This window comes from Mesorhizobium sp. M0664, assembly GCF_040320565.1.
In the GTDB taxonomy this organism is placed as follows: Bacteria; Pseudomonadota; Alphaproteobacteria; order Rhizobiales; family Rhizobiaceae; genus Mesorhizobium.
In genome coordinates this window covers 398,179-454,871 of sequence record NZ_JAMYPW010000002.1, presented here as the reverse complement: position 1 = coordinate 454,871, position 56,693 = coordinate 398,179, and the positions used below count along the sequence as shown (strand labels likewise).

At 63.6% G+C, this 56,693-nt stretch carries 53 protein-coding genes and 1 pseudogene (2 of these 54 only partly in view); 19 read left to right on the top strand and 35 right to left on the bottom strand.

Annotated features, from left to right (window positions below; translation table 11 throughout):
* The 6 genes in view from NKI39_RS04890 to NKI39_RS04865 are tightly spaced (at most 55 nt apart) and all read right to left on the bottom strand, a layout consistent with a single transcriptional unit that may run on beyond the window.
* Positions 1-241, bottom strand: the start of a protein-coding gene (locus tag NKI39_RS04890) for an ATP-binding cassette domain-containing protein (protein WP_352502962.1). It extends 503 nt beyond the left edge of the window; the window shows 241 of its 744 coding nt (coding positions 1-241); it begins with the start codon at positions 239-241; its stop codon lies beyond the left edge, outside the window.
* Positions 234-971: an ATP-binding cassette domain-containing protein gene (locus NKI39_RS04885; protein ID WP_352830862.1), complete on the bottom strand. Its 738-nt coding sequence runs from the start codon at positions 969-971 to the stop codon at positions 234-236. The genes NKI39_RS04890 and NKI39_RS04885 overlap by 8 nt, the downstream gene beginning before the upstream one ends.
* 55 nt (positions 972-1,026) lie before the next feature.
* Entirely contained in the window at positions 1,027-2,214 is a 1,188-nt protein-coding gene (locus NKI39_RS04880) for an ABC transporter substrate-binding protein (RefSeq protein ID WP_352472919.1), read from the bottom strand.
* Positions 2,215-2,235: 21 nt separating this feature from the next.
* Complete coding sequence (locus tag NKI39_RS04875) at positions 2,236-3,378, bottom strand: ABC transporter substrate-binding protein (RefSeq protein WP_352472930.1); 1,143 nt, start codon at positions 3,376-3,378, stop codon at positions 2,236-2,238.
* Positions 3,379-3,398: 20 nt separating this feature from the next.
* Positions 3,399-4,559, bottom strand: coding sequence for a CaiB/BaiF CoA transferase family protein (locus NKI39_RS04870; protein ID WP_352472920.1), 1,161 nt, complete (start codon positions 4,557-4,559; stop codon positions 3,399-3,401).
* Between the two features lie 3 nt (positions 4,560-4,562).
* Positions 4,563-5,114, bottom strand: coding sequence for a MaoC family dehydratase (locus tag NKI39_RS04865; RefSeq protein WP_352472921.1), 552 nt, complete (start codon positions 5,112-5,114; stop codon positions 4,563-4,565).
* A gap of 190 nt (positions 5,115-5,304) precedes the next feature.
* On the opposite strand from NKI39_RS04865, the gene NKI39_RS04860 reads away from it, so the two are divergent.
* Entirely contained in the window at positions 5,305-6,402 is a 1,098-nt protein-coding gene (locus NKI39_RS04860; RefSeq protein ID WP_352472922.1) for a lactonase family protein, read from the top strand.
* A 52-nt stretch (positions 6,403-6,454) separates the two neighbouring features.
* Here NKI39_RS04860 and NKI39_RS04855 read toward each other — a convergent pair whose 3' ends face one another.
* The 5 genes from NKI39_RS04855 to NKI39_RS04835 form a co-directional block, all read right to left on the bottom strand.
* Positions 6,455-9,703, bottom strand: coding sequence for an AfsR/SARP family transcriptional regulator (locus NKI39_RS04855; RefSeq protein WP_352502965.1), 3,249 nt, complete (start codon positions 9,701-9,703; stop codon positions 6,455-6,457).
* A 437-nt stretch (positions 9,704-10,140) separates the two neighbouring features.
* Positions 10,141-10,863 carry a phosphoadenylyl-sulfate reductase gene (locus NKI39_RS04850; RefSeq protein ID WP_352502966.1) on the bottom strand — a complete coding sequence of 241 codons (723 nt, stop codon included), beginning with the start codon at positions 10,861-10,863 and terminating at the stop codon, positions 10,141-10,143.
* Positions 10,864-10,899: 36 nt separating this feature from the next.
* Entirely contained in the window at positions 10,900-12,330 is a 1,431-nt protein-coding gene (locus NKI39_RS04845) for a putative sulfate exporter family transporter (protein ID WP_352472925.1), read from the bottom strand.
* Positions 12,327-14,414 (bottom strand): di-heme oxidoredictase family protein, encoded by a 2,088-nt coding sequence (locus NKI39_RS04840; RefSeq protein WP_352830860.1) that lies wholly within the window; start codon positions 14,412-14,414, stop codon positions 12,327-12,329. The genes NKI39_RS04845 and NKI39_RS04840 overlap by 4 nt, the downstream gene beginning before the upstream one ends.
* Positions 14,415-14,753: 339 nt before the next feature.
* Complete coding sequence (locus NKI39_RS04835) at positions 14,754-15,467, bottom strand: GntR family transcriptional regulator (RefSeq protein ID WP_023676076.1); 714 nt, start codon at positions 15,465-15,467, stop codon at positions 14,754-14,756.
* Between the two features lie 258 nt (positions 15,468-15,725).
* Between NKI39_RS04835 and NKI39_RS04830 the strand changes: the two genes are divergently transcribed.
* From NKI39_RS04830 to NKI39_RS04805, 6 genes are all read left to right on the top strand, one after another.
* Entirely contained in the window at positions 15,726-16,814 is a 1,089-nt protein-coding gene (locus NKI39_RS04830; protein WP_352472207.1) for an ABC transporter ATP-binding protein, read from the top strand.
* Between the two features lie 36 nt (positions 16,815-16,850).
* Positions 16,851-18,140, top strand: coding sequence for an ABC transporter substrate-binding protein (locus NKI39_RS04825; RefSeq protein WP_352472208.1), 1,290 nt, complete (start codon positions 16,851-16,853; stop codon positions 18,138-18,140).
* 197 nt (positions 18,141-18,337) lie between these two features.
* Positions 18,338-19,249 carry an ABC transporter permease gene (locus tag NKI39_RS04820; RefSeq protein WP_352472210.1) on the top strand — a complete coding sequence of 304 codons (912 nt, stop codon included), beginning with the start codon at positions 18,338-18,340 and terminating at the stop codon, positions 19,247-19,249.
* A 4-nt stretch (positions 19,250-19,253) separates the two neighbouring features.
* Positions 19,254-20,072 (top strand): ABC transporter permease, encoded by an 819-nt coding sequence (locus NKI39_RS04815; protein ID WP_352451583.1) that lies wholly within the window; start codon positions 19,254-19,256, stop codon positions 20,070-20,072.
* 2 nt (positions 20,073-20,074) lie between these two features.
* Positions 20,075-20,815 carry an aspartate/glutamate racemase family protein gene (locus NKI39_RS04810; protein ID WP_352472211.1) on the top strand — a complete coding sequence of 247 codons (741 nt, stop codon included), beginning with the start codon at positions 20,075-20,077 and terminating at the stop codon, positions 20,813-20,815.
* 5 nt (positions 20,816-20,820) lie between these two features.
* Positions 20,821-21,657 carry a GNAT family N-acetyltransferase gene (locus NKI39_RS04805; protein ID WP_352502969.1) on the top strand — a complete coding sequence of 279 codons (837 nt, stop codon included), beginning with the start codon at positions 20,821-20,823 and terminating at the stop codon, positions 21,655-21,657.
* A 51-nt stretch (positions 21,658-21,708) separates the two neighbouring features.
* Here NKI39_RS04805 and NKI39_RS04800 read toward each other — a convergent pair whose 3' ends face one another.
* The 6 genes from NKI39_RS04800 to NKI39_RS04775 form a co-directional block, all read right to left on the bottom strand.
* The gene (locus NKI39_RS04800; protein WP_352830858.1) at positions 21,709-21,855 is read right to left on the bottom strand and encodes a hypothetical protein; all 147 of its coding nucleotides are present in this window, start codon (positions 21,853-21,855) and stop codon (positions 21,709-21,711) included.
* A 76-nt stretch (positions 21,856-21,931) separates the two neighbouring features.
* A complete protein-coding gene (locus NKI39_RS04795; RefSeq protein ID WP_352830856.1) occupies positions 21,932-23,224 on the bottom strand; it encodes an NAD(P)/FAD-dependent oxidoreductase in 1,293 nt (430 codons plus the stop codon).
* Positions 23,221-24,198, bottom strand: coding sequence for a branched-chain amino acid ABC transporter permease (locus tag NKI39_RS04790; RefSeq protein ID WP_352503013.1), 978 nt, complete (start codon positions 24,196-24,198; stop codon positions 23,221-23,223). Before NKI39_RS04790 ends, NKI39_RS04795 begins: the two co-directional genes overlap by 4 nt.
* A complete protein-coding gene (locus tag NKI39_RS04785; protein ID WP_352502972.1) occupies positions 24,195-25,103 on the bottom strand; it encodes a branched-chain amino acid ABC transporter permease in 909 nt (302 codons plus the stop codon). The genes NKI39_RS04790 and NKI39_RS04785 overlap by 4 nt, the downstream gene beginning before the upstream one ends.
* Positions 25,100-25,849: an ABC transporter ATP-binding protein gene (locus NKI39_RS04780; protein WP_352502973.1), complete on the bottom strand. Its 750-nt coding sequence runs from the start codon at positions 25,847-25,849 to the stop codon at positions 25,100-25,102. Before NKI39_RS04780 ends, NKI39_RS04785 begins: the two co-directional genes overlap by 4 nt.
* Positions 25,846-26,643: an ABC transporter ATP-binding protein gene (locus tag NKI39_RS04775; protein WP_352502974.1), complete on the bottom strand. Its 798-nt coding sequence runs from the start codon at positions 26,641-26,643 to the stop codon at positions 25,846-25,848. The genes NKI39_RS04780 and NKI39_RS04775 overlap by 4 nt, the downstream gene beginning before the upstream one ends.
* A 125-nt stretch (positions 26,644-26,768) precedes the next feature.
* Here NKI39_RS04775 and NKI39_RS04770 point away from each other — a divergent pair, with 125 nt between their 5' ends.
* Genes NKI39_RS04770 through NKI39_RS04745 form a run of 6 tightly spaced genes read left to right on the top strand, consistent with a single transcriptional unit; the run spans position 26,769 to position 31,148 of the window.
* Positions 26,769-27,506 (top strand): GntR family transcriptional regulator, encoded by a 738-nt coding sequence (locus NKI39_RS04770; protein WP_352502975.1) that lies wholly within the window; start codon positions 26,769-26,771, stop codon positions 27,504-27,506.
* Positions 27,503-27,991, top strand: a complete 489-nt coding sequence (locus tag NKI39_RS04765; RefSeq protein ID WP_352452384.1) for a DUF3830 family protein — start codon at positions 27,503-27,505, stop codon at positions 27,989-27,991. Before NKI39_RS04770 ends, NKI39_RS04765 begins: the two co-directional genes overlap by 4 nt.
* On the top strand, positions 27,992-28,351 hold the full coding sequence (locus NKI39_RS04760; protein WP_352472221.1) for a TIGR04076 family protein: 360 nt from the start codon (positions 27,992-27,994) through the stop codon (positions 28,349-28,351). It abuts the gene before it with no gap.
* Complete coding sequence (locus tag NKI39_RS04755; RefSeq protein WP_352502977.1) at positions 28,348-29,403, top strand: aldo/keto reductase; 1,056 nt, start codon at positions 28,348-28,350, stop codon at positions 29,401-29,403. The genes NKI39_RS04760 and NKI39_RS04755 overlap by 4 nt, the downstream gene beginning before the upstream one ends.
* Positions 29,404-29,411: 8 nt before the next feature.
* The gene (locus NKI39_RS04750) at positions 29,412-29,840 is read left to right on the top strand and encodes a DUF4440 domain-containing protein (protein WP_352472224.1); all 429 of its coding nucleotides are present in this window, start codon (positions 29,412-29,414) and stop codon (positions 29,838-29,840) included.
* Positions 29,841-29,888: 48 nt separating this feature from the next.
* Complete coding sequence (locus NKI39_RS04745) at positions 29,889-31,148, top strand: ABC transporter substrate-binding protein (protein ID WP_352472226.1); 1,260 nt, start codon at positions 29,889-29,891, stop codon at positions 31,146-31,148.
* Here the strand turns inward: NKI39_RS04745 and NKI39_RS04740 are convergent.
* Positions 31,142-31,405, bottom strand: coding sequence for a sigma-70 region 4 domain-containing protein (locus tag NKI39_RS04740; protein WP_352503014.1), 264 nt, complete (start codon positions 31,403-31,405; stop codon positions 31,142-31,144). The two genes, NKI39_RS04745 and NKI39_RS04740, sit on opposite strands and share 7 nt — an antisense overlap.
* A gap of 202 nt (positions 31,406-31,607) precedes the next feature.
* On the bottom strand, positions 31,608-32,147 hold the full coding sequence (locus NKI39_RS04735) for an Lrp/AsnC family transcriptional regulator (protein ID WP_352452390.1): 540 nt from the start codon (positions 32,145-32,147) through the stop codon (positions 31,608-31,610).
* Between the two features lie 48 nt (positions 32,148-32,195).
* Here NKI39_RS04735 and NKI39_RS04730 point away from each other — a divergent pair, with 48 nt between their 5' ends.
* A complete protein-coding gene (locus tag NKI39_RS04730) occupies positions 32,196-33,371 on the top strand; it encodes an MFS transporter (protein ID WP_352542250.1) in 1,176 nt (391 codons plus the stop codon).
* Positions 33,372-33,420: 49 nt separating this feature from the next.
* Positions 33,421-33,852 (top strand): GNAT family N-acetyltransferase, encoded by a 432-nt coding sequence (locus NKI39_RS04725; protein WP_352502980.1) that lies wholly within the window; start codon positions 33,421-33,423, stop codon positions 33,850-33,852.
* Here NKI39_RS04725 and NKI39_RS04720 read toward each other — a convergent pair.
* The 9 genes from NKI39_RS04720 to murA form a co-directional block, all read right to left on the bottom strand.
* The gene (locus NKI39_RS04720) at positions 33,849-34,979 is read right to left on the bottom strand and encodes an anhydro-N-acetylmuramic acid kinase (protein WP_352542249.1); all 1,131 of its coding nucleotides are present in this window, start codon (positions 34,977-34,979) and stop codon (positions 33,849-33,851) included. The genes NKI39_RS04725 and NKI39_RS04720 overlap by 4 nt on opposite strands.
* A gap of 5 nt (positions 34,980-34,984) precedes the next feature.
* Complete coding sequence (locus tag NKI39_RS04715; RefSeq protein ID WP_352502982.1) at positions 34,985-35,986, bottom strand: serine hydrolase domain-containing protein; 1,002 nt, start codon at positions 35,984-35,986, stop codon at positions 34,985-34,987.
* Positions 35,987-36,054: 68 nt separating this feature from the next.
* The gene (locus tag NKI39_RS04710) at positions 36,055-37,803 is read right to left on the bottom strand and encodes an ABC transporter ATP-binding protein (protein ID WP_352830853.1); all 1,749 of its coding nucleotides are present in this window, start codon (positions 37,801-37,803) and stop codon (positions 36,055-36,057) included.
* Positions 37,800-38,639, bottom strand: a complete 840-nt coding sequence (locus NKI39_RS04705) for an ABC transporter permease (protein ID WP_352502984.1) — start codon at positions 38,637-38,639, stop codon at positions 37,800-37,802. Before NKI39_RS04705 ends, NKI39_RS04710 begins: the two co-directional genes overlap by 4 nt.
* Positions 38,639-39,598 carry an ABC transporter permease gene (locus NKI39_RS04700; RefSeq protein ID WP_352502985.1) on the bottom strand — a complete coding sequence of 320 codons (960 nt, stop codon included), beginning with the start codon at positions 39,596-39,598 and terminating at the stop codon, positions 38,639-38,641. The genes NKI39_RS04705 and NKI39_RS04700 overlap by 1 nt, the downstream gene beginning before the upstream one ends.
* Positions 39,599-39,632: 34 nt before the next feature.
* Positions 39,633-41,153 (bottom strand): ABC transporter substrate-binding protein, encoded by a 1,521-nt coding sequence (locus tag NKI39_RS04695; RefSeq protein WP_352502986.1) that lies wholly within the window; start codon positions 41,151-41,153, stop codon positions 39,633-39,635.
* A gap of 99 nt (positions 41,154-41,252) precedes the next feature.
* The gene (gene murQ / locus NKI39_RS04690; protein ID WP_352830940.1) at positions 41,253-42,176 is read right to left on the bottom strand and encodes an N-acetylmuramic acid 6-phosphate etherase; all 924 of its coding nucleotides are present in this window, start codon (positions 42,174-42,176) and stop codon (positions 41,253-41,255) included.
* 184 nt (positions 42,177-42,360) lie between these two features.
* Entirely contained in the window at positions 42,361-43,251 is an 891-nt protein-coding gene (locus NKI39_RS04685) for a glucosamine kinase nucleotide-binding domain-containing protein (RefSeq protein WP_352830851.1), read from the bottom strand.
* Complete coding sequence (murA, locus tag NKI39_RS04680) at positions 43,248-44,504, bottom strand: UDP-N-acetylglucosamine 1-carboxyvinyltransferase (RefSeq protein WP_352830849.1); 1,257 nt, start codon at positions 44,502-44,504, stop codon at positions 43,248-43,250. The genes NKI39_RS04685 and murA overlap by 4 nt, the downstream gene beginning before the upstream one ends.
* 187 nt (positions 44,505-44,691) lie before the next feature.
* Here murA and NKI39_RS04675 point away from each other — a divergent pair, with 187 nt between their 5' ends.
* The 3 genes from NKI39_RS04675 (at position 44,692) to NKI39_RS04665 (ending at position 47,828) form a co-directional block, all read left to right on the top strand.
* On the top strand, positions 44,692-45,540 hold the full coding sequence (locus NKI39_RS04675; RefSeq protein ID WP_352830847.1) for a MurR/RpiR family transcriptional regulator: 849 nt from the start codon (positions 44,692-44,694) through the stop codon (positions 45,538-45,540).
* Positions 45,541-45,776: 236 nt separating this feature from the next.
* Positions 45,777-46,886 carry a carbohydrate kinase gene (locus tag NKI39_RS04670; protein WP_352542242.1) on the top strand — a complete coding sequence of 370 codons (1,110 nt, stop codon included), beginning with the start codon at positions 45,777-45,779 and terminating at the stop codon, positions 46,884-46,886.
* A gap of 12 nt (positions 46,887-46,898) precedes the next feature.
* A complete protein-coding gene (locus NKI39_RS04665; protein ID WP_352830845.1) occupies positions 46,899-47,828 on the top strand; it encodes a pseudouridine-5'-phosphate glycosidase in 930 nt (309 codons plus the stop codon).
* Between the two features lie 35 nt (positions 47,829-47,863).
* Here the strand turns inward: NKI39_RS04665 and NKI39_RS04660 are convergent, their stop codons facing one another.
* The 7 genes and pseudogenes from NKI39_RS04660 to NKI39_RS04630 form a co-directional block, all read right to left on the bottom strand.
* Positions 47,864-49,255 (bottom strand): FAD-binding oxidoreductase, encoded by a 1,392-nt coding sequence (locus NKI39_RS04660; protein WP_352502991.1) that lies wholly within the window; start codon positions 49,253-49,255, stop codon positions 47,864-47,866.
* 606 nt (positions 49,256-49,861) lie between these two features.
* Positions 49,862-51,142 (bottom strand): amylo-alpha-1,6-glucosidase, encoded by a 1,281-nt coding sequence (locus tag NKI39_RS04655; protein WP_352830843.1) that lies wholly within the window; start codon positions 51,140-51,142, stop codon positions 49,862-49,864.
* A 32-nt stretch (positions 51,143-51,174) separates the two neighbouring features.
* Positions 51,175-52,215, bottom strand: a pseudogene (locus tag NKI39_RS04650) (ABC transporter ATP-binding protein).
* Between the two features lie 21 nt (positions 52,216-52,236).
* Positions 52,237-53,079, bottom strand: a complete 843-nt coding sequence (locus NKI39_RS04645; RefSeq protein ID WP_352502993.1) for a carbohydrate ABC transporter permease — start codon at positions 53,077-53,079, stop codon at positions 52,237-52,239.
* Entirely contained in the window at positions 53,076-53,921 is an 846-nt protein-coding gene (locus tag NKI39_RS04640) for a carbohydrate ABC transporter permease (protein WP_352542237.1), read from the bottom strand. Before NKI39_RS04640 ends, NKI39_RS04645 begins: the two co-directional genes overlap by 4 nt.
* 75 nt (positions 53,922-53,996) lie before the next feature.
* Positions 53,997-55,265, bottom strand: a complete 1,269-nt coding sequence (locus NKI39_RS04635) for an ABC transporter substrate-binding protein (protein WP_352502994.1) — start codon at positions 55,263-55,265, stop codon at positions 53,997-53,999.
* A gap of 36 nt (positions 55,266-55,301) precedes the next feature.
* Positions 55,302-56,345: a substrate-binding domain-containing protein gene (locus NKI39_RS04630; protein ID WP_352542235.1), complete on the bottom strand. Its 1,044-nt coding sequence runs from the start codon at positions 56,343-56,345 to the stop codon at positions 55,302-55,304.
* A 226-nt stretch (positions 56,346-56,571) separates the two neighbouring features.
* Between NKI39_RS04630 and NKI39_RS04625 the strand changes: the two genes are divergently transcribed.
* Positions 56,572-56,693, top strand: partial view of a sugar-binding transcriptional regulator gene (locus NKI39_RS04625; RefSeq protein WP_023676028.1) — the start only. Its footprint extends 853 nt past the window's final position; only the first 122 of its 975 coding nucleotides appear in the window; the start codon lies at positions 56,572-56,574; its stop codon lies beyond the right edge, outside the window.

Genomic DNA, 56,693 nt, shown 5'->3' with positions numbered 1-56,693 from the left:
TGCCGCCGGCGACCGCCTTGCGGAAATTGGTGATCGCGCGTGCTCCGGTTGGCGCCTCGACGGTCACCTCGCCGCCGGCCGGGCGTTCCAGGCCGGCCAGCACTTTCAGGAACCGCTCCTGTCCGTGGCCGTCGAGGCCGGCAAGGCCGACGATCTCGCCAGGCGCGATGGTTTGCGTCATGGGGCTTGCGCCCGGCGCGATCACCAGGCCACGCACCGAAAGGCTGGCGCGATCAGCCATGCGCCAGCTCCGCCGCCGTGCGTGGCGCCATCGCTCTGAGAAGTTCGGATGCGGAGGACGTGCCGCGTTCCTCAGTCGTCACCACGCTGCCGCCGCGCAGCACGGAAGTCCGGTCCGAAAGCGACATCACCTCGTCCATGCGATGGGTGATGAACAGGATCAGGCAGCCTTCGGAGGCAAGCTTGCGCATCATGGCGAAGACCGCCTCGCGATCGGCAAAGTCGAGCGCCGCCGTAACCTCGTCAAGGATGAGAATGCGCGGGCTGCGCACCACGGCGCGGGCGAGCACTACCAATTGCTGAACCGCAAGCGGCAATTGCCCGGCCAACTGGTCGAGCGGGATCTCGGTCACCGCGAAGCGCTTCAGCACCGCTTGCGCGCGTTGCCGCCGCTCGGCACGCGGCACGGTGCGCGTCAGCAAGCCGTCGAGGCCGAGCAGGATGTTGTCCGTCACCGAACGGTCAGGCGCGATCAGCACTTCCTGGAACACGGTGGCGAACCCGGCGCCCTGGAACGCCGCCGGCGAGAGGCCGGTAAAGGGCGCTCCGTCGAGCAGGATCGCGCCGCTGTCCGGCTGGACGATCCCCGACAGCAGCTTGACCAGCGTGCTCTTGCCCGAACCATTCTCGCCCAGGATGGTGTGGATCGTGCCGGCGCGGAATGCGATTGAGGCATTGGCCAGCGCAATCGTTTCGCCGTAGCGTTTCGAGATGGCCTGGACTTCCAGCATGAGCAATCCTGATGGAGAAAGCCGGCACCGCCCGTGCGGAGCCGGCCTTCGTATCCTACTTGGCGCAGGCGTCCGGCACCTTCGAATAATCCCAGCCCTTGGTGGGTGCCGGATTGGCGAAGTAGGCATCGAGCCATTCCTCCGGCATCGGATCCTTCGGCGGGACCGGGAAGATCGAGACGGCGTCCGGCGTCATGCAGTCCTTGTACCAGGCGCCGAGGTCGGCATTGTGCACCGGCGGAATCGGGATCAGCAGCGTGTTGAGCTTCGCCTTCTGTCCGTCGAGCATGCGCACGCCGACACGAAACAGCGTCTCGGCCGTCCAGTGCGGCAGAACCGCATGGCCTTCGAAGCGGTATTTGTCGGGATTGGCCTTCCAGTAGCCGAGCGCATCGCCGGTGATCGAGCCGGTGATCAGCGGGGCAGGGCGGCCGGCCTCGGCAAAGGCCTCGGCGACGACGCGGCTTTCGCTGCCCGTCGTCCACACCGCATCGATCGGCGCCGGATTGGTGGCGATCGCCTGCAGCACCGCCGTCTTGGTGACGTTTGCAGTCCAGTTGCCGTTGACGCTGCGCGAGACCTTGAGCTTTGAATTTTCGGCCAGCGCCTTGTCGGCGCCCTGGCGCTCCTGCACGACGATCGGGTGACCGGCAATGCCTTCGACCAGAAGCACGCTGCCGCCGTCCGGCATTGCTTTGCCGATCGCGGTCATCATGTCGTAGCCCCAGCGCGCATAGTTGGAATCGACATTGATCGCATTCGGGCTGGTCACCGACCCAGCTGCCGTGATGAAGGGGATGCCGGCTTTGGCTGCGGCATCGATGGCATCGTCCAGCGCCGTCGCCGAGCCGGGGATCGAGGTGATGATCGAGCATTTCTTGTCGATGAAGGCGCGGATCTGGTTGATCTGCTGACTGGCGTCGTTGTTGGAATCCGACACCTCGAAGCTCGCCACGGTGCCGTCGGCGATCAGGCCGTCGACCAGCCGCTTCAACTCCTTGGTCACGGTGACGCGCCACGGATTGCCCTGGTAGGACTCGGAGTGGCACCATTTCCACGGCTTTGACGGCGGCGTGAAATTATCCCAGGCCGACGGCAGCACCTTTTGCGGCGCGCCGTCATATTGTGCCTTCAGTTCGGTCGGCAATCCAGCAATCACGCCCGAAACGTCTTGAGCGCAAGCTATGGTCGTGACCGATGCAAGTGCGGTTGCGGCCATAAGGCCGCGGATCAGGCTGTTCATGTTCTCCTCCGTTCGGTTGTTTCAGGCTCCTCCGCCGGCAACGCCGGACACCTGCGTCGAAAGGCTCTCCCGAAACAGGCGATTGAGATCGGCAACGACGCGAGCGGCATTGTGCCTTTCGCTCAGGCCGAGATTGATGCGATCGGACGCCGCCTGCTGGAACGCCATGTAGCCGTCGTGCCGCGGCCTCACCCAGGCACCTTCGAGCGTAGTCCGCGTGTCCTTGTAGAAATTGCCGGCGGCGGCGTTGACGGCGGCATCCGCCCAGGCTGCCGCATGGCCGGGCTGGCCGCCGGCCGAGGCGTAAGGGCCGCGCTGCACGTCACCGCTGGCGATCCAGTAGGCGAAGTCGATTGCTGCCTGTCCGGCCCTCGAGAAGGCCGACACGGCGATGCCGGTCCCGCCGAGCGCCGAGCCTTTGGGGCCGGCATTGCCAGCGGCCGGGATATCCGCGAAAGCCAGGCGGGTGGGTCGAAACCCGGCGATGGCATAGGAGACATAGCCATAGATCAGCGGCGCGCAGGCGATCCGCGAGCCGGATCCGGCCATTTGCTCCAGAACCGCGATCGGATCCATGCCAAGACATGCCGGGTCGACGAGGGCTGCGATCTCGCGCATCATCTCGAAGACCTGCTTGCCCGCTGCCGGATCCACGTGGTCGCCAGGGCCTTCACCGGCGGGCCGGCCGAGATTGCCGGCAAGCGTGTAGAACACCATCAGCGAATGCGGCGGCCTCAGCGGCAACATCACGTGGCCTTGCCGGGCCAGATCGAGGGCATCGGCCCAGCTCGCCGGCGCAGCCGAAAGCATGTCGGGCCGCCATGCCTGCACCTGGCTGGCCGCGTCGATCGGAAACGCCCACTGCCGGCCTTGCCAGTTGTAGCTCGGAAAGGACCGGCCGACACTGCCCGCCGCAAGTGCCGCGCGTTCGGCTTCCCGGCCGGCGACATCGAGCGGCGCCAGGCAATTCTCGGCGGTGATCTGGCCGACATGCGGATGGTCGACGACGATCAGGTCGTAGGCACGGGCCAGTTCCTCGACCGGGAAGGATTCGAAATCCTGCAGCGAGCGCTTGTCCCATTCAACGGCGATGCCAGTTTGTTGCTTCCACAGTCTCGAACAGGCGACCATCGGGTCATAGCCGCGCGGATGGCTCCAGGTCATGCCTTTGAGCGTGGCGTCGCTCACAGCCCGAACTCCGCGCGGATTTTTGCGCTGTGCTCGCCGATGCGCGGCGCGGCCCGCTCGACCTTGGCGCGGATGCCGTCGACCCTGAGCGGCGAGCGCGTGGTGAGGATCGAAACGTCATCCTCGCGCGTCACCGTCTGCAGCATGTCGAGGACCTGGAAGCCTTCGCTGGCCATCATTTCCGGCCAGGTCAAAACCTTGGCGCACCAGATGTCGGCAGGCTCGAGGATGGCAAGCCATTCGTCGACCGTCTTCGTTGCGATCTTTTGCGCGATGATCGCCTTGATCTCGTCGCGGGCAGTGAACCAGGTCGACGGCTGATCGCGGTAGGGCGCAAGTTCCTCGAGCCCGAGGAGATCGGCGAGTTTCGAGATCGGCGTCATGGCGATCGCCAGATAGCCGTCCTTGGCCGGATAGACGCCGTAGGGCGCCGAGAGATAGGCGTGCGCGCTGCGGAAGCTCGACCGCCGCGGCAGCCGGCGCCCGTCATTGAGGTGCGTGGTCAGCACCTCGAATTGGAAGTCGACCAGCGCTTCGAGCAGGCTGGTCTCGACATGGCTGCCCTTGCCGGTCACGCCGCGCCGCACCAGTGCGGCGAGGATGCCTTGCGCGGCGGCGGAACCCGCCAGCATGTCGGCGATCGCCAGGCCGAAGGGCACCGGCCCTTGGTCCTCGTCGCCGTTCAGCCACATCACGCCGGAGCGCGCCTGCGCCAGCAGATCCTGCCCCGGCCGCTTGACCCACGGGCCTTCCTCGCCATAGCCACTGATCGAGGCATAGACCAGGCGCGGATTGATCTTGCGCACCGCCTCGTAATCGAAGCCCAGGCGTTCGATGACGCCGGGCCTGAAATTCTGGATCAGCACGTCGGCCTTGGCCAGCAGGCCGCGCAGCGCCGCAAGGTCGGCCTCGTCCTTCAAGTCGATGGCAAGGCTTTCCTTGGCGCGGTTGATCGCATGGAAAATGGTGGAATCGCCGCCGATCTCGGTGTCGCTGAGATAGAGCCGGCGCGACAGGTCGCCGCCGTCAGGCCGTTCGATCTTGATGACCCGAGCGCCGAGGTCGAGCAGCCGCAGCGAGCAGTAAGGCCCGGACAAGAACTGGCTCATATCGACAACGATGAGCCCGGTCAGCGGCAGTTCGGCAATGGCAGCCATTGCCTATTTCTCCGTCTTACCGGCGAAATCGGCCGGATTGCGGTACTTCACCGTCTGCAGGTGCTCGCAATAAAGCACGAGCTCGCCTTCACCCTTGAAGACTTCATAGCTGGCGCGGATCAGCCCCATTTCCTTGTATTTTGGCTTCTTGTCGAGGTTGGAGCGGATTGAATAGATCGTGTCGCCTATGAACACCGGCTTGATGAAGCGCAATTTGTCGTAGCCATACGAAAAGGCGTTGACGCAATTGGTGGCGACGAGACCGAGCCCGGCCGAGAACACGAAGGCCCCTGCCACCAGCCGCTTGCCGAAAATGCCTTGCGTCTCGGCGAACATCTGGTCCTGCACGTATGGATGGATGTCGAGCACCAGCGTGTTGAACAGATGGCTGTCGCCCTCGGCAATGGTCCGGCGCAGCGAGCGGATCTTCTGGCCGACCGGCCAGTCTTCGTAGAACCAGTTCTCCGCGTTCCAGACGGGAAGGTCGGCGTGATCCCTAGGCATGTTGGCGGGGTGTGTCGATGCCACGCCCACGGTTGGCGCGAAACTGCTCATGACAACTTCCTCTGGGAGCGGGAATCGTCCATCAGGGCGCGCCGCAGACCAGCGAAATGCATGATCGATCCTCCCGTCAATCTTCTTTTGTGAATAGTATTTTCACATATGGGGTTGCGTTGCAAGCGAGTCTCGGCGAAATTTTGCCTGCTCCGTTGGGGCCAATGCCGGCGGAACAAGGGAGGAAGTGATGCAGAATGCCTGTCTGATTTTCGTCGGCAGCCTCAATCGCGACGCCCCGTATTTTCAGGGCGCGCGCGGCATCGGGCTGGGTGTCTACAGTTTCGACGAAGGGACGCTGCAGACGAAGAAACTGGCCGAGACGGGAGACATCGACAATCCCACCTTCCTGTCGGTGACGCCGGACGGCTCCCACGTCTATGCCAACTCAGAAGTGTTCACCTGGCGCGAAGGGGTGGTCTCGGCCTACCGTTTCGACAGGCAGACCGCCACGCTGTCCTACATCAACAAGCAGCCGACGCTGGGCAGCATCACGGCGCACAACACCATCACGCGCGACCGGACCAAGCTGCTGGTCGCCAATTACGGCATGGGCGAGGGCGGCCCCGATCGCTCGGTCGTGGTCTATGGGTTGGGTGAGAATGGCGGCCTGACAGCGCCGTTGTCGAGCGTTGCCCATAGCGGGACCGGACCAGATCCTGCCCGCCAGGAGCGGCCGCATGCCCATAGCGTAACCGAGACGGTTGCCGGCGGCATGGCGATCGTCGCTGACCTCGGCATCGACCGGCTGGTGTCCTATCGCATCGGGCGCGACGGCAGCCTGACGAAACTCGCCGAGTCGGCGCTTGCGCCAGGCGCGGGTCCGCGCCATCTCGCACTGCATCCGGGCGGTCGCTTCGTGTTCGTCATGAACGAGCTGGATTCGACGGTTGTCTCGCTGGCGCTGGACGAAGCATCAGGCAAGCTTACGGTGATCGACAGCAAGCCGGCCGTGCCGCCCGAGGCGCGCGACGGCAATCACTGTGCCGACGTCCAGATCTCGCCTGACGGCCGCTTTCTCTACGGCTCCAACCGCGGTCATGACAGCATCGTCGTGTTTTCGGTCGACCAGCAAACCGGCAGGATTGCTCTTGTCGACTATACGCCTTGCGGCGGTGCCACGCCGCGCAATCTGGCACTGACGCCCTCGGGCGGCCATCTGTTCTCGGCCAACCAGAATGCCGACCGCATCTCGATTTTCGCCCGTGATGCCGCAACCGGCCGGCTGACCGACACCGGCCGATCCATCGATATTGGCACGCCGATGTGCGTGAGGATCGTGCGTTGAGCGCTGGCGGGTGAAAATTCCGCCAGTACCATGGCCATAAGAACGTGTCGTTTCAATACGAGGATCGGGACGCCCGTCGCGCGAGATAGGGAGCCACCAGCGCGCGTATGTCTGCGGCCGCTACGTCACCGGCAGCACGCAATGCGCGCTCGCAGCGCCCATATTCGTCAACTGCGCCTTCGAAATCATTGCGGCACAGTTGCTCCTTTATCAGCGCTTTGCAGATCGGTCCGGCATCTGGATAGAAGTCCAATACCGCTAGATATATCGCCCGTGCTTTGTCGGCTTGGTCGGCCGCCTCCAGCCGCTGGCCGAGCCGCAGCCCAAGATCGATCAGTTCGCGACGCACGCGCTCGCAAGCCGGGAGCGACCAGGAAGCGGTTCGCTCGTGCAACAACAACGGACCCGGGAATGCATGGAAGAGCGCCTCCGCGTCTGGCCGCAATCCCTCCGCATTGACCTTTGCGACAGTCTTGAGCCGTGCTTCCCAGTCGGCGAGGTCGACCCAGACCTTGTCCGATGCAAGGCGAAGCTTGCCTTCGCGCTGGACGATGAGGTCGGTCCGTCCCAACAGCTTGCGCAGCCGATGAAGCGCCTGGTCGCACGCCGCCCGCGCCTGGTCGCCGTCGAGGTTGGGCCACAGCCAGTCCTGAATGGTCTCCTGCGAGCAGGTATTTTCCTTTGAGATCGCCAGCACTCGCAGGATGTCGAGGGCCTTCGTCGGCGGCTTCGCGCCGAGCGCGAGAGGGTTTGCATCGAGTTCGAGCCGAAAGCCTCCGAGGACGTGGACCCTGAGCGGCCAGGGCCAGGCGGCGGGCCGCCGGGGCGGCGGCTCGAGCCGGCGTTCGCGGATCAACGACCGGCAGAACTCGGGCTCGATGCCGCGCTCAAGCGCATCGCCAAGCAGTTCGGCGAGCAATTCCGGGACATTGAGCAGCACCATTGGCCAGCTGATGTCGCGCAGCGCTTCCAGGAAGGCCTGCAGCCGGTCGCCATAGTGCGGATCGTCGCTCCACAGGTTCTCCAATGCGGCCGCTGCCAGAATGCATATCTCGGTTCGCTTGTGGGCGCCGCCGTCCAGCCGCGGCAGCAGATCGCTGAGAAGCACGGCGGCTTCGCGCGGCTTCCTGTCCGCCAGCAGCACCTGGAACTGCGTGATGTAGTGCGGCCAGCGCTCGATCATCGGCTCGTTGGCCGCCTCGATGGCAGTCATGAAGCGCTCGCAATCCTGGTAAGCGGCCGTGAAATCGCCTTGCCTGGCATGGAGCGCGGCGTGGCAATCGGCGACGACGGCGACCTGCGTGGTGAAACGGCTGTCGGCGATCTCGGCCAAACGCTCGACCACTTGGTGGAACTCGGCAAAATCGTTGCGGACCTTCATCTGCATTTGCAAATGATAGAGCCCCCCGAACTCCACGCCCCTCAGCGATTCGCGCTCGCCAATTGCGATCGCCGCCCGCAACGCCGCTTCGGCCGACGGATAGGGAAAATCCCTTCTCTTATAGGGAAAATAACGTCCACTTTCCGCACCAAAGGCGACCAGCCACATGCCGAGAATCCAAGGCAGCACGCTCTTGTCACTCAAATCGTCAACGACGCTGTCGACGGCCTTGGCGAACAGATCGGCGCGCATGGTCGATACCGAAAGATCGATCAGCGTTTCGCTGGCAAGCAGCCGCAATCCGCTCGGATCGTGCTCGGGATTCCGGGTCAACCGCTCCAGGAGTTCGGTTTCGAGTGCTTGTCCGGCGGGGCTGCTGCGATAGCAGTCGTCGCCGAAGTTCAGCGCCCGCATCATGCCAATGCGTACCAGCATCGCTTCCTCGGAAGGTAGTTCCGGAAGCCCGCGTTCGATCAGCTCGAACGCCCGTCGCGTCCACATGGACAGACCTTCGTACGTGCGCCAGCTGGCAGTCTTGACCAACACCGCCCGCGACACAGTGAGGCACAGGCCGCGCAGATCGTCGGCCTCGCCAAAGGCTTGCCACGCCTTGGACAGCCAACGCTCCGCCGCAGCGTCGTCGGGCATGTGGGCCACGCCCAGCCAATAGAAATGCCAGCCATTCATGATGGTTTCCGGCAATCGGCCGCACCACTCGATGAAGGTCGCGCGGCTCCCTTGCGCCAGCAAGTCCTCTGCGCGGCTCAGCAGCAGGTCGCTCGCTTGGTCCCAGTCGTCGGCCTGTAAGGCGAGGCGTATGGCTTCGTCATGACGGCCCGCCCCCGCAAGGACCTTCGCCGCCTTTCGCCGGAGCGATTGCTGCTCTTCCCTGGCAATTTGCTGTGCGAAACGACGCTCGAGGAAGTCGCGCAAGAGGTCATGAAGGTGAAAGATATCGCGGTTGTTTTCCGAGCGCGTGACCAGAAACTGTCGCCTGTAAAGCCTGTCGAGCAGCTTTCCTGCTTCGCCCGACCCGATCATCTCGTCAGCCAACCCGGCGCTGATTTCGGGCAGCAGATTGAGTTTCAGCAGCATGTCCTGGTCGACGGAGGGAAGGGAAAGGAAGAAATGACGACCGAGAACGTCGGGCAGCACGTTCTGCCCGCCGGGGACCGTCTCCGTTGTGCCGTCCAGTCCGGCTTTGGTGCCTTGGTCCGCGAGCAGGACGAGCCCGACCGCCCAACCGCGCGCCGCCTCGACATCGACCCGAGCGGCGTCCCTCGAACGCAGGTGGACGAGATCGCGCGCTTCCGCGGTCGAGAATTCGAGCGCGTGGCGGTCGATGACAGCCATTTTGCCCTTGAGAATGAGGTCGCCCAATTCCTCCTGGGGCAGCGTGCGTGAGACACAGATGCAGCGGACGGTGTCAGGAAGTTCACGGAACATCTCGGAAAGCACCGCCCGAAATTCTGCGGTATCGGCGTCGTGCAAATCATCGAGCACCAGAATTGTGCCGGGCTTTAGCCGAGCGAAATAGGCTCTGGAAAAGCGCCTGGCGAACTCCTTCGGCTGCTCGGCATACTCGACGCCGAAGACCGGCATGTCTCCAGCCGAGACTGAGTCCAGCGACTGCGCCAGATATTGAAAGAACCGCGCTATATCCTGGTCGCCCTCATCGACACGGTACCATATGTGCGGCGCCTCGACGCTTTCGAGATAATCGATGACCGCGGTCGTCTTGCCGTAGCCGGCCGGTGCCGCCACCCAGCATACGCTCGACCGCGACACCCGATCGATCGCTTCGAGAACGCGGTTCCGCCTCAATATCCTGGCGCTGCGCGGGGCCGCCAGCTTGGCGATCCGGCCTGTGCCCGAGAGCGGTTGCGTCGCATCGGCTTCAAAGGCATCTAAGGCGGCCATGGGGGCTCCCGCTCGACCAATCATCGAGCGACGGTCGTGCTGCCATGACCGTCCCGCCGATCCGATTGACGTTAGCCTGGCGCAGTCATGCGACAATTCGTGGGGGCTTCGTAGATGAAGCGGCACTGGCTGATCCCGGGAGGGCGGATCTCGATGGTTGCGCAACCTGAAACTGGGCAATGGACGGCGGGCGAACCTCGCACTCGGTCTTCGACCGTCGGCTCCAAATCCGGTAGAAGACCTGATCATGGCTATTCCCTCCGATTGGCAAGCTCATGGGCTGCCTGGCAGTCCTTTCCAAACGCACGAGCTCATCCTGTGCGCAGTGGCATCCGCGCACATCGGTACGGTCACCTAGTTTCCCGGCGATTGATCTCCCAGTTTTCGCAAGCGTGCCTAGTTTTCAAGGCTTGTTGGGCGCCCGGGTCTTCGGTGCCTTACGCAACCGGAAATCGGGAAGCGGACGGGACCGGATTGTGCGAGGGGATGGGCGACCGGTGGATCCCGCACTCTGTTTTCGACAATCCGCTCCAGCGGCCCGCGCGCGGATTGTCCGCACTGCCGCACGCGACGGTGCAGGGCGCACAACCGATCGAGAAATAGCCTTTTTCGATGAGCGGATGCCGGGGGAGGCGATGATGGTCGAGATAGACCTCGATCTGCTGCCGGGTGAAGCGGGCGAGTGGCTCGATCTTCAGGCGTCCGTCAGTTTCTTCCAGCGTCGCAACATCCGTGCGAACTCCGCCATGATAGCGCTTGCGGCCGGAAATCCAGGCCTTGAAACCGCTCAGGGCCTTCTCGAGCGGCAGCACCTTGCGGATGTGGCAGCACCGGTCCGGATCGCTGCGGTGCAGCGATCCAGAGCCGTCGAGCACCCGCAGGACGTTTGCCCGGGGCGTGACGATGCGCACGTCGGTGAGGCCGAGCAAGGCCGTCAATTGCGTACGATAGGCGACCGTTTCCGCAAACAGCTTTCCGGTATCGAGCGTGGCGATGGGGAGCGACCTGTCGATCGATGCGGCCATGTGCAGCAACACCGCAGATTCCGCGCCAAATGAGGAGACGAGCGCTACCTTTCCGCGGAACAAGTCGGTGACGAGTGGCGCCAGCAGCTCGGGTCCGTCGAGATGGTTCAGCTCCGCGATGATGCCTTCATGCATGGCGATTCGGTCCGGTTTTGGCGTGACGCGGCCGGTTCATAGTCTGCTCACGAAATCGAGGACCGCCTGGCGGTCGGCCTCGTCCAGGCCGAAGAAGCGGTCGCGGACGATCTGCGCCGTGCCGCCATGCGCGAACACTGCATCGCGCAGTGTGGTCGCGCGGCCGTCATGCAGGAAGCGCTGGCGCAGGCGGATGCCGACCAGCGGCGTTGTCCGCCATTCGGCGCCGATGGCGTTGCCCTGGATGATCTTGTCGTCGAGCGCCGATCCCATGTCGTGCAGTAAAAGGTCCGAGTAGAGCCTGACTTCGCCTTTTGTGCCCGCCAGCGCCGGCACATGGCATTTGGCGCAGCCGACCGAAGCGAAGAGCCTTCCGCCATCGCTGGCCAGCATTGCGCTTTCGCTCGAGACCGACGGCGAGGCCAGGAAGCCGGCCGAGAACGGGATCAGTGCGCCAGAGGCCAGGGTTGCCGACAAAAGCACTCCGCTGGAGCCGAGGCCGATCAGGCGCCACGCACCGCCGGCTTCGCCGAGACGGCCGATGCGTGTGGTGATCCCGAGCGCGACCATCACCATCAGGAACAGGAACTGGTCGACGTCGAGAATGCCGCGGCGCAATTGCGGATCGAGCGTGATTTGCGAATTGAGCATCACCACGCCGATGAAGGCGACGATGAACCACGGGAACGGGATCGGCGTTGCTCCGGGCGCGCTCTTGCGGCCGCGAAAGAACGTGCCGATGGCCAGCAGAAGCGGGATGAGCATCAGCACCTTGCTGAGCTTGACGAGGGTAGCGGTGTTCAGCGCCCCGTCCGAGACTGCGAAGGAGGCGCCGTAGACCTGCGCCAGTTCGAAGATGCTCGCGCCGACGAACACGCCGTAGAGCCGGTCGTCGAGATGCGGCAGCCAGCCGCCCAGGAACATCACGGGATAGACGAGCAGCGCCGCGGTGCCGCTGAGCGTGATCAGGGCGATCGCAACCCCCGCGCTCTGGTCGCGTGCGCGCATCAGCGCAGCCACTGAGAGAATGGCGGCTGCGCCGCAGACGGCGCTTCCGACCGCGACCAGCAACGCGATCTCGGCCTCCAGCCTGAACAGCCTACGTGCGATGGCGTAGAGCAAAGCCGCGACCAGGATCAGTTCGATGGCCGCCACCGCGAGCGGCATCAGCCCGAGATCGAGGAACAGTCGCGTCGTGATGCGGAAGCCGACAAGGACGACCGCCAGGCGCAACAGGTAGCGCTTGGTGAAGTCGAGCCCCGGGCGCAGGACGTCGGGGCAGGCAAAGCTGTTGCCGATCAGCAGCCCGAAGAGCATGGCGACGAGGACCGGATTGCGCGACAGCGGCTCGCCCAATCCGCCGGCAATCCAGCCGCCCGCAAGGGCGAGCGCGGCCGCCACGGCTATACCGGGCAAGATCGAGTGCGCTTGTTCCGGCGCATGCGAAAACGTCAGGGCGATGCTCATCGCCTGGCCTCCTCGGCCGGGGTGAGCGTTCGCAGATAGGCAGCCACCGCCTCGATCTCTCCGGACCCTTGTTCGACGGGTTGCGTGTCCGTCCCGCTGTGGCCGGAGACGACGCTGGTGATGCCGAGCTCCCTGGTGAAAGCGTCGGCGACCATCTCTTCGAGGACCGCAATGTCGGCCTTCCAGCCATAGCGGCCGACGCGCGTCGCGCCGTTGGCATCGAGGACATAGTGCGGGCGGCCCTTGATCCCGTCGCCTTTGCTGACTGCCTGCGCCTCGATGACGCTGTCGGGTATGTCGTCTATGCCAGCGACGCCGTAGAGGCTGGGCGGCATGCGCAGCGAGATGACATTGGCCTGCTGCGGCAGTGCAGCCGGTTCAGCCGCGATGCCGGCACCATCGCGCAGCATGTAGCGCCGGGCGACCGGGCTGTTGGGATGATCGATCGGGACCGTGCGCCCGGATCCCGGATCCATATGGGCTATCCTGCGCGCGAAACGGTTCTCATCCGCGCTCGCACCGCCGGGGCCGGGATGACAGGACAGGCAGGACGTCGCATTGAACAATGGTCCAAGACCGGTCCGCGGCGTGAAATCGGTGTGAAACAGCTCCCTTCCGCGAGCGGCGAGATCGGGGTTGGCGGCAGCATTTTGCGTCTGCTGGGCCGTCGCCGACACGCCGTGCTCGTCAAAAGCAGGAACCTCGAGCAGCGCTCCGTCGCGGCCGGGAAATCCGGGAAGCTCGCCGCCTATCGTTATCCAGATCCGCTGCGCGTCCGCCGACATTGCGATGGCTCGCAGGCGATCGCCGCCGAGAGGCCCAAGGCCAGGGATGTCGATCGTCGCTCGGGCGAGAAGCCGGCCGTCCTGGCTTATGCGCAGCAGCGAGCCGTCGCCGCTATTGGCGACGAACAGGTCCGACCCCCCGGCAAGCGTCGTATGGCTCGAAAAGTGCGGATTGGCGATCTCGGGGACAGCGGCGGCAATGTCGACTGGACGATCGAATTCCGGCAGCGAGACCATGCCAGCCCCGGCGACCGTGAAATGCCGCCGGTCGTCTTGCAGTTTCAGCAGCACCAGCCGGTCGCGGCCGGGGTCGGCGATGTAGAGAACACGGTCCGGGTTCCACTTGAAGGCAATGCCGATGACGCCGGGATCGTCGCCGCTGTTGCGGCCCATGCTCACCGTGCCAGGGCCGGCTAGGCCGTCGACACCGTCCTGGACATGGATCTGGACCACGCTGCCGTCCGCAGTGACCGCGCCGAACACGGCAAATCCGCTGCCGTCCGGTGACGGGCCGAGAAACGCCGTTCCGAGCGCACCGGTCTGCAGCCCGCCGGGCGTCAGTTGGCCGCTTGCCCGGTAGTTCAGCCGCTTCGCCAGCCATCCGTTGGCCAGCCAGCCGCTCGCCAGCCATCCAGTGGGTTGAGCGATCTGCGCTTGTTCGCGATCGGTAGACCGGCCGGCGAACACGCCGCCGGCCTCGCGGCTTGGCGCATTGTCGAGCGGGGCTCCGTCGGGGTCGACGACGGTGACGCTGCCTTCGCCGGCCAATCCGTTCGGCGCGTTGGCGATCCAGGGCCTTCCAAAGGCGTTGTTGATCGAGATGTAGCGCGGTCCGGATGCCGCCGCCAGCCGCGCCGTTCGAGCCTGGCCATTGTAGCGCCGGTTGAGGAATGGCTCGCTCTGCGCCGTGTAGAGCTGGACTGGGCTCGCTCCGCCATAGTCGGCTAGATCTTGGTCGGTGAGATCCTGCGGAACCAGGATCGTGCCCGATTTGTCGCCGCGCGGATCGATTGACAGGATCGCGCCAGGTTTGAATAAGAGATCGCCTTGTGACGCGCCGAAATTGCTGCCTACCGCGACCAGAACCCTAAGCGGATCGAGCACACGTCCTTCGCGCGTGGTCAGCAGGAATTCCGGATTTCCCGGTATCGGTCCGCCATTATGAAAACGCCCCACCTCGCGCACGCCGGCCACGCCCGGCAGCCCGACGGCGACGATACGGGCGCCCAGGCGCCAGGCGGAGATGTGATCGCTGGTGAAGCCCACCGTCGGCAGCAAGATGAAAGACACCGCTGTCATTCCGGAGATAATCCGGCCAAACGAAAGGTCCAGCGAGGCGCAGCTTCGCCGCGACCGACGAGCTCTGACGAAATCCATAAGCACCGCGGCAAGGCCCTTGCGCATTGCGACATCCCCGGCTCGATACCTCGATGCGTCTACATGCGGCCCCGAGCATGTGACGCTTATCTCGACGCAATCATTGAGCGGGTGCACTTACGTATCGTGTACGGCACCTCAACCGCCGGCCGTATCTTGCGCTTTGGGGGAAGGCGTGCGGCCGCGCGCGCTTCGCAAGGCAAGCGCTTGTCGGGCAAAGGTGATTATGGGCATGGCGAGGTTGCCGCGAACGGCAAATTTTCAGAACTCGAGCGCCTGCCTGAGTGCCGGGCCGCTCCTGACGCGCAAATCGAGGTCGGCCTCGATATGGTCGATGTGGTGCAGCATCAGCGCGCTGGCGCGTTCGGCATTGCCATTTTCCAGCGCCTCGAGGATCTGCGTGTGTTCGTTGTGGCCGCAGCTCGAGATGCCCGAGCGGCCATAGAGTGCGATCACCAGCGATGAACGAGCGACCAATTCCTCCATGAAGCGCTGCAGGATGACGTTTCCCGCGACCGACGCCAGAAGCAGGTGAAAATCCCCCGACGCCTTGATCTCCGATCGCCTTGCGTTCGGTCCGCGTTCGGCGATGAAACGGCCTTCTTCGTCGAGCTGGGCCTTGAACGCGGCGACATGCGCGGGCGTCATCCGTCCGGCGGCGGCGATCGCGATGCCTGGTTCGATGAGCCGGCGCGAAGCAAAAACCTGCCGCGCTTCCTCCGGCGACGGATTGGCGACGAAGGCGCCGCGATTGCGCTCGGTGCGCACCAATCCCTCGAAGGAAAGCATCTGCAGTGCGGCACGCGCCACGGTGCGGCTGACATCGAACAGCGTGCCGACTTCGCCTTCGGAAAGCTTTGTTCCCGGCGCCAGCCGGCGATCGACGATCGCGTCGCGCAACTGGTCGCGGATCGCCTGCGCGCGATCCTCGTTGGCGGCCTCGATAGCAGGGAAGGTCTGGTCGGCAATGTTCATGGCAGTGGTCCTGCCTTCTTCTACCCTGAATCGCATCGCTTGGACGAGAGACAAAGTGAATACAGAGATGAAAAAGATTGCATACGATCTTTGCGGAGATCGGCGGCAATCGCCTATAATTTGTGCATTGCACAAGGCCGACGTATCGGCAGCTACATAGAGGCGGCCCTGATTTCTTCGAGGATTCAGTCAGTTGGTGCGGCGGTGCGCAACTGGCACGCATGATGCTTTGGCTAATCCGACCAAAGGGGAAGCTGGATGTCCAAAGCCGCCGAAATCGACATTGTGTCCGTTTCGAAAGTCTATGGCGCGACGACTGCCGTCGAAGGCATCAGCCTGAAAATCCCTGCCGGAACCTATTGCTGCCTGCTCGGTCCGTCCGGCTGTGGCAAGACCTCGACGCTGCGCATGATCGCCGGGCACGAGAGCATATCGAGTGGCGACGTGCGTCTCGGCAACACAGTGGTCACCGACCTGCCGCCGGCCAGGCGCGGCACTGCCATGATGTTCCAGTCCTACGCACTGTTTCCGCATCTCGACCTGATCGACAACGTCGCCTTCAGCCTGAAGATGAAAGGCGTCGGCAAGGAGGAGCGCCGCGCCAAGGCGCTCGACATGCTGAAGCTGATGCAGATGGAGGCCTATGCCAGCCGCCGCCCGGCGCAGCTTTCCGGCGGGCAGCAGCAGCGCGTTGCCCTTGCGCGCGCCTTGATCACCGATCCCGAGGCGCTGTTGCTCGACGAACCGCTTTCGGCGCTCGATCCTTTCCTGAAGATCCGCATGCGAGCCGAACTGAAGAAGCTGCAGACGTCGCTCGGCATCACTTTCGTCCACGTCACCCACAGCCAGGAAGAGGCGATGGCGCTGGCCGACCTGATCGTGGTGATGAACGACGGCCGTATCGAGCAGGCGGCGCACCCTCGCACGGTGTTCGAGCGGCCGGCCACGGCCTTCGTCGCTCGTTTCATGGGCGACCACAATGTCATCTCCGGGCGCGTCGCCGGCAGTCGCGACGGCATGGTCGTTTTCGATGTGCCCGGCGGCGTCACGCTCGCCGCCAGCGGGCAGGGCAGGGAGACCGGGGAACCCATCGACATCGCCATTCGCACCGACCACGTGCGCATCGGCGAGCCGCCGGCAGCCGGGCTCGGCTTCACCGGCATTATTGCAAACGTCGAGTACCGCGGTTCGACCGTGAAGCTCTCAGTCAATGGCGCCGGCATCGAGGATTTCACGGTGATCGTCGACGACACCAGCTTCTTCGCCAGGCCGGTTGCCGTCGGCGACGCAGTGCCGATCGCCTGGGACGCCGAGGACGCGATCGTCCTTGGCCGTCTCGATTCCTGAAATCCAGCATAACCAACCAAAACAGGGGAACTGAACATGACCAACACCACCGACAAGAAGACTGGAATATCGCGACGTTCGCTGCTCAAGACAGGTGCCGCCGCCGTCGGTTTCGCCGCCGGTTCCGGCGCCATATCAGGCTTTCCGACCATCTGGGCGCAATCGAACATCACGCTGCGCCAGTTCGGCACCGGCGTATCCAACCTCAATGCCATCGCCGACAAGTGCAAGGCCGACCTCGGCATCACGCTGGAGATGACAGCAACCGATTCCGACGCCGCCGCGCAGCGCGCTGTGACGCAGCCCGACAGCTACGACATCGCCGACATCGAATACTGGATCTGCAAGAAGGTGTTCCCGACAGGCGTCCTGCAGCCGATGGATGTCAGCAAGCTGAAATATTACGACGAGCTGGTGCCGCTGTTCAAAACCGGCAAGCTGACGCCGGACAGCGTCATTGCCCAGGGCACCGCGCCGCATACCGTCGGTTACGTCGAGGCGCAGGACAGCAAGGTCTTCGCCAAGGCGCCGACCAACTGGTTCACCATGGTGCCGACGATCTACAATGCCGATACGCTCGGCATCCGCCCCGACCTCGTCGGCCGCGATATCACCACCTGGGCCGACATCATGGATCCGGCCTTCAAGGGCAAGACCGCCATCCTCAACATCCCGTCGATCGGCATCATGGATGCGGCGATGATCATGGAGGCAACGGGCAACATCAAATACGCCGACAAGGGCAACATGACCAAGGAGGAGATCGACAAGACGATCGACTTCCTGATCAAGGCCAAGCAAGCCGGCCAGTTCCGCGCCTTCTGGAAATCCTTCGACGAGAGCGTCAACCTGATGGCTTCAGGCGAAGTCGTAATCCAGTCGATGTGGTCGCCGGCCGTGGCCGCGGTCCGCTCCAAGGGCATCGCGTGCCGGTTCCAGCCGCTCAAGGAAGGCTACCGGTCCTGGGGTGGCGGGCTTGGCCTGGCAGCCCATCTCTCCGGCGCCGAACTCGATGCCGCCTATGAATACATCAACTGGTACACGTCCGGCTGGGTTGGCGGCTATCTCAACCGTCAGGGCTATTACTCGGCCAACATGGTGTCGGCCAAAAAGTTCATGTCCGAGGACGAGTGGGGCTACTGGATCGAAGGCAAGCCGGCAAAGGGCGATATCCTGTCGCCGGACGGCAAGGTCATGGAAAAGGCTGGCGCCGTGCGTGACGGCGGCTCGTTCGAAGAGCGCATGGGCAAGGTCGCCTGCTGGAACTCGGTCATGGACGAGGACCGCTACATGGTGAAGCGCTGGAACGAGTTCATCGCTGCTTGATGCCCTCTGCCTTCTCCCCTTGTGGGAGAAGGCAGATTGGCGCGCAGCGCCAAGACGGTTGAGGGGTGCTGGACGGAGCACTGTTGGTGCCAAGCTGGAACACCCCTCATCCGATCGAGCTTCGCTCGGCCACCTTCTCCCACAGGGGGAGAAGGGCACACCCCTCAGTCGCATCGCCGACTTCGACCGAGATATAGATGGCAGTAGCGCTCGAACAATCCACGCACGTTACGTCTGCAAGGCCTGCCAGACGTAGGCGCTCCTTTGCCGGAGTCGCACCCTATCTCCAGGCGGCACCGCTGGCGCTGATCCTCGGCGCGTTCCTCCTGCTGCCAATTCTGATGATCGCCGTGGTCTCATTCTGGGATTACGATTTCGCGGCGATGTATCCGGATTTCCTGACCACCAATTATTCCGACACGCTCGGCTCCTGGGTCACCTGGAAAACCTACCTGAATACGCTGAAATACGCCGCCATCGTCTGGGCGCTGACGCTGTTCATCGGTTTCTGGGTCGCCTATTTCCTTGCCTTCCATATCAGGACCACGGCCATGCAGATGGTGCTGTTCCTTGTCTGCACGGTGCCGTTCCTGACCTCTAACATCATCCGCATGATCTCGTGGATTCCGGTGCTTGGCCGCAATGGCCTGGTCAACTCGACGCTGGTGCAAATGGGGCTGATCCCGAAGCCGATCGAATGGCTGCTCTATTCCGAATTCGCCGTGGTGCTGGCCATGGTGCATCTCTATACGCTGTTCATGGTGACGCCGATCTTCAACACGCTGATGCGCATCGACAAGTCGTTGATAGAAGCCGCGCGCGACGCCGGTGCTTCCGGCTGGCAGGTTCTGTGGAACGTCGTCATTCCGCTCGCCAAGCCCGGCATGGCGATCGGCACCATTTTCGTCGTCACCCTGGTGATGGCCGACTTCTCGACGGTGCAGGTGATGTCCGGCGGGCAGAGCGCCTCCGTCGCGCTGATGATGAAGAACCAGATGTCGCTGCTGCAATATCCGGCAGCTGCCGCCAACGCCGTCGTGCTCTTGGTGCTGGTGCTGCTGATGGTCGCGGGCATCCTGCGCATCGTCGACATCCGCAAGGAGCTGTGAGGCGATGAGCCAGGACAAGCGCACCCTCGAATTCTATGTGTTGGCGGCGTTCTTCGGTCTTTTCGTGTTGTTCCTCTACGGCCCGCTTTCGGCGATCCTGATCCTCTCTTTCCAGGGCGAGAACGGCGGTCTGACATTTCCGCTGAACGGCGTGTCGCTGCACTGGTTCGCCAATTTGTTCGAGCGCCAGGCGGTCGGCGACTTCGGCGGCAGCTTCAAACGCTCGCTCGTCCTTGGCCTGATGGTGATGGTCGTCACTGTCGCCGTGTCGCTGCTCGCCGGCCTGGCCTTCCGGCAGAAATTTCGCGGCGCAACCGCACTGTTCTATCTGGCCGTCGCCAGCCTGGTCGTGCCGTCGATCATCATCAGTCTCGGCATCGGCGTCGTCTTCCAGCAGATCGGCTTCCGCCCCGCCTGGTACACCTCCGCTTTCGGCGCCCATCTGACCTGGACCTTGCCTTTCGGCGTGCTGATTATGTTTGCTGTCTTCAACCGGTTCTCGCCAGCCTATGAGGAAGCCGCGCGCGATCTCGGAGCATCGTCGTGGCAGACCTTTGCCCATGTCGTGCTGCCGATGATCGCGCCCAGCCTGATCGGCGTCGGCCTGTTCGGCTTCACTCTGTCATATGACGAGTTCGCCCGCACGCTGATGACCTCGGGCACGTTCAACACCTTGCCGCTCGAAATCTACGGCATGACGACGAATGTCACGACGCCGGTGCTCTATGCGCTGGGCACCGTGACGACCGTGTTTTCCTTCCTGGTGATCCTGCTGACGCTCGGCGCAATCGTCTATGTCGGCCGCCGCCGCGAGCGTGCCTGACAGTGCAGATCCTCGTCGTCAATCCAAACACCACCGCCAGCATGACCGACACTATCGCGGCGGCAGCCCGATCGGTCGCTGCTCAATCGACGAAGATCGTTGCCGTCACCTCGTCGATGGGACCTGTATCGATCGAAGGCTATTACGATGAAGCACTTGCCGTGCCCGGCCTGCTGGTCGAGATCGCCGCCGGCGAACGCTCCGGCGCGCAAGCCGCGATCATTGCCTGTTTCGACGACACCGGCCTCGATGCCGCGCGCGCCATGGCCAACATTCCGGTCATCGGCATTTGCGAGGCATCGCTCAGCACGGCCTCGTTCATCGCCCAGCGCTTCACCGTCGTCACCACCACCGGACGTTCGCGCGTGCCGGTCGAAGGCCTGGTGCAACGCTATGGCATGGCGGGGCGGGCACGCGTGCGCGCCGCCGACATCCCGGTTCTTGCCCTCGAAGATCCGGCGTCCGACGCACTGCTCAGGCTGCGCAGCGAGATTGCGCGCGCCATCGACGAGGATCGCGCCGAGGCGATCGTGCTCGGCTGTGCCGGCATGGCCGATCTGGCGGCGGCGCTGCAGCGGGAATTCGGGCTTCCGGTCATCGACGGCGTGGGCGCTGCCGTGAAACAGGCCGAGGCATTGATCGCCCTTGGCCTGACGACATCCAAGCGCGGCGCCTATGCAAGCCCGTTGGCAAAGTCTTATCATGGCGCGTTGAAATCCTTCGCGCCTGGCGCCGCCGAGTGATCGCAATGCCCCGAACGATCCGAACGCTCGCACGTGAAGAAGTGCAAACCCTTGTCGATTGGGCGGCGGCGGAAGGCTGGAATCCCGGCCTTAACGATGCCGCGCTGTTTCAGGCAGCCGACCCGCAGGGCTTCATCGGCGCCTTTATCGATGGCGAGATGGCGGCCGGCATTTCGGCCGTCGCCTATGGCGATGGTTTCGGCTTCATCGGCCTCTACATCTGCCGGCCGGACAGGCGTGCCCAAGGTCATGGCAAGGCGGTCTGGGATGCCGGCATAGCGCGGCTCGGCAAGCGTACGATCGGCCTCGACGGCGTTGTCGAACAGCAGGCCAACTACCGCAGCATGGGTTTTGCACCGGCCTACCGGACGATCCGGTTCATGGGGTCACCGAATGTCCCGGCAGCCGTCGGCAACGACGTTCGCGCCATAGGGCCGGAACTCGTGCCGGACATACTGGACTATGACCGCCGCTTCTTTCCCGGTCCGAGGCGATCCTTCCTGGAACACTGGCTGCGCCCGCCGCACATGGCGCTTGCGATCCTCAAGCACGGCGCCATTGCGGGATATGGCGTCGCGCGCCAATGCCGGGACGGCTGCAAGATCGGCCCGCTCTTTGCCGACAGCCTGGACGCGGCAAGCCATCTCTTCGCCGGGCTCGCGCACATGTCCGGTCCCGGAAACGTCCATCTCGACGTTCCCGAAACCAGCCGGCAATTTGCAGACTTGCTGTCGTCCGCAGGCCTTCAACCGGGCTTCGAGACGGCTCGGATGTACAAGGGAAAGGCGCCGCAGCTCGTGCAGTCCGGAGTTTTTGCGATAACGACGTTGGAGTTGGGGTGAGGCGGTACAAGCCGGCTTCCAGTGCAAAGTCGGGCAACAGGACTACGCGGTCTATTTTTCCTGAACTGAAATGCCGGAATGGTCGATGCGAAGTTCCACGCCTTTCGGCCTAGTCTCCTCGCCATAAACGTAAATCCCCAGCGCAATAACGGCGACGGCCAAAGCGCCGATGATGAGATAAAGATAGTTCTGCTTCATCCGCTGTCGTTAACAACATGGTGTGGGCGAGTCTAGCAGTTCGGGTATCAGGACGGCGGCCAGAGACGCACGTCGATCAGCCATCCAGCCGGTCGCGCAGCATGCTCCAGGGGAGCACCATGTTTGGTGCATGCCGCATCAGGCTATGGAACGGGATCGGCGACGGCGGCGCAAACGGCAGCGGCAAATCCTGAGGCTTTGTTCCATCAGCCCAATCCGCAAGCACCTTGCCCATCGCAGTGGTCATGGCGATGCCGCGTCCGTTGCACGCGAAGCCGGCGATCAGCCCGGGGCCGAGATCGACGAGGTGCGGCAGGAAGTCGGGCTCGACGGCAGCCATCCCCGACCAGCTGTATTCAAGCGGCGGGATGTCCGGGAGATCGAGATATCTGGCAAGCCGCCGCCAGATCGCCCGCGGCACCCGCGTGTCGGCACCGGGGCCAAAAACATGCATGCCGCCGGTGATCAGCCTGTTTCCGCCGTCGAAGCGGAAGGTGAAGAGATTGCGTCTTGTGTCGCCGACGCCTTGCCCGCCAGGAAGCAGGCGAGTGCGTATTTCGCGCGGCAGCGGCGCTGTCGCGATCTGGAAGATTTTCAGCGGGAAATAGGTTCGCCGCAGCGCCCGATCCAGCGGCCCGCCATAGGCGTTGGTGGCGACCAGCACCTTTCCTGCGCGTACCGAACCGGAGGCCGTCTTCAAAGCCCAACCATCGCCTATGTGATCGATCGACGCGACACGCGTATTCTCGAAGATGCGCGCTCCGGCCTTTTCCGCCGCGTCGGCCAATCCGCGCGCATATTCGACCGGATTGAGGACGCCACCCGATCTGTCGATCCAGCCGCCGAGATAACCGCGAACGCCGGTCAGCTCTTCGACCGCCTGTCCGTCCAGCGCAACAGCCGGCCTTCCGCGCCTTGCCCATTGTTCGGCGCGCGATCTGGTCTTTTGCAAAGCGGCCGGTGAATGGGCTGGTTGTATCCAGCCGCTCTGGACAGAATCGCATTCGATGGCATGCCGCCTGATCAGGTCGAAGACGAGGTCGGCGCTGCCGGCGGCGAAATCGACAAGGCGTTCACCGCGTTCGGGGCCGAGCTGGGCAATGATATTGTCGGGGTCTCTTTTCGCGAAATTCGGCACGACGAAGCCGGCATTCCTGCCGGTTGCCCCCCAGGCGATGATTTCCGCCTCGAGGACGGCAACCGAGTTGCCTTTCTCGGCACTGTGCAGCGCGGTGGAAAGGCCTAAAAAACCGCCGCCGACAATTGCCAGATCGACATCGAGTGCGCCTTCGAGGGTGGGCCGGTCGCGGCGACTGCGGCTGACGGCATGCCAAAGGGAAACGCCGTGCGGCCCGGTCACGCCGTTCATGAGCCGCTCTCGCTCGGGGCCACGCGTCGACGTTTGCCGAACCTTGGACGCCGCGGCCTGTCGCCAAACAGGCCGTTCGGCCTGACCAGAAGGATGACGCACAGCATCACGCCGATGGCGACGATCTGCAGCGAAGCGGCGCGGGCCTGCTGTTCCGGCGAGAACAACATACTGGTCAAGGCTCCCGATCCGGCCCATATCGCCCAGACCAGGATGCTGCCGATGACGGCGCCGATGTTGCTGCCCGAGCCACCGACGATCAGCATCACCCAGACCTGGAAAGTCAGTGCCGGCAAATAATTGTCCGGGGCGATGAAGCCGGTGAAATGCGCCTGCAGCGCACCGGCAAGCGCCATGATGGCGCCACCGACGGCAAAGGCCTGGACGCGGTAGAACCGTGCGCTTTTGCCTAGGGATATCGCGGCCCGCTCATCCTCGCGAAGCGCCTTCAACACGCGCCCCCACGGGCTGCGCGACAGATGCTCCAGCGCGAGATAGACGATCAGCGTCACCACCGAGACGATCGCAAGGTTCGAAAGGTTGAACAGCAACGGCGTTTCGGCAAGGCCGCCGAACGGACGCGGAATAAAGCCGATGCCGAACGGCCCGCCGGTCAGCTTCTGGGCATCGAGCGCTACCAGTTGCACGACGACGGCGACGCCGAAAGTAGTGATCGCCAGATAGTCCGATCTCAAGCGTAGCGTGGCAATGCCGGTGATGGCGGCGGTGACGCCGCCCAATAGCATGGCGCCAAGCCAGCCGATAAGGATCGGCAGGTCGAAGCCGCCCAGGCGCGCGGCATCGTCGGGCGTGGTCAGCAGCGCCGAGGTGTAGGCGCCGATGGCAACGAAGCCGGCGACCCCGACATTGAAAAGCCCGGTCAGCCCCCATTGCAGATTGAGCCCGAGCGTGATGAGCGAAAAGATCAGCGCGGTGGTCAGGAAGAAGGCGCCGTAGCCGAGCAGATCCATCAGCGTTCCCTCACTCCGAAAAGGCCGATGGGCCGCACGAACAGCACCGCCATCAGGATGATGAACGAGACGGCTGCCCGCCATTCGGCGCCGATCAAATGCACGGCAGCCGCTTCGGCCATGCCGATGATCAGGCCGCCGAGAACGGCGCCAGGCACGCTGCCGATGCCGCCGAGGATGGCGGCCGCGAACATCGGCAGCAGCATCTCGAAACCCATGAACGGGCGGATCTGGATGAGAATGCCGATCATGACGCCGGCGACGCAGGCCAGCGCGCCGCCGATGATCCAGGTGACGCGCACCACCCTGGCGACGTCGATGCCGACGATGCGGGCAAGTGCCGCGTTCTGACTCAATGCCTGCATCGAGCGGCCGGTCTGGGTCCGCGTCATCAGGAGATGCACGCCGAGCACCAGCACGGCGGTCAGCAGCAGCAGCGCGATCTGGTCCGGGGTGATGCGGATGCCGAAACCTATCGGCATGGCGATCTGGATCGCCCGGCTGAAATAGGTCGGACGCGAGGTGAAGATGAATTCGAGCAGGCTTCTCAGCGCCATCGAGGCGCCGAAGCTGGCCATCACCACGATGATCGCCTGGCCCTTGGCCCGCAGCCGCGCGAACAGCACCATGTCGAGCACCAGCGCCAGCAGGCCGGTGGCCGCCATGCCGATGATGAGCGCGACGATCAGCGGCCAACCGAAGGAGAGGGGCGCGATCGGCGCGATCTTGCCGAAAATCGCGCCAATGGCGCCAACCACGGCGAGCGTCGCATAGGCGCCCCAGGCCATGAAGTCGCCATGGGCGAAGTTCGAGAAGCGCAGGATCGAATAGGTGAGTGTCACGCCGATGGCGCCGAGGCCGATCATCGAGCCTGCCAGCAGTCCGTCGACGACGAATTGCAGGTTCATGCCGCGCTTCCTTGTCCAAGATCGAGGCGGCGCTGGCCAAGATAGAGTTCAGCCACGACCGGGTCGCTCCAGAGCTCGGAGGCGACGCCTTGGTGCCGCTCCTTGCCCTCAACCAGCACATAGGCGCGGTCTCCAATGGCAAGCGCTGCCTTGGCGTTCTGTTCGACCAGCAGAATGGTGACGCCGGACTTTCGGATGCCGGCCAGCATCTCGAACACCATCGCCACGAATTTCGGCGACAGGCCGGCCGACGGCTCGTCGAGCACCAGCACCTTGGGATGGACGATCAACGCCCGGGCGACGGCCAGCATCTGCCGCTGTCCACCCGACAGATTGCCCGCGGCCGTTCTGCGCTGACGGGCGAGATCGGGAAAGGCCGCATACATTTCCTCGATGCGGGCTGGGACCTCGCGCGGCCTCAGGATGCCGCAGGCGACCCTGAGATTGTCCTCGACCGACATCAGCGGGAAGATGTTCTCTGTCTGTGGCACGAAGGCAAGGCCACGGCGGACCATGATGTGAGCGGGCGACGCCGTGATATCCTTGCCGTCCAGCAGCACCGTGCCGCCGGTGATCGGGACAAGGCCGGCGATGGCCTTGATAAGGCTCGACTTGCCGGCGCCGTTGGGACCGAGAACGACGACGATCTCGCCCTGGTCGACGGTGATCGAAGCGCCGCGCACGATCGGAACGCCAGGCTCGTAGCCGGCTTCGAGATCGCGGACATCGAGTACCTTTTGGCTCATGCCGTGCCTCCGAGGTAGGCCTCGATGACGCGCGGGTCGCGCGCCACCTCCTCCGGGGTGCCTTCGCACAGAAGCTGGCCGCTTGCCATGACCAGGACGCGGTGGCAAAGCCGCGTCACCATTTCGATATTGTGCTCGATCAGCAGGAAGGTGATGCCGCGCGCATTGATGTCGCGGATGCGATCGATAATGATCTCGAGCAGGGTTGCGTTGACCCCGGCCGCCGGCTCGTCGAGCAGGATGATCGCCGGGTCGGCCATCATCACGCGGGCCAACTCGAGCAGCTTGCGCTGGCCGCCTGAAAGCACGCGCGCAGGTTCGTGCGCGAGGTGAGCGATCGTGACGAGCTCGAGCAGTTCGACGGCTCTTGTCTCGGCAGCCCTTTCTTCGGCAGCGACTCGCCGGGGCGTCAGGAAATTGGCGAGCAGTTTTTCTCCAGTCTGTCCTTGCGCGGCCAGCATGACGTTTTCGATCAGCGTCAGGTTAGGCAAGGGCCGGGGGATCTGGAACGTGCGGCCAAGGCCGCGGCCGATGCGGCGATGGGCTGCTTCCCCCGACACCGATACGCCATTGAGGAGGATTTCGCCGCTGGTCGGCAGAATGCTGCCGGCGAGCAGGTCGAACATCGTGGTCTTGCCGGCGCCGTTCGGGCCGATGAGGCCGAGTATTTCACCCGGCCGGACGTCAAACGAGACATTGTTGACCGCGACGAGGCCGCCGAAGCGCTTGACGACGTTCCTGGCCGTCAGAACCGGCGTGCGGATCTCCTCCTGCCGTTCCGTCGTGTCGCCCATGAATCCCTCAGGCCGAAAGCGATCTTCGCCGCCTATGATTTGATTTGTGATCACACTTGCTTTGATCACGCTATTCGGCTTTAATTTCTTCCGCAAGCCGAAAACGGCCAAGACCGGGATTGCCCATGCAGAAGGCCGCCATCGAAAAGAACAATGAGGTGATCGCAGCCCAGCTTACGCCGGTCGGCCGCGAGACCGTGCAGGATCGCGTCTATTCGGAGCTGCGCCGCGCCTTGATCGGCGGCCTTTTCGAGCCGAGCCAGGTGCTAACCATCCGCGGCCTCGCCGACGCGCTGGTCACAAGCACCATGCCGGTGCGCGAGGCGCTCGGACGGCTGATCACCGAGAAGGCGCTGGAGGCGCTTCCCAACCGTTCGGTGCGCGTGCCGCCGATCACGCTGGAGCGCATCGACGACCTCTTGCGCGCCCGCTCCCTGATCGAGGGCGAAGCGATCGCCCTGGCCGCCACGCGCATGAACGCGCGCCAGATTGCTTCGGTCGAGGCCATGCTCGGCGAATGGGACGAGATGCGGGCGCTGAAGCACAAGAAGGATATCGACCGCGAGGCCACGCTCAACCAGAGCTTCCACTTCGAGATCTACCGTTGCTGCGGTTCCGCCGTGCTGATCCCGATGATCGAGAGCCTGTGGTTGCAATCCGGGCCTTGCATCCGCGTTGCCATCTACGCCTTCTCCGACGCCGGCGAGGTCGATACGGCCCACTACCACCGCAGCATCGTCGCAGCGCTTGCGAGGCAGGATGCGCAAGCGGCGCGCGAGGCGCTGGTGGCCGATATCAGCCGGCCCTTCGCCTTTCTGCGCGACAAGCTCCAATCCACAAGCAAGGAAGGATTGAGGGCATGACGGCGCCTGGCATCAGCATCACCGAGCCACGCTCGAAGCTTTCCGTGACCGCGCTTCTGTTGCCTGAAAAGGCGCCCGACAACGCCGCCTTCCTGCTGGCGTATCTCGAGCAGCCGCGCGTCGTTTCCGGCATCCATGCTATGTGGACGGGGCCGGAAATCTCCTGCCCGGTTCCATCAGCCGAACTTGAGGGCCAAACCTATGCCAGGCCCTTGCCGGCGGAGAACGCAACGCTGACGCCGCAGCCGGGCGACATCGTGTTGTCCTACGTGCCGCCGCGCATGTGGGGCGGCAACCCGAATGCCATCTTTGACGTCGGCCTGTTCTACGGAGCGGGTGCACGCCTGCTGTTCCCGATCGGCTGGCTTGCCGGAAGCGTCGTCGCGCAGGTGGTGCCTGAGGATCGCGACAAATTCGCAGCTGCTTGTGGCGTGATCCGCCGCAACGGTGCCTGCGACATCACCTTCACCCGGGTGGAGATCTGAATGGCTGAGACCGACGACAGTTTTGAGCTCTTCGACCTTCGCGTCGAGGCGGTTATCCCCGAGGGCAAGCCGATCTATTGCGGCGCCAAGCCCGGCGACTATTTCGAGTTGAAGGGCGAGATGCTGTCGATGCCAGCGGGGCAAGGTTTCTCGATCTATTCCATTGCGGCAGTGTTGCCGCTTCTGGCCGCAAAGCAGCGCCCGACCCACAGGAACGACTGGATGACGTCGGACGCCGAGATCGCTTGTCCGGATCCCAATTGTGCCAGCCGGCTGAGGATCGTCAGGACCGGCAAGCGGCGGTTCAGCCATGCCGAAACGACGGCGGTGCCGCTGCCGAAGGAGAATGACCGGAGATGACCGCCAAGGCTTTCGAGCTCAGCCCCGGCTATACGATCTCGCGCGTTATTCGCGGCGGCTGGCAGCTTGCCGGCGGGCACGGCGCGATCGACCGCCAACAGGCGGTAACCGACCTGATCGCCACCTTCGACGCCGGCATCAGGACCTATGATTGCGCCGATATCTATACCGGTGTCGAGGAGCTGATCGGCGCGGCACGCCTGCGCCTTGCCAATGAGCGTGGCCTTGATGCTGCCGCCAAGATGAAGGTGCACACCAAGCTAGTGCCTGACCTCGAACGGCTTTCCACGATCAGCCGCGACTACATCAGCAGCATCGTCGAGCAGTCGCTGCGGCGGCTGAAGACCGAGCGGCTCGATCTCGTGCAGTTCCACTGGTGGGACTATGCGCTGCCCGGCTATGTCGAAGCGATGGGCTGGCTCAACGAAATCCGCGGGGAAGGCAAGGTGCGCAACATCGGCACCACGAACTTCGACACGCCGCGGTTGGCCGAGATCCTGGCCGCCGGTGTGCCGCTGGTCAGCCAGCAATTGCAATACTCGGTGCTCGACCAGCGGCCAGCCAACAGCCTTGCAGCGCTCGCCAGCCGGCACGGCGTCAGTTTCCTCTGCTACGGTTCGGTGGCGGGCGGCTTCCTCAGCGAAAAATGGCTTGGCGCTGCCGAGCCGCAGACGCCGCTCGAAAACCGATCGCTGGTCAAATACAAGCTGATCATTGACGACTTTGGTGGCTGGGAGCTTTTCCAGGAGTTGCTTCGCACACTGAAGGCCGTCGCCGACCGCCACGGCGTCGATATCGCCACCATCGCCAGCGCCTGGGTGCTGGAGCAGCCGCAAGTGGCGGCCGTCATCGTCGGCGCTCGCAACCAGGCGCACGCCCTTGCCAATGCCAGAATCATGGACGTCGCGCTCGATGCCGACGACTGGGCGAGGATCGCTGCCGTGATCGCGCAAAGCCGTGGGCCGCTGGGCGACGTCTACACTTTGGAACGCGACCGTCACGGCCGCCACGGCTCGATCATGCATTACAATTTGAATGCAGGCAGGAAATGAACGCGGCCATGGACGAAAAGCCCTCCTTGCTTTCCCGCGCCAGCGCCGAGGTGGTCGATCTCCACCGCTTCTTCGTCGACTGGTTCAATGCGGCGAGTGCGGACAATTCAGATTTCAGGCGCTTCGAACGCGTCATGGGCGAAGGCTTCCGCATGGTTGTGCCGGATGGCCAGGTCCTCGATCGTGACGCGGTGCTCGACCATGTCAGGGCAAGCCGCGCCACTTGTGACGGCAATTTCACCATCTCGATCGAGGAAATCCGGGCCGGCTGGCAACAAGGCGACACGATCGTCGTCAGCTACATCGAAGCGCAGCAGCGCGCCGGCAAACATAGCCGCCGCCGCTCAAGTGCCGTTTTCACCACCAGTTCATCGGCGCCCAACGGCGTCGAATGGCGACATCTGCATGAAACCTGGCTGCAGATGCCGGAAGGCTGAACAGGCTCAAGACATCAATGAGAGTCGTGTAACGAAAGGGGAACAACAATGAAAAAGACCATACTTCAGATCACCACCGCGCTCGCACTGCTGACAGCGGCCGGCGCAGCGCAAGCCGCCGATTGCAAGATCACCGTCGGCCTCGTCATGGAACTGACAGGCCCGGCCGGCGAGTACGGCCAGGCCGGCGCCAAATCGGTCGAGATGGCCTTCCGCGACATCAACGATGCGGGTGGCGTCCGCGGCTGCGATCTCGCAACCGACACGCGCGACAGCCAGAGCCAGGGCAACATTGCGGTCGACGCCGCGACGCAGCTCGTGCAGGTCAAGAAGGTGCCAGTGATCATCGGCGGCATCATCTCCTCGGTGTCGATCCCGATCCTGACCTCGGTCACCGCTCCGGCCAAGATAGTCCAGGTGTCGCCTGCTTCCTCGTCGCCGACGCTGACGGCGCTCGGGCGCGACGGCAAGACCAACGGCATCTTCTTCCGCACCATCACATCTGATGCGCTGCAGGGCGTCGCCGCCGCCAAATATGCCATCGACAAAGGCTTCAAGAAGCTGGCGGTCATCCACGTCAACAACGACTTCGGCGTCAACATGGTGGCGGAATTTTCGCGCGCCTATAAGGCACTCGGCGGCACCATCGTCTCCGACACGCCCTACAATGAAAAGCAGTCGAGCTATGCCTCGGAAGTGACGGCGGCGATGGCCGGCGAGCCCGACGGGCTTTATCTCGTCAGCACGCCTGTCGACGGCGCAACCATCGCCCGCACTTGGATTTCGCAGGGCGGTGTCCAGAAATTCCTGCTCAATGACGGCATGAACAGCCCGGACTTCATCGAATCCGTTGGCGCGGATTATCTGAAGGATGCGTACGGCACTTCCTCCGGCACCAGCCCGACCGCATCGACCGAGTATTTCACCAAGAACTATAAGGAATTTTCGGGCATCGAACCGTCGAACCCGGCGGCCGACCGGTCGTATGATGCCGGCGCCATCGTCGGCCTGGCCATCGCCATTGCGGGCTCCGAGGATCCGGCCAAGATCAAGGAGGCGATGTACAAGGCGGTCGACCCGGCCGGCACGCCGATCTATGCCGGCAAGGATGAGTTCGCCAAGGCGCTCGGCCTGATCAAGGATGGCAAGCCGATCCGCTACGAAGGCGTCATCGGCCCGGTCGCCTTCGACAAATACGGCGACATCACCGGCCCGTTCCGCCTCTGGAAGATCGTCGACGGCAAGGTGACGACCGACGGCGAAATGACGACGGATGACGTCAACGCCCTGCAGGCGAAGCTTCAGTAAGCCGCCCATGTCTTGTCCGGCATCGATCCCATTCCATTGAGGTTGATGCCGGACACTTGCATGTCCTGTTGCTGGTCAGGCCGGCCTGGAAACGACCACCGCACCAGCCCAGAGCGGCCTCGGTTCAACGCAGCTTTGACACCACCCACGGTCGAGCCGACGAGATCGGCAATCTCTTCCAGCGAATAGTCGAAGACATCCTTGAGCAGGACGCAGGCGCGCTCCTTGGGCGGCAGATGGATCACCAGCCGCTCGATGGCGCGATCCGCGCCCTGGCCCGCCGTCCAGCGAAATGAAGCTGCCCACGATCAATTTTCTCATCGCGTGTCTCCGGTTGCGCAACAGGCATCCAGTCGGATCCAAGAACCGGCGCAAACGAACCGGCCCGACGGATGACCACAGGATGCTTGCCTGAGACGTTTCCGGTTCGACTTTGGATACGCGTGAGGACCGTTTGAGCTAATAAAGCGGCTTGGCCATGTGCCGGGGGGTCGGCCATTCCGTCGTTATCCCCGGCTGCACCGGCCGCTCGAGATAGGTCGACAGGACCACATAGCTTCGGGTCGAGGTGACGCCGGGTGTTTCGTAGAGGCGCGACAGCAGGCCCTCGAGCGCCCGCGTGTCCTCGGTGCGGACCTTGATCAGCATGCATGTGTCGCCGGCCACCGAATGGATCTCCTCGACTTCGGGGTGTTCGGAGATTGCCATCAGCTCCGGCGTCTTTCCCCACCCCTTTGTGTCGATATGGACGAAGGCAAGCAGCGGCTTGTGCACCGCCTTGGGATCGATGATGACCGCGGTGTTGCGGATGGCGCCGCTGCGCCGGAGGCGCTTGACGCGTTCATGGGCTGCCGGCGGTGAAAGGCCGACGCGGTCGCCGAGCTCGGCATAGCTGATCGTGGCGTCGTCGACCAGAACGCCTAATATTTTTCGGTCGGTTGCATCGATATCGCGGGCGGCGGGCCTGTTCTGCGGAATGCCATCTGTTTCTTCATCCATATTAAAATTCCCGATTGATGCAGAATTTAATACGGCCATTATTGCCATATGTCGAACACTGATCAAGTCGCAACATTTACAGCAAGGCCGCCTATCCCGGCCCTCGCTTACCTCCTCACCGGATGCATTGCCGTGATCGGCTCGAACTCGCTGGTGCTCGGTCCGATCGCACCGGCGGTGGCCGCGTCCTTCGGCACAAGCGTGCCGGCGGTTATGATCGCGTCCGCCGCGTTCGGGCTCGGTACGTCGGCGAGCGCCTTGTTCCTGGCGCGCTATATCGATCGGCTTGGCGCCCGTCGCATGCTGCAAGGGGCGTTGCTGCTGCTGGCGATAGCGCTCGTCGCCAGCGCCGCTGCGCCGACCGTGACGACGCTGGTCGCGGCCCAGCTTCTCGCCGGCATCGCTGCAGGTGTCGCCATGCCGGCAATCTATGCCAGCTCCGCCGCGATTGCGCCGCCCGGTCGTGAAAGCGGCACCATAGGCGTCGTGCTGACCGGCTGGACGCTGAGCATGGTCGCCGGCGTTTCGCTGTCGGCCGTACTTGCCGATCTGGTGCATTGGCGCGCCGTTTTCGCGGCGGTCGCGGTGCTCGCAGCACTCGCATTGGCAAGCCTGGCGCTGACGTCGCTGAGCGATGTCAGGAAGAGCGGTCCGGCACCGACGCCGCTGGGTGCGTTGGCCGTTCCGGGCATAGTGCCGCTGCTGGTCGCCTGCGCCGCCTTCATGACCGCGTTCTACGGCATCTACGGCTATCTTGGCGATCACCTTCACAACGGCTTGGGACGGCCGGTCAGCGCGAACGGGCTGGCCGCGCTCGCCTATGGTGTCGGCTTTGGCGCGGCGGCGCTCCTTGACGGCGTTATCGATCGCCTGGGTGCGCGGCGTGTCATGCCGTTTGCCTACCTGCTCGTCGCGGTCGTCTATGTCGCGATTGCCGCGGCAAGCAGTAGTTTTCATCTGACCATAGCGGTGATAGCCGTCTGGGGCCTTGCCAATCATTTCGGGCTGAACGTGCTGGTGATGCGCCTGTCGGCGCTCGACCCTGCGCGCCGCGGCACGATCATGGGTTTGAACAGCGCGGTGACCTATCTTGCGGTGTTCGTCGGCACCACGGCGTTCGGACCGCTCTATTCCACGTTCGGTTTTGCGGCATCGGCGGTGGTTGCAGCCTTGCTCATGCTAATCGCTGCTGCGGCAGCGGCGTGGCGTTCGCCGAAGCTATAGCACAGCAAGGCTTGCGTCTCGGTCCCGTCCTTCGATAGATGCTTGGTGGATGGACAATACAACGCTTGAGACAACCGCCGACCCCTTGCCGCACGAGCTGGCTTTTCTCGGAGAGCGGCTTGCGGCGTTCAACGACAGTGATGTCGGCGCCTCCTGCAGGAAGGCATTGGCCGTGTTCGTGCGCGATGAGCACGGCGCTATTGTCGCCGGCATCTCGGGATACACCGCCTGGGGCTGGCTCTATGTGCAATGGCTCTGGGTCAATGAAAAACTGCGCGGTCACCGCATGGCCGGCAGGATGCTCGAGGCGGCCGAGAGGGAGGCGATCGCGCGCGACTGTCGCGGCGCCTGGATCGACACGTTCAATCCCAAGGCCGCCAAGGCCTATGAGCGCCAGGGCTATCAGCCCTTCGGCGTGCTTGCCGATTTTCCCGTCGGCCGCAGCCGCATCTTCCTGCAGAAGAGGCTGAAGCCTGACTAGCCGGCAAGGCGTCCGCCGCACATCGGCTTTGGCACGCCGGTCGTACTGGGGAAGCTGATCGGCAAGCCCCTGAGCACGCGCACTGCCAGGAACGCAAAACACTCCGCCTCCACCGCATCGCCCTTCCAGCCAAGCGCCTCGGCCGGAACCGCTTCGACGCCAGCGCGGCTGGCAAGCATGGCCATGATCGTTGGGTTGTGTCGACCGCCACCGCTGACCACCAGCCGCTTCGGCCGGCGCGGCAGAAGATCGAGCGCCTTGCCGACGGCGGCCGCGGTGAAGGCCGTCAGCAGGGCTGCGCCGTCCTCGGCGTTCATTCCGTCCGCCATTGAGGCGCCGAAATCGAAACGGTCCAGCGATTTCGGGTAGGGTTTGGTCAAATACGGATGCTGCAGGAGCTTGGCCAGCCGCGCTTCGTCGACCGTGCCGGCGCGGGCAAGGGCGCCGTCGCGGTCCATTTCGCCGAGCCCCTTCGATTTGATGAAATCGTTCAGCGGTGCGTTGGCGGGCCCGGTGTCGAAGGCAACAACATTGTCCGTGCCATCCCACCAGGTGATGTTGGCGACGCCGCCGAGATTGAGCACCGCCGTGTCGCCGGTGGCGTCGGCTTCGCGCAGCAGCGCGGCGTGATAGGCGGCCGACAGCGGCGCGCCCTGGCCGCCGGCGCGCATGTCGGCCGAGCGGAAGTCATAGGCGACCCTGGTGCCAAGGATGGCATGCATCAGCTCGCCGTCGCCAAGCTGGCGGGTCTGGCCCAGTCGGCCCACTTGCGGGGCACGGTGCAGCACGGTCTGGCCGTGGAAGCCGACGACCCCTATATCGGCCATCGTCAGCCCGTGGCTTTCGACCAGATCCTTGACTGCCGCGGACTGGGCGCGCGTCAGCGCTTCCTCTGCCTCGTCGAAGATTGCCGGTTCCGGCCCTGTGAAATTCCAGCTCCTTGCCTGCCGCAGCGTCTCTTCCAGCAAGGTCCGGATCGACTGCGGGTAGGGGGCAAGCGTGTAGATGCCGAAGTCGTCAATCCGTTCGCCGTCGGTCTTGATCAGCGCGACATCGATATTGCCGTCCAGCACGGTGCCGGTCATCAGGCCGACGGCCCACATGGGTTCGCCATTTTTCGGATTCATGGTTGTCAGGCTCCGTTGACGAGATCGCCGACCGCTTGGCGAAGCGCTACGATCCCGCTGTTGAAATGACGTGTCGGATGGATCCGGTTGGTGAGCAAGGTCCAGGCTCTGCCTTTGTCGAAGTCGACCCACAGCCCGACACCGGTAAAGCCGGTATGCCCGATGGTTTCGGGGCTGCATAACCGGCCGCCGGACCAGCCTTCGTAGGGTCGCTCCCAGCCATGGGTGCGGGTTGCCGACAAGGGCGTGCGCATTAGCGCGATCGAACGCTGCGACGCGCCGGTCCCGTCCAGCAGCCCTTGCGCAAAGTCGAGGACCGAAGCCGCCGTTCCGAACAGGCCGGCGTGACCGGCACCTTGCAAGGCCGAGCAATTGTCGTCGTGGACTTCGCCGCAGAGCACGCGATGACGCCATGTGCAGTCTTCGGTCGCCGCCGCTTGATCTGGTTCGGCGGAGAACGCGAAGCCCGGACCGGGATCCATCTCGCGAATGGTCTTGCCAGACAGGCGCTCTAGGACGAAGCCGAGCAGGATGAAGTTGATATCAGAATAGACCGGCTCGCCAGCCTGCCATTCGCGCTGCAGGATGAAGGCGCGCAGCAGGTCCGGATCGTGGCCATAGGTGTAGATCGGCGCGACGGCGGGAAACGGTGTCTGATGGCCGAGACACTGGCGAAACGTTACGTTCCGTTCCCAGGCTTTTTCGTCATATTGGCGAAGGTCGGACAGGACGGAAATCAGCGGCGCGTCGAGGTCGATGACGCCTTCTTCCGCCAGTGCCAGGATACGCGACGTGGTGAAGATGACTTTGGTCAGGGAGGCCAGGTCGAACCATGTCCCGACATGCATCGGCCGTATCTTGGGCACGACTTGGGCTGAGCCGATTGCCCGGACGATGCGTTCGCCGTCCCCGTCAACTATGCCGAGCACGCAGCCCGGAATGCGCGATGCGGCCACGGCCGCTTCGAGCGGGGCGAATGCGCGGGAGAAGAAATCATGGTCGATCAACTACGCCTCCGTTTGGAAGGCAGCGAGGGGCTGTCCGTCTGACTCTGCATGCTTTCGAGCGACAATCATCACGCTTCCACCCGTGCCCTATGATCCGGCCCGAATTGCTGCCAATTGGCCGGCCCCGGCTCAAACCCCAGCGGACGCACGAGCGAGGGGACCTGGCGCATGTCCAGCTCGAAACGTTCATGCCGCCGGTCTATAGTAGGAACGGCCGCGATAAGCTGTTTGGTATAGGAGTGCTTCGGCTCCGAGAGCACCGATCTGGCATCGCCGATCTCGACGATCTGGCCGGCATAGATGACCGCGATGCGATGGGCGATCCGCTCGACGACAGCCATGTCATGCGAGATGAACAGATAGGCCAGCCCGAATTCACGCTGCAGCTCGATCAAAAGCTCCAACACCCTGGCCTGCACCGACACATCGAGCGCCGAAACCGCTTCGTCGAGGACGACAACCGAAGGATTGAGCATCAGCGCGCGAGCGATGCACAGGCGTTGCCGCTGGCCGCCGGAGAATTCGTGCGGATAGCGCTGCAGGCTGTTTTCCGGAAGGCCGACGCGTTTCAGCAGCGCGGCCATTTTCGCCCGCGTTTCAGCAGTTATCCGTCCGCCGGTAGCGATCACAGGCTCTGCGAGGATGCTTTGGATGGTGAGTCTGGGATTGAGCGAGCCATAGGGATTCTGGAACACCATCTGCATGGGAAGGGCGCTCTGCCCGGTGACGGGCTTGCGCGCGCTGGCCGAGATCGTGCCGCGCGTCGAGCGCACCAGCCCCAGAATCGCGCGGGCGGTGGTGGACTTTCCGGAACCGCTCTCGCCGACGACCGCCAATGTCTCGCCCGGCATTAGCTCGAAATCCACACCGTCCACGGCATGGACGGCACCGCTGGTACGGCTGAAAAACCCAGCCTTGACCGGAAACCGCACTACGAGGCCATCGACCTTCAGCGCCGGCTCGGCAGCTTTTTGCGTTTCGCGTTGCACGTCCTTGCGTGCGGCACTGCCGCCGGCGAAATGCGGCACCGCATGAAGCAGATGCCGCGTATAGGGATGCCGCGGATCGTCCAATATCTGGTTCAATGCGCCCTGCTCGACAGCTTCTCCGCCTTGCATCACCATCACCTTGTCGGCGATGCCTGCAACCAGACCGATGTCGTGGGTGATGAAGATCATCGACATCCCGGTTTCCTGCTTCAACTCGGCGAGCAGCGCCATGATCTGCGCCTGCACCGTAACATCCAGCGCCGTCGTTGGCTCGTCGGCAATGAGCAGGCGCGGGTTGCACGCAATCGCCATGGCGATCATCACCCGCTGCAGCATGCCGCCCGAAAGCTGGTTGGGCGTGTATTTCAGCCGCCGTGCAGCGTCGGGAATACGCACGCGGTCGAGCGCGTCCTTGGCCGCCGCCGTCGCTCGCCGGCCGGTCAGGCCGCGATGCAGGCGAAACGATTCCTCGATCTGCCTGCCGATGGTCAGCACCGGATTGAGCGAGGTCATCGGCTCCTGGAAGATCATGCCGATTTCGCCGCCGCGGATCTTCGTCAATTGCGGCTCGGCTGCGGCTGTCAGGTCGAAGGTGCTGCCGTCGGCCCGCCTCAGCTTGATCGACCCGCCGGTGATGCGGCCGCCGCCATAATCGACGAGGCGATTGATCGACAGCGCCGTGACCGACTTGCCCGAGCCGCTTTCGCCGACGATGGCCAGCGTTTCGCCGTCGGCGAGATCGAAGCTGACGCCGCGCACGACCTCATTGGCTTGCGGGTTGCGACCGAAGCCGACGCGCAATCCGCTGACGGACAGCAGCGGGATCATGCGATCGATCTCCGCATCTTCGGGTCGAGGACATCGCGCAACGCATCGCCGAGCAGGTTGAAACCGAGGATGCCGATCATGATCGCCACGCCCGGGAAGATCATCAGCCAGGGAGCTGTCTCCATCAGATTGCGGCTGTCGCTCAGCATCAGGCCGAGCGACGCGGCGGGCGGCTGCGTGCCGAGCCCGAGGAAGCTTAAGCCGGCTTCGGTCAGCAGTGCCCAGGCCAGCGCCAGCGTCACCTGAACCGTCAGTGGCGCCACCAGATTGAGCAGCAGATGCCGTGTTACGATATAGCCCGCACTGCTGCCGAACGTGCGGGCCGCGTCGACGAACTCGCGCGCCTTGAGCGACAGAGCCGGACCTCGCACGACGCGCGTGAAGATCGGTGTGTAGACGACGGCGATGGCAATGACGCTGGTCGAGGTTCCCGGTCCCGCAACCGCGACGATCAGCAGCGCCAGCAGGATCGCCGGGAACGCCAGCACAACGTCCATGATGCGCATCACCATGCCGTCCCAGCGGCGCCCGAACCAGGCTGCCGCCAGCCCGAGCACGGTGCCGGCCAGTGTCGCAAAGGCGACCGAAAAGAAGGCCACGATGAAGGACTGGTCGATCCCGGTCATCAGCCGACTTGCGACATCGCGGCCGAACAGGTCCGTGCCCATCCAGTAGATGCCGTCAGGCGCATGCAGTCGCTCGACCCGGTGCTGCGTCAACGGATTGTGCGGCGTCAGCCCCAGCATGCCAAGCACGGCAAGCAGCAGATAAAGCGCAACGATGGCACCGCCGATCCGGCCGCTGGGATGCGCAAATATAGCCCGCAATGTCGCCATCAGTGCTCGCTTAGCCGGATACGCGGGTCGAGCGCGACATAGGCGAGGTCGACGAGGAGATTGACGATCATGAAGTTGAAGGCGATGAATAGCACGCTTCCCTGCACCAGCGCGTAGTCGCGCTGCAGGATGGCATCCAGCACCATGCGGCCGAGACCGGGCAGCGCATAGATCTGCTCGACGATGACAGCTCCGCCCAGGAGGTAGCCGAACTCTATGCCGCTCAGCGTCACGACCGGGATGAGCGCGTTGGGCAAAGCATGCCGCCAGATGACGCCGCGCGCCGAAACGCCCTTGCTGCGCGCCGTCCTGACATAGTCGTCGCTGAGCACATCGAGCATCGCCGAACGCGATATGCGGGTCACCGAAGCCGCGAAGGCAAATCCAAGCGTGACCGCAGGCAGCAACAGCTGGCCGAGATTGCGCAGCGGATCCTGCCACAGCGGCGAAAACTCGCCCATCGCCGGCAAAACGCCAAACCCCGCCGACAGCGTGTAGATGATCAGCAGGGCAAGGACGAAGTTCGGCGTCGACTGCCCGATCATTGCGACAACGCGCACGCCGAGGTCGGATAGCTTTTCATTATGGGTGGCGGCAAAAATCCCGGCCGGCATGCCGACAACCAGGGCGATGATCATCGACAGCAAGGCGAGTTCCAGCGTTAGCGGGAAACGCTCGAGGATGACGTCGAGCACCGGCCTGCCATAGGTGGACGAAATGCCGAGATTACCTTGGAAAAGACCAAGCAGCCAGCGCCAGTATTGGATGAACCAGGGCTGGTCGATGCCGAAATAAGCTGCAAGCGCATCGCGCTGCTGCGGCGTCAGCAGGCCGGCTTCGGTCCCCAGCATTGCCGTGATCGAATCGCCCGGAACCATCCTGATCGCCAGGAACACCACGATGGACACGCCAAGCAGGACGAGAGGGAAGGTCGCCAGTCGCCGCATCAGATAGTTCACGCGAAGAATATCCTCTCGTCCGGCATCAAAGCAGCTACTGGATCGTCACCTTGGCGAGGCTGAACAGCGAACCTGTCGGCACCGGTTCGAATCCTGCGATATTCTTCTGCTGTGCCGTGTAGCTGTAGGACGTGTAGAGCCAGATCCAGGGCGACATCTCAGTGATGTGCTTCTCGAAGTCGGCGAAGATCGCTTTGCGCGCTGCCGGGTCGGTCTCGGTGCGGCCCTTCTGCATAAGACTGTCCAGCGTGTCGTCGACATAGTTCGCCACCTTCTGCAGATTGCCCGTCTTGGTCCAGTAGCGGTTGTACATAGTGTAGGGATCGGCCCTGCCGCCGTTCAGCGCGACGGCCATGTCGAAATCGCCCTTCAGCCAGGCGTCGACATAGACGTTGAGCTCCATCATCTTGATGTCGAGCTTGACGCCGATTTCTGCGAGTTGCGACTGGATGACCTGGGCTTCCGCCGCTGCCGTCGGCGGCTCGCCGGTGGCGCCGATCACGGTCGCCGAAAAGCCGTCGGCATACCCGGCTTCGGCCATCAACTGCTTGGCCTTCTCAATGTCGCGCTTATAGCAGAACAACTGCTTCGGATCGGTCGCCAGTGCCGGGATGGTCAGCGGGCCGGTGACCTTGCCTTCGCCGAGCGAGGCGGTGTCCAGCACTTCCTGCCGGTCGATGGCGCAGGAAATCGCCTGACGCACCTTGAGTTCGGTCATCGGCTTGCGGGAGGGATTGAGCTGCAGCACGTGATAGGCAAGCACCGGCACGCGGTTCAACTGCAGGCTGGCTTCCTTGGGCACCAGCGTGGCGACAAGCGGATCGTTGAGCAGGGCAAAATCGATCTGCTTGGTGCGCATCGCCGCCAGGATCGCCGTCTCGTCCGGCAGCACGCTGATATCGATGCCGTCGACGCCGGTCGCGCCGCCTGCCCAGTCCTTGTTGGCGACAAGCACTTCCTTGGAATTCGGATCCCATTTTTCGAGCTTGAACGGACCCGAGCCGATCGTTGTCGTGCCGATCGAGCCAGTCGCGATTTCGCTTGCCGGGACGATCGCCGCGTTGACGTCGCTCATCGCCGTCAGGATCGGCACATCCGGCTGCGAGAGGTGGAACACGACGGTGGCTGGATCGGGCGTGTCGATGCTGGCGATCGAGAGAAAGTTCGCGCGCGCCGCAGCACCCGTCTTCTCGTCGAGTATGCGCTCGAACGATGCCTTGACGTCGGCCGAGGTCACGGCGGCGCCGTTCTGGAATTTTGCTTTCGGATTGAGCTTGAAGCTCAGCTCCTTGCCGCCCGGCGAGAACTGCCATGAATCGGCAATCGCGGGCGTGATTTGCAGGTTTGCGTCGAGCCGCACCAGCGGTTCGTAGATCAGCTCCAGCAGCCGCAGTGAGGAGAATGCCGTCTGCTTGTGCGGATCAAGACCGGTGGCGTCCTGCGACCACGCCATATGCAGCGTCGCCGCACTCGCCTGCACCGGTAGCGCGGCGATGCCAACCATTGCCGCGAGCGTCATGCCGGAAAGCAGTTTCTTGCCAATGTGCCGTACCATTGTCGTCTCCCATTATTGTTAAACCAGATGCCTTGCAGTTCCCCGGACCGCTTCAAAGGGACACACGCCCCGGAACATCGGCCCAGTATCCATGCGGTTTTACACCGTCTTTTCGCCTATCGCCTTGCGCAGGAAACCTCCCGCGTTGGCAAGCGCCTTACGTGCTTCTTCGACACCCATGCCGGTGATCGTCACGAGGATTGCCAGTTTTACATCATTGCCGGTCTGGTCGAGTGCCTGTCGTGCCTGCTGTGCCGCGCAGCCGGTCGTCTGCATCACGATCCTGACCGCCCTTGCGACAAGCTTCTTGTTGCTTGGATTGAGGTCAACCATCAGGTTCTGATAGCTCTTGCCGATGCGGATCATACTGGCGGTGGACAGCATATTGAGCACCAGCTTTTGCGCGGTTCCCGATTTCAGCCGGGTCGAGCCGGTGAGGACCTCCGGGCCAACCACCGGAGAGATGGCAATATCGGCAATGCCGGCAATGGTCGATCGAGGATTGCAGGACAACGCCACGGTGGTGGCTCCCACCTCCTTGGCATAGGTCAGGCCGCCGATGACATAAGGTGTGCGTCCGCTGACAGCGATGCCGACCACCACGTCGTCGGCGGTCAGCTTGATGTCCTGCAGCGCCTTTATTCCCTGTTTCGGATCGTCCTCGGCGCCTTCCGCAGAGTGCACCAGCGCGTCGACGCCGCCGGCGATCAGGCCCACCACCATGTCCTCGGGTACGCCGAAGGTCGGCGGGCATTCCGAGGCGTCAAGGACGCCGAGCCGGCCGCTGGTGCCAGCCCCCATATAGACAAGGCGTGCACCGTCCTGGAACGCGCTCACGATCCGGTCCACGGCCGCAGCAATATCGGGGATGACCTTCTCGACGGCTGCCGCAACGCCTTTGTCCTCGTCATTGATCTTGCGCAGCACCTCGAGGGTCGGCAACAGATCGATATCCATGGTTTTCGGGTTCCGGTCCTCGGAAACCAGCCGCTCCAGCTCCGCCATCAACCCTTGTTCGACCACTTCGCTTACTTTCAAGTGCGACTGCGAGCAGGACTGTGATGCCCACAGCAAGCGGCGTCCAGTGCCTGCACCTGGCCGTCGGCTCCGTACCGGCTGCGCCGGTTCTGTTTCGTTAACTTTTTAGAATTCGATATTCCCTGTGTCAACAGAAAGTAGGAATATTATATTCCTTGCGAGCAAGGCATCACTGGCGGCAGAGGGATTTTCTGGCCAGGATTATGGCTCCCGAAACCGCGTCGCCGTCGGCCGGCTTCAGCCGTCGGCGGACGTCGGGAGCGAGCCATGGCTCAAGCGGGCTGGACAACCCTCCGAGCAGCGTAACCCGCGGCGCGCCTTTTTCGAACAGCACCCGCACGAAGGTGTCGATCTGCTCGGCAGCGCCTTGCACGATCCGCCGACCGGCCGGATCGCCCTGATCGGCATGGCGGATCACCATCGGCGCCAGGGCGGCATAGTCAGTCGCACTGGCGCGGTCCATCCAGGCCACCGCCTCGAACGGATCGTCCTTGAAGCGCTGCATCACCTCGGCCAGCAGCGCCGTCCGCTCATGCCGACTGTCCTGGGCTCGCAAGGCAAGCTGCACTGCCTTCAGTCCGAGATCGGCGCCGCTGCCCTCATCGGAAATCGGAAAACCGTAGCCGCCGACGCGCAGGTCGCGCCCTTCGACAAAGCCGAGCCCGATCGAACCGGTCCCGGCTATGACGATGGCGCCGTCTTGACCCGAATGCGCGCCAAGGCAAGCCGCGACGCCGTCGCTGACGAAGTCGATGCTCGCAAAGGGTTGTTCGATGCCATGAAACGCCTCGAGCGCACCCTTACGGCCGATGCCGGCAACACCGATACCCGCGCGGATCCTGGCGATTTCCGCCGCCGTGAACCCTCCCTCTTCGATCGCCGCGCCAAAGGCTTTGGCAATCGAGGCCCACGCCACCTCTATACCGAGTCGCGTTGTCGCCGGGCCCGACAGGCCTTGCCCGAGCACGGTTCCTGCCTCGTCTTCGATACGCGCCCGGCAGCCGGTTCCGCCGCCATCGACGCCCAGGAAATAATGCGGAGACGCCCCACCGGCACTCATTGCCTTATTCGTTCGATCTGGGCACCGCACAGCCGGAGCTTGCGGTCCAACTGCTCGTACCCGCGGTCGAGATGATAGACGCGATTGATCGTCGTCTCGCCCTCCGACACCAGCGCTGCCAGCACCAGCGAGACGGAGGCGCGCAGGTCGGTCGCCATCACTTGCGCGCCCTTCAGCTTCTCGCCTCCGCGCACCAGCGCCATGGTGCCTTGCAGCTTGATATTGGCGCCGAGCCGCATCAGTTCAGGCACATGCATGAAGCGGTTCTCGAAGATCGTCTCGCGCAACAGCGAAGCGCCCTCGGCACAGCACATCAACGCCATGAACTGCGCCTGGAGATCGGTCGGAAAGCCCGGATATGGCTCCGTCGTCACGTCGACCGCCTTGAGCGGCCCGTCTCTCGACACGATCAGCCCGCGGTCGCCCGGCCATATTTTCACACCGGCTGCTTCGAGCAGCTGGACGATGGATGCCATGTGCTCGAGCCGCGCGTGGGTCAGCTCGAGCTGACCGCCGGTGACGGCCGCTGCGACGGCATAGGTGCCGGCCTCTATCCGGTCCGGGATGATGTCGTGCGTGGCGGCGCGCCAGTCTGTGCTGCCCCCGATCAGGATGCGGTGCGTGCCGGCGCCCTCGATCTGCGCGCCCATGTCGTTCAGGCAGGCGGCAAGATCGGCCACCTCCGGCTCGCGGGCCGCGTTGAGGATCTCGGTCTCGCCGTTTGCCGTCGTCGCCGCCATCATCGCCGTTTCGGTCGCGCCGACCGACGGCGAGCTCAAAACGATGCGCGCGCCTTTCAGTCCGCCCGGCGCAGACGCGACGATCAGTCCGTTTTCGATCGCGATATCGGCGCCAAGTGCGGCAAGTGCGGCGACATGCATGTCGACCGGCCGTGCGCCGATCGCGCAGCCGCCAGGCAGCGAGACCCGGGCATGGCCGAAGCGGGCAAGCAGTGGACCGAGAACCAGCACCGTCGCGCGCATGCGCCTGACGGTATCGTAGCTTGTCTCCCTGGAAGCGGCAGCACTGGTATCGATTGTGGCGGCATGCGCCGATCTGGTGACTTCGGCCCCATGAAGGCCGACGACGCCAAGCATGTTGTCGATATCCGTCACCTCAGGCAGGTTGGTCAGCTGCAGCGGATAGGGGCTGAGCAACGCCGCCGCTATTTGCGGCAAGGCCGCGTTCTTGGCGCCGGAGATCGTCACCGCGCCCTCAAGCCTGTGCCCGCCGACGATCCGCAATTTGTCCATGGCTCTGACCTAATCCCGAGCTGTCGGCGAGTCTACGATCTTTTCATGTCCGAATCGTCGACATGCCCGAAGGCTGGGCCGCAACCGCACCAGTCGAGATTTGATGGTTCATTCTTGGCTGTCAATCAGAGGCGGAATAATTTATTCCTTGGCTTGGCGTTGTCTATGACAGGCAATGGGGGAACGCATGTCCGTCCTGAAGAAGATCGAGGCCAAGCTCGAAGTCATGGCGCCCGGCGACCGCGAGATCGGTCAGTATATCGTCGATAATCCCGACCAGATGCTCCGCCTGTCGACGGCGGCGCTTGCCGCCGAGATCGGCCGCAGCCAGTCGAGCGTCGTCAAGTTCAGGCAGAAGCTCGGCTATTCCAGCTATCAGGAGCTTAAGCTCGCCGTCAGCGAGGCCAAGTCGCAGGAATGGCACGTGCCGGCCGGCATGATCCACGGTTCGATCGAGGTCGGCGACAGCTATCTGGTCATCCTGCGCAAGCTGATCGGCAGCAAGCTCTTGTCGATGCAACAGACCGTCGCGGCCAACACCGAGCAGGAAATCGGCAAGGCCCTCGAAGCGTTGAACGGTGCGCGCCGCATTCATTTGGCCGGCGTCGGCGCATCCTCGCTGGTGGCGCGCGATTTTTCCTACAAGCTGATGAAACTCGGCCGCAACGTGCTGCACGACAGCGACAGCCATGTGCAAATGGCCAATGTCTCGACGCTTGGACGAGGTGACGTGCTGTTCGCGCTCTCCTATTCCGGGGCGAGCATCGAAACCCTGCGGATAGCTGAACTTGCCCGCAAACGTGGCACCACCGTGATCGCCGTCACCGGACTTCGCGACAATCCGCTGAGCCGGGTTGCCGACATTCGCCTCCACACGATCGCCGATGAAGAGCGCGCGCGCTCTTCATCGATAACTGCGCGTGATGCACAACTGACGCTGACCGACCTGCTGTTCATCCTGCTCGTGCAGAAGCAGCCTGACGCCAACGAATACGTCCACAACAGCGAATTGGCCGTCTCGGTGCTGAAGGCTTAGCGGTATTCGCGGCCTGGTGTTAAAGAGTCCCGTTTTTCGACGGAATCCCCGCGGCGTACGGACCTTCAGCGTGAGCACGATCGATACGTCGATACAGTCGCCAAGTGGACTGACTGGGCGTCGCCGAAATGCGGGCAGTCGACTGGAACGCCCAGCTTCAAACAAATATTGACAAGAGCATCTGTTGTTTAGAATATCGTACATTCAGCCTCGAATTTGGCGGGCCAGGTGAGACGATGGACGACATTGGAGCACAGGAACAAGCGGTTCTCGACCTCATTGCGGCGAATCCGTTCGCCGGCCAGCAGGATATTGCAACCGCGCTCGGCATTGCCCGCTCGACGGTTGCGGCCCACATCGTGCAACTCGTCAACAAGGGATACATTCTCGGCCGTGGTTACGTCTTGCCGACGTCAAAGCGCATGGTCTGCGTCGGCGGCGCGGTGCTCGACCGCAAATACCACGCCAAGAAGGATCTGATTTTCGAGACGTCGAACCCGGTCGACGGCTATCGCAGCTTCGGCGGGGTTGCCCGCAACGTCGCCGAAAACCTTGCCCGCCTCGGCGTCGACATAAGCTTCGTCTCGATCGTCGGCGACGATGAAACCGGCCGCTCACTGGTGCGGCATCTGCGCGACCTCGGCGCCGATGTCAGCCAGGTCATCACCACCACGGAACGGCCGACGGCGGAATACGCGGCCATCCTCGACCGCAACAACGACCTCGTGCTCGGCATTGCCGACATGGAGATCTTCGATCTGTTTTCGTCGTCCTATCTCGACCGCTTCTGGCCGCATCTGGCTTCGGCGACATGGGTGTTCATCGACTGCAATCTGCCGGCCGCGACCCTCGCAGCACTGATGTCGCGCAAGCAGGGTGCGCGCTTCAAGCTCGCCGTCGACACGGTATCGGCGCCGAAATCAGCGCGCCTGCCGAAGGACCTGACCGGCATCGATCTTCTGTTCACCAATCATGACGAGGCCAATACGATGCTCGGCATGACGGATGCCGACAGGCGGCTGACGCCGGAGGAAGCAGCGGCAGCGCTGCGCGCGGCCGGCGCCGGCGAGGTGATCGTGACCGTGGGCGCGCATGGATTTGCCGTTGCGACTGAGAGCGGTGTGACGACCATGCACTCCGTCCCGGCCAAGCCCGTCGATATCACCGGCGCCGGTGACGCGATGATCGCCGGCACACTGTACAAGGTGCTTTCGGGTGAGCCGGTCGCTCATGCCGTGCGCACCGGCGCGCTGCTTGCCACACTGACCACCGAGAGCGAAGCCAGCGTCCATCCCGATCTGTCGCCGCGCTTCCTTGCCGCCGGCATGTACCGCATTCCTGCCTGAAAGCGAGATGATATGAAACCTTTCCTTGTCCACCTGAACGATGAAGTCGCTGCTGCGCTTGATGAAGGCCGCGCGGTGGTGGCATTGGAATCGACGATCATCACCCACGGCATGCCCTATCCGGCCAATCTGGAAACTGCCCGTGGTGTCGAGACCGTGGTGCGTGAAAACGGCGCCGTGCCCGCCACGATCGCAGTGGTCGCCGGCAAGATCAAGGTTGGCCTCGACGACGGTGAGCTGGAAGAGCTGGCAGCGGCAAAGGGCGTGGTCAAGGCTTCCGGGCGCGATCTCGCCGCCATCATGGTGCGCGGCGGCTCGGCCGGAACCACCGTCTCGGCGACAATGCGGATCGCCGCGTTAGCCGGGATCGGCATTTTTGCGACCGGCGGCGTGGGCGGCGTGCATCGCGGCGCCGAAGCCACTTTCGATATCTCCGCCGACCTGACCGAACTCGGCCAAACCGGCACGACCGTGGTCTGCGCCGGAGTTAAGTCGATCCTCGATATTGCGAAGACGCTGGAATATCTGGAAACTCAGCGCGTGCCGGTGATCGCCTATGGGAGCGATGATTTTCCGGCTTTCTACACCCGCTCCAGCGGGCTCAAGGCCGATCATCGCCTCGACACGCCCGACGAGATCGCGCGAGCCATGCTGCTGCATGACGAGATGGAATCCGGCACCGGCATTCTCGTCGCCAACCCTATTCCCGAAGCGGACGCGCTCGATCCGGCGTTCATCGACGGCACGATCGCAGCGGCCGTGGCTGAGGCCGAGAAGCGCGGCATCGGGCGCAAGGAACTGACGCCGTTTCTGCTCGCACGCATCAATGAGCTTTCGCAAGGCCGCAGCCTGAAGGCCAACATCGCGCTGGTCCGCAACAACGCCGCGCTTGCTGCCCGCATCGCGGTTGCGCATGCGGAATTGAAGGGCGCGACCAGATAGAGACAGCGCCCGGCCAGCGCTACGCACCTTCGATTTCAGCCCGGCGCGAGGTCGAAGATGCGCCCGGCATTGAGGATGTTGTTCGGGTCGAAGGCTGCTTTCAGGCGCCGCATGGCCGCGATCTCGGCGTCGCTGCGCACAAGGTGCAGCCATTCCTTCTTGTCCAGGCCGATGCCATGCTCGGCCGAGACGCCGCCGCCAGCCGCGGCCACGCGCCGGTAGACGATGTCGTATGCGGCCGCCGGATCCCCGGTGCGAACCTGATAATGCAGATTGCCATCGCCGAGATGGCCGAAGACGTAGATGTCGGCGCCAGGGTCGACGGCCCTGATGACGGCTTCTGTTTCGCCCAGGAAAGTCGCCATTCTCGCCAGTGGGATGCTGATATCGACGCCGATCAGGCCTGCCATCGAAAACAGGAAACGGTTGGCCTCCTCGCGCACCGCCCAGAGCGCCCGGAATTCGCGCGGCGATTGCGAGACGACCACGTCGTCGATCACGCCATCTTCAACCGCCTGCATCAGCACCGCGGCAAAACGTTCGCGGTCGCGGTCGGGCTCGCTGCCCTGTATCTCGGCAAGCACATAGACGGGCGAGCCGACCGGCAGCGGCGCCGGCGCCTCCATGCCGGCGATCATGGCGCCATAGAGCGGTGCGAAATTCACCTCATAGGCCGATAGCAAGGGCCCGAGCTTCCGCCTGAGCAGCGCAAGCAACGTGATCGCCGCGTCCAGCGAAGCAAGCGCGCAGAAGGCATTGATCTCGGTGGCCGGCTTCGGATGCAGCCGCAGGCATGCGCGCGTGACCACGCCGAGCGTGCCTTCGCTGCCGATGAACAATTGGCTGAGGTCGTAGCCGGAGTTGTCCTTCGCCAAACCCTTGAGCGAGGTCAGGATACTGCCGTCGGCAAGCACCGCTTCCAGCCCAAGCACCTGCGCCCGGTACATGCCGTAGCGCAGCACACGGATGCCGCCGGCATTGGTGGCGACATTGCCGCCGACGGTGGCCGTGCCGCGCGCTCCGATGTCGACGCCGAACAGCAAGCCGGCCGCATCGGCGGCTTCCTGCACCGCTTGCAGCGGCGCGCCGGCCTCGGCGATGATGGTCGCCGCCTCGCGGTCGATAGCCTCAACGGAAGTCATGCGCTCCAGCGACAGCACCGCTTCGCCGCGCTGGATGCGCGCCGCGCCCGCAAGACCGGTGCGGCCACCCTGGACGACGAGCCTTTGCCCGACCTCGTTGCACAGGCGCAGAATGTCCGACACCTCGCCGGTCGTGCGTGGACGCAAGACGATCGCCGGCGGCGCGCCGTCCTTGCCGTCGGGGTCTTCCCGGTAGCGTGGTCCGGCCTCCTCAGCCGAGACAATCGCTGACCTGTCCAGCCGCTTTTCCAGCCGCGACAGAAGCTCGGTAATTTTCTGCGACATGTGGCTCAAGGACATGAACGGCCCGGGCGCATCGACGCGGCCGGGAGAGGGAAGGGCGAGGGCTGTGAAAGCGGCCGTGGCTGATTTCTACTGTTCAGCAAATGTGCGGAAAACCCGCCAAGAATACAGCCGGTTGTCTTCGCCATGCGTCGCTCCTGTAACAGGTCGACCATAGGCGCGGCCGGCTATTTGTCAAACCTTTGACCGCAAGCGCTTACCTGCGGGCGGCCCAGTATTCTGGACCGAGGCAAAACGCTCACTCACGCGTCCCAGGCGCCTCAGCCTCGGCGCAAATGAGCTTGATGTCGGCTCCCGCCGCCCAGGCGCCGATATCCTCCCGCCGCAGTGCCGCCGCCATCATGTCCGGAAACAGATCCGGGGTGCAGGCGAAGACCGGAATGCCAAGTGCCGCGAGCCGCGCTTCTCCCCGCCCCGACGCAGTATAGATAGCGGTTTGTGAAGAATTATTATAGCTCTGGCATGGTGAAGATTGGCATGCCTTGGCCCTGTTTTGATGGGCCAGGACATGCCTCAGACGCAAATGGGGTCGACTGTTATTCGGCAGACAGAACGGGCTTTGGTAGCCGGCGGCCTAGGCGGAAGCGTTCAGGCTCTGCCCTTCAGGAACTCGATCACCATTGCCGCGGTCCAGGTGAAGCGATTGCCGCCGAGCGGCTCGCCGCTGAGGGGATCGTAATATTCGGCAAAACCGCTCTCGGCGATCAGCTCGAGACTGGATTGCGTGATGCGTTGTGCGATTTGGCTGTGGCCGGCGGCGGCAAGGCCGTCGGCGATCATGTAGTTGACCACCAGCCAGACCGGGCCGCGCCAGTAGCGCTTTGGGTCGAAGCGCCCATCCTCAGGATCGTGCGACGGGACGATGTAACGCGTTTTGCCGGCGATGCGCTCGATCGTTGCAGCGATGGTCGCTGCCCGGGTTTCCGGGATGGCCGAAAATACCGACAGAATGCCGCCGACCGACGCGCTGTCAACATGCTTTCCGGCCACTCGGTCGAAACAAATGTACTGGCCATGCGCGTCGCTCCACAGCCGTTCCATTGCCGAAAGCCCCTTTTCGGCACGGGCGCGATTGGCTTCTGCGATTTCGGTTTCGCCAAGTGCCTCGGCGAGATCGGCAAGGTCGGCGGCGGAACGGATCAGGATGGCGTTGAAGCCGGGATCGACGACCTGGAATGGCGAGGCATCGTGCAGCCGGGCATTATCCCAGCCAAGCCCGCGGAAATGCTGCAACAGCCAGACATAGCGGTCATACTGTGCCTTGGTTGGACGATGCGCCGGATCGGCGTGCAGGATGTCGCGGCGGGTGTAGGGCTCGACGCCTTCGGTCGGCACGCGCTCGAACGCCTCGTCCCAGTCGATCGAGTTGTCGCGGCCGGACTCCCATGGGTGGATTATGGCGACCAGCCCTTCGCCGTCCGGGTCGCGATTTTCGTAGAACCAGCGGTGCCAGGCGTCGATTTTCGGCAACAGCGCGCGGGCGCGCTCGGCCGCCAGGGTGTTGTCCTTGGCCTGGTCGAACAAGCGGCGCACGGCAAAGCCGGCGACCGCCGGCTGGGTGATGCCGGAGGTGGCAGTCGGGCGATTGGTTCGCCAGACCTCCGGCCCGGGGAAATAGCCGTCGCTCCAGACATGGAAGACGATGTGCGGCACCATGCCGTCTGGCCATTGGTGGGCGAACAGCGTGTCGATCTCGGTCCAGGCGCGCGCCTCGTCATAGTGGGCAAGGCCGAGCGCGGTCAGGCAGGAATCCCAGTTCCACTGAAACGGGTAGAGGCCCTTGGTCGGTATGGTGTAGGTGCCTTGGTCATTTTCCCTGAGCACCTCGACGGCGCGGGCGATGGTTTCGTCGACAGCAAGAGATATCATCGGGGCGTTCGTACTTTCAGAATCGAAGGGGATCAAAGGGCGTTGGTGGTTTCGGGATCGAACCAGCGGATGCGATCAGGTTTGGGCGAAAGCCGCAAGTGATCGCCGACGGCGACCGTGGCATTCGATTCGAGGATGGCGCGGAACAGGCCGCCCTCGACGTCGCAGGTGACCAGCGTGTGCGGTCCGAGCGGCTCGACAACGCGCACGGTGGCGTTAATACCTTCGTTGCCGGCGTCCACATCCTCGGGGCGAATGGCGAATTCTATCGTCTGCTTGTCCGATTTGGGGCCGGGCAGCGTCAGCCCGGCGACGGTCCAACTGCCGTCGGCCGTCTTCGTCGCCGGGATGAAATTCATCGGCGGGTTGCCGATGAAGGAGCCGACGAAGCGGGCCGCCGGATTGCGGTAGACCTCTACCGGCGAGGCGGCCTGGACGATACGGCCCTGATGCATGACGGCGATGCGGTCGGCAAGGCTCATCGCCTCGACCTGGTCGTGGGTAACGTAGATGGTGGTGGTCTTGGACGCCGCGAGCACACCTTTGAGCTCGGCGCGCATTTCGAGCCGCAGCAGCGCGTCTAGGTTGGACAGCGGCTCGTCCATCAAGATCACGTCAGGCTCCATCGCCAGGGCCCGGGCCACAGCCACGCGTTGGCGCTGACCGCCGGAAAGCTGGCCCGAATAGCGCTTCAAAAGCTGTTCGATATGCATGAGCTCGGCGGTGCGGTTGACGCGCCCGTCGACCTCCTGCTGCGGCAGCTTCTTCATGCGCAGGCCGAAGGCGATATTCTCGAATACCGTCAGGTGCGGAAACACGGCGTAATTCTGGAACACCATAGCGATGCCGCGTTCGCGCGGCGGCAGATGGTCTACGCGGCGCCCCCCGATCCAGACTTCGCCCTGGCTTGGCGTTTCCAGGCCGGCGACGATCCTCAGCAGCGTGGTCTTGCCGCAACCTGAGGCGCCGAGCAGCACCATGAATTCCTAGTCGGCGATGGTCAGGTCAATCGAATGCAGCGCGGTGAAGCCGCCGAAACGTTTTGCCACCTGCTTGATGACGATCTCAGCCATCGGCGTTCTCTTTTGTGCGCGTCATCGATTGGCGATCCCCCACATGGCGAACAAATATTTGCGGACGGCAAAAATGAAGATCAGTGCCGGGATAACCAAGGCAGCACCGCCGGTGAATTTGAGGTAGAGCGGCGATTCGCCAAGGCTCTGCAGCAGGAAGGCGGTCAGCGTCCGGTTCTCGATGGTGAGCACGGCGGCGGCAAACACCTCGTTCCAGGAGATGGTGAAGGCAAACACCGCGGACGCCGCGATGCCCGGCAGCGCCAGCGGCAGAATGACTTTTCGGAATGCCTGCAATCTCGTGCAGCCGAGCGTCCAGGCCGCCTCCTCCAGCTCGACGGGAATGCCGGAGAACAGCGAGAAGGTGATCAGCACCGCAAACGGCAGCGCCAGCGTGGTGTGGACCAGCGCCAGCCCGATCGCGGTGTCGTCGAGGCCGGTGCGGATGAACATCACCGCCAGGGGCAGAGCCAGCAGCGGCAGCGGGAAGGCGCGGGTCATCAGCACGAGGAAACGGAACGTTTCCTTGCCTGGGAAATCGAAGCGCGACAGTGCGTAGCCCGCGGGTGCGCCGAAGCCGATCGAGAGGAGCATCGTCAGCGTGGCGACGAGAACGGAGTTCCACAGCGCCTTGGCGACGCCGGCGAAATTGATGAAGAAAGAAAGGCTGCCGAAATCGAATGACGGGAAGAAGCGCTTGGGGAAGGCGGTCACCTCTTCCGGCGACGACAGCGCGTTGACGATCAGCAGATAGATCGGCAGCAGCACCCAGACGCAAAGCAGGATGACCGTTGCGACCAGCAGCCAGTTGCCGGCTTTGCGGGCCGCAGGCGCGGCGATCGACAGCTCCGCGACGGTGCTCATATCCGCGCCTCCTTCGGCACACGCAGCACACGCAGGAAGAACAGTGTGAAACCGATCGAGATGGCGAGGATGAACAGCGCCATGGCGGCGGCGACATTGTGGTCCTGCAGCGTGAACTGCCAATTGTAGGTCTCGCCCATCAGCACCGGCAGATTGGTGCCGCCGAGTGCTGCAACCACGGCAAAGACCTCAAAGGCAAGGATGACGCGCAGGATGATCGCCGTCTGCAGGCTTGGGCGCAGCAGAGGCAGCGTGATCTTGATGAAGCGCTTCCACGGGCTAGCGCCAAAAACCTCCGCCGCCTCGTAGTATTCCCGGGGGATCAGCCCCATGCCGGCGACCAGAATGACCATCATGATGGCGGTCGCGCGCCAGATCTCGGCCAGCGCCACGGCGATGAAGATCGTCAGCTTGCTCTGGTAGCCGAGGAACATGACCGGGCTGTCGATGACGCCGAGATTGGAGAGCAAGGTGTTCAGGAAGCCGGACTGGTCGAAGATGGCGAGCCAGATCAGCCCGGCAGCGAGATCGGAGATGCCGAGCGGAATGGCGAAGATATAAAGCGCGGCGCTGCGTCCGGTTTCGAGCCGCGACACCGCGGTTGCCATCAGCAGTGCCATGACCAACTGAATCGGCACGACGACGACGCTCAGCAGTAGCGTATTGCGGACAGTGACCGGAAACTTCCAGCTGCCCGCCATGGTGCGGAAATTGTCGAGCGTAAAGCCGCCGTCGCGGGTGAACGCCTCGAAGGCGACCAACACGAACGGGTAGAGGAAGAAGACGCAGAGGAACAGCGCCGCCGGTGTCAGCAGCAGATAGGGCAGGGCCTTGCTGTGCATGGAGCGCTCTCTATTCGAAGCTTCAAAAGGGGTGGGCGCCCGGCGCGCTGGAAATCCGGACGCCCGGGAGGATTCTTAATCGACCGGGCAGGCGCCTTGCGAGGGCTTGTCGGGCGCCCAGCACGGCGCCTTCGCCTGTTCGATGATCGCTTTCAGCGCCGTCGCCTGTTCGTCGAGCACGCCGTGCACATCCTCGCCGCCGAGCACGATGCGCTCGAAGCTGTCGGTGTAGATCTGATTGAACTTGCCGCCGAGGCCGCCAAGTCCCATCGGCAGCAGCGCCGGCAACGCATCGGGAGCTCCGGTCATGGTGGCGATCACTGGGCTGAAGGCCTTCACCGAGGCCGGCATGTCGTCGGGCAGCTTGACGTCGACGATCGGGAAGAAGTTTGTCGCCTTCAGCGTCGCGATCTGGGTTTCCGGTTTCAGCATATAGGCGACCAGCGCCTTGGCCTTGTCCATGTCAGGCGAGGTCTTCGGGATAGCGACACCGGCCACCACCGGCATGTAGCCGCGGCCTGCCGGGCCAGCCGGCGCCGGGAAGGCGACAAACTCGTCGGGTTTCTGGTTGAAGGCGTCGGCGAGGCGCGCCACGTGATCGAATGCCACCCAGACTTCGCCGGTCAGCAGCGGCTCCTGCATGAAGGCATAGTTGGTCGAATTCGGGTTGGTGTATTGCCACAATTCCTTGAACTTGTTCCACGCCGTCTCGGCCTCCGCCGAGCGGAACTTCGTCACCATCGAGCCGGTATACGATGGAAGGAGAAAACCCTCGAAGAAACGGTGCTTCAGCCCTTTCGGGCCGGCCGGAAAACCGAATTTGGGCGAACCAGTCTTTTCAGCGATGTTTTTCGCCCACTCGATCAGTTGGTCATAAGTGATGGTGTTGAGATCGGTGCCGGCCGGCAGATATTGCAGCGCCTGTTTGTTGGCCGCCATCAGAAAGGTGGCCTGCATCCATGGCAGGTACTTCTGCTCGCCGGTGCCGAGCATGCCGAGCTTCTTGTAGGTCTCGTTGACCTTGACACCACCGAGATCGACGCCAGAGAGATCGACAAGGTTCGCGCCGACGGTGGAGAAGTCTCCGTGCAGGCCGCCGAGCACGCCTATGGTGCCGGCGCCGGCCTGCAGTTCGGCCTGAAGGCGGGTGAGCCAGGGCCCGTCCTCGGCGACCTGATAGTCGACCTGGCCGTCAAACCCCTTCAGCACTTCGCTGCGCATCTTCTGTGTCTCTTCCACTGGTCGCGCCTGTGTCGACCAGAACAACACCTGCTGGGCTTGTGCTGCGCCGGCAGCAAGCGACAACGCCAGCACCGCACCTGCCAATGTCCTCAACGCATTCATCGTCGTCTTCCTCCCTGGTTGTGCGCCGCTAAGGCGTCAGTTCCGTCCTGCGGGTGCCGGGCCATGACTTGCCCGCGAGACAAGTGTCGGCCGGACCAGCCGCGTCAGTGGCGCGTCCGGCCTGTCGCCGATGACGGTCAGCAGCATCTCGCCGATCTCGCGCGCGCACTGGCGGATCGAGGCGTCGAAAGTGGTCAGCCCCGGCGGCGCATAGGCGGAGGCGGCTATGTTGTCGAAGCCGATCACCGAAAGGTCGCGAGGAATGGCAAGTCCGGCGCGCCCCGCCTCTTCCATCACAGTCAGCGCCAGCTCGTCGAACAGTGCGACAATCGCCGTCGGCCGCTCGGTGGCGTGCAGAAGCCGGTTGATTGCCTGGATGCGGGCACCGCGATCGAAACGCGGCGCCGTCGCCACATCGAGGCTGACAGACGGATCGCCCCGGCGGGCGATCGCGGCGGCGAGCCCGTCCTGCCTGAGATGGCGAAATGTCATCGGCTCGGAAATCGTCACCAGGCCGAAATGGCGGTGTCCGAGATCGTAGAGCATGTCGAAGGCCTCGCCGAATGCGTGCGCGCCATCGGTATCGAGCCAATGGTAGGCAAAGTCGCCGTCGAGCAGCCGGCCATGCGCGACGAACGGGAAATTGCGCTGGCGCAGATAGGCAAGCCGCTCGTCGATCTCGGCGATGCGGGTGACGACGACCCCGTCGGCGCGGCCCGATTCGACGACATGGCGAAGCACGGAAAGTTCCGACTGGCCTTGCGCTGCTGCGGCCAGGATCAGGTCGGAGCCGTGCGAAACCAGCCCTTCGCCGAGCCCTGTGACGAATTCACCGAGGAAGGAGTCAACCAGATTGGGGCCGCGGATCGGAAGCACCATGCCGACAAAGCCGCTGCGGCCGGAGACCAGCGTGCGGGCTGCGGTGTTCGGCACATAGCCGGCCTGATGCGCAGCCTCGGCGACACGTTGGCGCGTTTTCAAGGCGATCTGCACGTGGCCGGCAAGGGCGCGCGAAACGGTGGTAATCGACAGGCCGAGCTGCGCAGCAAGTTCCTTGAGGGTGGTAACGCGGGCCGGCATCGTTTCTCCCGAACGAAGTTTGAAACGTTTGTAATGCGTCCAATCCAAATTGCAAACGTTTTAAATGCGCATGGTCGGTGTTGTTTCTTGCCCGTTGGTTAGCGCGGCCCAATTCGGCCCCGGCCGGCAAGCTCCTGGCCGGAGATTTAAACGCAGCGGTTGCTTGACTCGGGCGACGCCTTGTGAAAAATTTTGCAGCAACTGATAAAAATATCAAAGGGCGAAAATGGTTGGTTTTGGCAACGGCCTGCTGCGCGACGATGAGACCGGGATGGCCGCCCGTGCCGCTTGGCTTCACTATGCCGGCGGCCTGACCCAGTCGGAGGTCGCCAAGCGGCTCGGCCTGAC

Excerpts from the sequence above, each read along its gene's own strand:
- NKI39_RS04885 (WP_352830862.1), bottom strand. The coding sequence starts at position 971 with ATGCTGGAAGTCCAGGCCATCTCGAAACGCTACGGCGAAACGATTGCG.
- NKI39_RS04880 (WP_352472919.1), bottom strand. The coding sequence starts at position 2,214 with ATGAACAGCCTGATCCGCGGCCTTATGGCCGCAACCGCACTTGCATCG.
- NKI39_RS04875 (WP_352472930.1), bottom strand. The coding sequence starts at position 3,378 with ATGACCTGGAGCCATCCGCGCGGCTATGACCCGATGGTCGCCTGTTCG.
- NKI39_RS04870 (WP_352472920.1), bottom strand. The coding sequence starts at position 4,559 with ATGGCTGCCATTGCCGAACTGCCGCTGACCGGGCTCATCGTTGTCGAT.
- NKI39_RS04865 (WP_352472921.1), bottom strand. The coding sequence starts at position 5,114 with ATGAGCAGTTTCGCGCCAACCGTGGGCGTGGCATCGACACACCCCGCC.
- NKI39_RS04860 (WP_352472922.1), top strand. The coding sequence starts at position 5,305 with ATGCAGAATGCCTGTCTGATTTTCGTCGGCAGCCTCAATCGCGACGCC.
- NKI39_RS04855 (WP_352502965.1), bottom strand. The coding sequence starts at position 9,703 with ATGGCCGCCTTAGATGCCTTTGAAGCCGATGCGACGCAACCGCTCTCG.
- NKI39_RS04850 (WP_352502966.1), bottom strand. The coding sequence starts at position 10,863 with ATGCATGAAGGCATCATCGCGGAGCTGAACCATCTCGACGGACCCGAG.
- NKI39_RS04845 (WP_352472925.1), bottom strand. The coding sequence starts at position 12,330 with ATGAGCATCGCCCTGACGTTTTCGCATGCGCCGGAACAAGCGCACTCG.
- NKI39_RS04840 (WP_352830860.1), bottom strand. The coding sequence starts at position 14,414 with ATGACAGCGGTGTCTTTCATCTTGCTGCCGACGGTGGGCTTCACCAGC.
- NKI39_RS04835 (WP_023676076.1), bottom strand. The coding sequence starts at position 15,467 with ATGAACATTGCCGACCAGACCTTCCCTGCTATCGAGGCCGCCAACGAG.
- NKI39_RS04830 (WP_352472207.1), top strand. The coding sequence starts at position 15,726 with ATGTCCAAAGCCGCCGAAATCGACATTGTGTCCGTTTCGAAAGTCTAT.
- NKI39_RS04825 (WP_352472208.1), top strand. The coding sequence starts at position 16,851 with ATGACCAACACCACCGACAAGAAGACTGGAATATCGCGACGTTCGCTG.
- NKI39_RS04820 (WP_352472210.1), top strand. The coding sequence starts at position 18,338 with ATGGCAGTAGCGCTCGAACAATCCACGCACGTTACGTCTGCAAGGCCT.
- NKI39_RS04815 (WP_352451583.1), top strand. The coding sequence starts at position 19,254 with ATGAGCCAGGACAAGCGCACCCTCGAATTCTATGTGTTGGCGGCGTTC.
- NKI39_RS04805 (WP_352502969.1), top strand. The coding sequence starts at position 20,821 with ATGCCCCGAACGATCCGAACGCTCGCACGTGAAGAAGTGCAAACCCTT.
- NKI39_RS04800 (WP_352830858.1), bottom strand. The coding sequence starts at position 21,855 with ATGAAGCAGAACTATCTTTATCTCATCATCGGCGCTTTGGCCGTCGCC.
- NKI39_RS04795 (WP_352830856.1), bottom strand. The coding sequence starts at position 23,224 with ATGAACGGCGTGACCGGGCCGCACGGCGTTTCCCTTTGGCATGCCGTC.
- NKI39_RS04785 (WP_352502972.1), bottom strand. The coding sequence starts at position 25,103 with ATGAACCTGCAATTCGTCGTCGACGGACTGCTGGCAGGCTCGATGATC.
- NKI39_RS04780 (WP_352502973.1), bottom strand. The coding sequence starts at position 25,849 with ATGAGCCAAAAGGTACTCGATGTCCGCGATCTCGAAGCCGGCTACGAG.
- NKI39_RS04775 (WP_352502974.1), bottom strand. The coding sequence starts at position 26,643 with ATGGGCGACACGACGGAACGGCAGGAGGAGATCCGCACGCCGGTTCTG.
- NKI39_RS04770 (WP_352502975.1), top strand. The coding sequence starts at position 26,769 with ATGCAGAAGGCCGCCATCGAAAAGAACAATGAGGTGATCGCAGCCCAG.
- NKI39_RS04765 (WP_352452384.1), top strand. The coding sequence starts at position 27,503 with ATGACGGCGCCTGGCATCAGCATCACCGAGCCACGCTCGAAGCTTTCC.
- NKI39_RS04760 (WP_352472221.1), top strand. The coding sequence starts at position 27,992 with ATGGCTGAGACCGACGACAGTTTTGAGCTCTTCGACCTTCGCGTCGAG.
- NKI39_RS04755 (WP_352502977.1), top strand. The coding sequence starts at position 28,348 with ATGACCGCCAAGGCTTTCGAGCTCAGCCCCGGCTATACGATCTCGCGC.
- NKI39_RS04750 (WP_352472224.1), top strand. The coding sequence starts at position 29,412 with ATGGACGAAAAGCCCTCCTTGCTTTCCCGCGCCAGCGCCGAGGTGGTC.
- NKI39_RS04745 (WP_352472226.1), top strand. The coding sequence starts at position 29,889 with ATGAAAAAGACCATACTTCAGATCACCACCGCGCTCGCACTGCTGACA.
- NKI39_RS04735 (WP_352452390.1), bottom strand. The coding sequence starts at position 32,147 with ATGGATGAAGAAACAGATGGCATTCCGCAGAACAGGCCCGCCGCCCGC.
- NKI39_RS04730 (WP_352542250.1), top strand. The coding sequence starts at position 32,196 with ATGTCGAACACTGATCAAGTCGCAACATTTACAGCAAGGCCGCCTATC.
- NKI39_RS04725 (WP_352502980.1), top strand. The coding sequence starts at position 33,421 with ATGGACAATACAACGCTTGAGACAACCGCCGACCCCTTGCCGCACGAG.
- NKI39_RS04720 (WP_352542249.1), bottom strand. The coding sequence starts at position 34,979 with ATGAATCCGAAAAATGGCGAACCCATGTGGGCCGTCGGCCTGATGACC.
- NKI39_RS04710 (WP_352830853.1), bottom strand. The coding sequence starts at position 37,803 with ATGATCCCGCTGCTGTCCGTCAGCGGATTGCGCGTCGGCTTCGGTCGC.
- NKI39_RS04705 (WP_352502984.1), bottom strand. The coding sequence starts at position 38,639 with ATGGCGACATTGCGGGCTATATTTGCGCATCCCAGCGGCCGGATCGGC.
- NKI39_RS04695 (WP_352502986.1), bottom strand. The coding sequence starts at position 41,153 with ATGGTACGGCACATTGGCAAGAAACTGCTTTCCGGCATGACGCTCGCG.
- NKI39_RS04685 (WP_352830851.1), bottom strand. The coding sequence starts at position 43,251 with ATGAGTGCCGGTGGGGCGTCTCCGCATTATTTCCTGGGCGTCGATGGC.
- murA (WP_352830849.1), bottom strand. The coding sequence starts at position 44,504 with ATGGACAAATTGCGGATCGTCGGCGGGCACAGGCTTGAGGGCGCGGTG.
- NKI39_RS04675 (WP_352830847.1), top strand. The coding sequence starts at position 44,692 with ATGTCCGTCCTGAAGAAGATCGAGGCCAAGCTCGAAGTCATGGCGCCC.
- NKI39_RS04670 (WP_352542242.1), top strand. The coding sequence starts at position 45,777 with ATGGACGACATTGGAGCACAGGAACAAGCGGTTCTCGACCTCATTGCG.
- NKI39_RS04665 (WP_352830845.1), top strand. The coding sequence starts at position 46,899 with ATGAAACCTTTCCTTGTCCACCTGAACGATGAAGTCGCTGCTGCGCTT.
- NKI39_RS04660 (WP_352502991.1), bottom strand. The coding sequence starts at position 49,255 with ATGTCGCAGAAAATTACCGAGCTTCTGTCGCGGCTGGAAAAGCGGCTG.
- NKI39_RS04655 (WP_352830843.1), bottom strand. The coding sequence starts at position 51,142 with ATGATATCTCTTGCTGTCGACGAAACCATCGCCCGCGCCGTCGAGGTG.
- NKI39_RS04645 (WP_352502993.1), bottom strand. The coding sequence starts at position 53,079 with ATGAGCACCGTCGCGGAGCTGTCGATCGCCGCGCCTGCGGCCCGCAAA.
- NKI39_RS04640 (WP_352542237.1), bottom strand. The coding sequence starts at position 53,921 with ATGCACAGCAAGGCCCTGCCCTATCTGCTGCTGACACCGGCGGCGCTG.
- NKI39_RS04635 (WP_352502994.1), bottom strand. The coding sequence starts at position 55,265 with ATGAATGCGTTGAGGACATTGGCAGGTGCGGTGCTGGCGTTGTCGCTT.
- NKI39_RS04630 (WP_352542235.1), bottom strand. The coding sequence starts at position 56,345 with ATGCCGGCCCGCGTTACCACCCTCAAGGAACTTGCTGCGCAGCTCGGC.